This window comes from Nocardia sp. NPDC003726 (assembly GCF_053586955.1).
The window spans coordinates 54,812-109,525 of sequence record NZ_JBSFNF010000002.1 but is presented as its reverse complement, the minus strand read 5'-3'; the positions used below and the strand labels follow the sequence as shown (position 1 = coordinate 109,525).

At 70.3% G+C, this 54,714-nt stretch carries 57 protein-coding genes and 2 pseudogenes (1 of these 59 running past the window's edge); 27 read left to right on the top strand and 32 right to left on the bottom strand.

Features of this window, described 5'->3' with window-relative positions:
- Both ACWDMM_RS03005 and ACWDMM_RS03000 read left to right on the top strand, forming a co-directional pair.
- Positions 1-221 carry the 3' end of a MarR family winged helix-turn-helix transcriptional regulator gene (locus ACWDMM_RS03005; protein WP_067802854.1) on the top strand. It extends 277 nt beyond the left edge of the window, so the window shows 221 of its 498 coding nt (coding positions 278-498); its start codon lies off the left edge, out of view; it ends in the stop codon at positions 219-221.
- A gap of 9 nt (positions 222-230) precedes the next feature.
- Entirely contained in the window at positions 231-2,798 is a 2,568-nt protein-coding gene (locus ACWDMM_RS03000) for an MFS transporter (RefSeq protein WP_195077407.1), read from the top strand.
- A gap of 99 nt (positions 2,799-2,897) precedes the next feature.
- Here ACWDMM_RS03000 and ACWDMM_RS02995 read toward each other — a convergent pair whose 3' ends face one another.
- Positions 2,898-3,917, bottom strand: coding sequence for a crotonase/enoyl-CoA hydratase family protein (locus tag ACWDMM_RS02995; protein WP_449935703.1), 1,020 nt, complete (start codon positions 3,915-3,917; stop codon positions 2,898-2,900).
- 106 nt (positions 3,918-4,023) lie between these two features.
- On the opposite strand from ACWDMM_RS02995, the gene ACWDMM_RS02990 reads away from it, so the two are divergent.
- Together ACWDMM_RS02990 and ACWDMM_RS02985 are read left to right on the top strand one after the other, a co-directional pair.
- Entirely contained in the window at positions 4,024-4,623 is a 600-nt protein-coding gene (locus ACWDMM_RS02990) for a TetR/AcrR family transcriptional regulator (RefSeq protein WP_357104283.1), read from the top strand.
- Between the two features lie 222 nt (positions 4,624-4,845).
- Entirely contained in the window at positions 4,846-5,754 is a 909-nt protein-coding gene (locus ACWDMM_RS02985) for a cutinase family protein (RefSeq protein ID WP_449935700.1), read from the top strand.
- On the opposite strand, the gene ACWDMM_RS02980 is transcribed toward ACWDMM_RS02985, so the two are convergent.
- Positions 5,688-6,245, bottom strand: coding sequence for a MarR family winged helix-turn-helix transcriptional regulator (locus ACWDMM_RS02980; RefSeq protein WP_449935698.1), 558 nt, complete (start codon positions 6,243-6,245; stop codon positions 5,688-5,690). The genes ACWDMM_RS02985 and ACWDMM_RS02980 overlap by 67 nt on opposite strands.
- Before the next feature lie 22 nt (positions 6,246-6,267).
- On the opposite strand from ACWDMM_RS02980, the gene ACWDMM_RS02975 reads away from it, so the two are divergent.
- Positions 6,268-6,864, top strand: coding sequence for a DODA-type extradiol aromatic ring-opening family dioxygenase (locus ACWDMM_RS02975; RefSeq protein WP_357204901.1), 597 nt, complete (start codon positions 6,268-6,270; stop codon positions 6,862-6,864).
- Between the two features lie 78 nt (positions 6,865-6,942).
- Here ACWDMM_RS02975 and ACWDMM_RS02970 read toward each other — a convergent pair whose 3' ends face one another.
- A complete protein-coding gene (locus ACWDMM_RS02970) occupies positions 6,943-7,476 on the bottom strand; it encodes an Rv3235 family protein (protein WP_357104274.1) in 534 nt (177 codons plus the stop codon).
- Between the two features lie 184 nt (positions 7,477-7,660).
- Here ACWDMM_RS02970 and ACWDMM_RS02965 point away from each other — a divergent pair, with 184 nt between their 5' ends.
- The 4 genes from ACWDMM_RS02965 (at position 7,661) to ACWDMM_RS02950 (ending at position 11,325) form a co-directional block, all read left to right on the top strand.
- Positions 7,661-8,908, top strand: coding sequence for an alpha/beta hydrolase fold domain-containing protein (locus ACWDMM_RS02965; RefSeq protein WP_449935695.1), 1,248 nt, complete (start codon positions 7,661-7,663; stop codon positions 8,906-8,908).
- Positions 8,909-9,011: 103 nt separating this feature from the next.
- Complete coding sequence (locus tag ACWDMM_RS02960; RefSeq protein WP_195077401.1) at positions 9,012-10,106, top strand: LLM class flavin-dependent oxidoreductase; 1,095 nt, start codon at positions 9,012-9,014, stop codon at positions 10,104-10,106.
- The gene (locus ACWDMM_RS02955) at positions 10,103-10,708 is read left to right on the top strand and encodes an FMN reductase (RefSeq protein WP_195077400.1); all 606 of its coding nucleotides are present in this window, start codon (positions 10,103-10,105) and stop codon (positions 10,706-10,708) included. Before ACWDMM_RS02960 ends, ACWDMM_RS02955 begins: the two co-directional genes overlap by 4 nt.
- A gap of 68 nt (positions 10,709-10,776) precedes the next feature.
- A complete protein-coding gene (locus ACWDMM_RS02950) occupies positions 10,777-11,325 on the top strand; it encodes a YceI family protein (RefSeq protein WP_195077399.1) in 549 nt (182 codons plus the stop codon).
- Between the two features lie 48 nt (positions 11,326-11,373).
- On the opposite strand, the gene ACWDMM_RS02945 is transcribed toward ACWDMM_RS02950, so the two are convergent.
- From ACWDMM_RS02945 to ACWDMM_RS02935, 3 genes are read right to left on the bottom strand one after another with little or no spacing between them, the layout of a single operon-like run.
- Positions 11,374-12,213, bottom strand: a complete 840-nt coding sequence (locus tag ACWDMM_RS02945) for a DUF72 domain-containing protein (protein ID WP_323123942.1) — start codon at positions 12,211-12,213, stop codon at positions 11,374-11,376.
- A 48-nt stretch (positions 12,214-12,261) separates the two neighbouring features.
- A complete protein-coding gene (gene glpK / locus ACWDMM_RS02940; protein WP_357104263.1) occupies positions 12,262-13,782 on the bottom strand; it encodes a glycerol kinase GlpK in 1,521 nt (506 codons plus the stop codon).
- 48 nt (positions 13,783-13,830) lie between these two features.
- Positions 13,831-14,595, bottom strand: a complete 765-nt coding sequence (locus ACWDMM_RS02935; protein WP_195077397.1) for an IclR family transcriptional regulator — start codon at positions 14,593-14,595, stop codon at positions 13,831-13,833.
- A gap of 256 nt (positions 14,596-14,851) precedes the next feature.
- On the opposite strand from ACWDMM_RS02935, the gene ACWDMM_RS02930 reads away from it, so the two are divergent.
- Genes ACWDMM_RS02930 through glpD form a run of 3 tightly spaced genes read left to right on the top strand, consistent with a single transcriptional unit; the run spans position 14,852 to position 18,951 of the window.
- Positions 14,852-15,661 (top strand): MIP/aquaporin family protein, encoded by an 810-nt coding sequence (locus ACWDMM_RS02930; RefSeq protein ID WP_449935690.1) that lies wholly within the window; start codon positions 14,852-14,854, stop codon positions 15,659-15,661.
- 38 nt (positions 15,662-15,699) lie between these two features.
- Entirely contained in the window at positions 15,700-17,220 is a 1,521-nt protein-coding gene (gene glpK / locus ACWDMM_RS02925) for a glycerol kinase GlpK (protein ID WP_357104259.1), read from the top strand.
- A gap of 51 nt (positions 17,221-17,271) precedes the next feature.
- Positions 17,272-18,951, top strand: coding sequence for a glycerol-3-phosphate dehydrogenase (gene glpD, locus ACWDMM_RS02920; RefSeq protein ID WP_195077394.1), 1,680 nt, complete (start codon positions 17,272-17,274; stop codon positions 18,949-18,951).
- 42 nt (positions 18,952-18,993) lie between these two features.
- Here glpD and ACWDMM_RS02915 read toward each other — a convergent pair whose 3' ends face one another.
- Positions 18,994-19,158, bottom strand: coding sequence for a hypothetical protein (locus tag ACWDMM_RS02915; RefSeq protein WP_169810691.1), 165 nt, complete (start codon positions 19,156-19,158; stop codon positions 18,994-18,996).
- A 102-nt stretch (positions 19,159-19,260) separates the two neighbouring features.
- On the opposite strand from ACWDMM_RS02915, the gene ACWDMM_RS02910 reads away from it, so the two are divergent.
- Complete coding sequence (locus ACWDMM_RS02910) at positions 19,261-19,935, top strand: class I SAM-dependent methyltransferase (RefSeq protein ID WP_323123943.1); 675 nt, start codon at positions 19,261-19,263, stop codon at positions 19,933-19,935.
- 10 nt (positions 19,936-19,945) lie between these two features.
- Here the strand turns inward: ACWDMM_RS02910 and ACWDMM_RS02905 are convergent, their stop codons facing one another.
- From ACWDMM_RS02905 to ACWDMM_RS02895, 3 genes are read right to left on the bottom strand one after another with little or no spacing between them, the layout of a single operon-like run.
- The gene (locus ACWDMM_RS02905) at positions 19,946-21,208 is read right to left on the bottom strand and encodes an acyl-CoA dehydrogenase family protein (RefSeq protein WP_195077392.1); all 1,263 of its coding nucleotides are present in this window, start codon (positions 21,206-21,208) and stop codon (positions 19,946-19,948) included.
- A gap of 6 nt (positions 21,209-21,214) precedes the next feature.
- Complete coding sequence (locus ACWDMM_RS02900; protein WP_195077391.1) at positions 21,215-22,210, bottom strand: phosphotransferase family protein; 996 nt, start codon at positions 22,208-22,210, stop codon at positions 21,215-21,217.
- A complete protein-coding gene (locus ACWDMM_RS02895; protein ID WP_195077390.1) occupies positions 22,207-22,503 on the bottom strand; it encodes a DUF6285 domain-containing protein in 297 nt (98 codons plus the stop codon). The genes ACWDMM_RS02900 and ACWDMM_RS02895 overlap by 4 nt, the downstream gene beginning before the upstream one ends.
- Before the next feature lie 335 nt (positions 22,504-22,838).
- Between ACWDMM_RS02895 and ACWDMM_RS02890 the strand changes: the two genes are divergently transcribed.
- A complete protein-coding gene (locus ACWDMM_RS02890; RefSeq protein WP_449935687.1) occupies positions 22,839-24,062 on the top strand; it encodes a L,D-transpeptidase in 1,224 nt (407 codons plus the stop codon).
- A gap of 324 nt (positions 24,063-24,386) precedes the next feature.
- Here ACWDMM_RS02890 and ACWDMM_RS02885 read toward each other — a convergent pair whose 3' ends face one another.
- Positions 24,387-24,857 (bottom strand): winged helix-turn-helix transcriptional regulator, encoded by a 471-nt coding sequence (locus ACWDMM_RS02885; RefSeq protein WP_195077388.1) that lies wholly within the window; start codon positions 24,855-24,857, stop codon positions 24,387-24,389.
- A gap of 106 nt (positions 24,858-24,963) precedes the next feature.
- On the opposite strand from ACWDMM_RS02885, the gene ACWDMM_RS02880 reads away from it, so the two are divergent.
- Positions 24,964-26,217 (top strand): cytochrome P450, encoded by a 1,254-nt coding sequence (locus tag ACWDMM_RS02880; protein WP_357104250.1) that lies wholly within the window; start codon positions 24,964-24,966, stop codon positions 26,215-26,217.
- A 1-nt stretch (position 26,218) separates the two neighbouring features.
- Here ACWDMM_RS02880 and ACWDMM_RS02875 read toward each other — a convergent pair whose 3' ends face one another.
- The 4 genes and pseudogenes from ACWDMM_RS02875 to ACWDMM_RS02860 all read right to left on the bottom strand — a co-directional run.
- Positions 26,219-26,479: a hypothetical protein gene (locus tag ACWDMM_RS02875; RefSeq protein ID WP_449936003.1), complete on the bottom strand. Its 261-nt coding sequence runs from the start codon at positions 26,477-26,479 to the stop codon at positions 26,219-26,221.
- Positions 26,480-26,556: 77 nt separating this feature from the next.
- A pseudogene (locus ACWDMM_RS02870) lies at positions 26,557-26,865 on the bottom strand (SDR family NAD(P)-dependent oxidoreductase); the annotation flags it as partial.
- A gap of 151 nt (positions 26,866-27,016) precedes the next feature.
- The gene (locus tag ACWDMM_RS02865; RefSeq protein ID WP_084486269.1) at positions 27,017-27,469 is read right to left on the bottom strand and encodes an SRPBCC family protein; all 453 of its coding nucleotides are present in this window, start codon (positions 27,467-27,469) and stop codon (positions 27,017-27,019) included.
- Between the two features lie 399 nt (positions 27,470-27,868).
- Positions 27,869-28,264 (bottom strand): annotated as a pseudogene (locus ACWDMM_RS02860) (FUSC family protein); the annotation flags it as partial.
- A 943-nt stretch (positions 28,265-29,207) separates the two neighbouring features.
- On the opposite strand from ACWDMM_RS02860, the gene ACWDMM_RS02855 reads away from it, so the two are divergent.
- Entirely contained in the window at positions 29,208-30,626 is a 1,419-nt protein-coding gene (locus ACWDMM_RS02855; RefSeq protein ID WP_449935685.1) for an amidase, read from the top strand.
- A gap of 246 nt (positions 30,627-30,872) precedes the next feature.
- On the opposite strand, the gene ACWDMM_RS02850 is transcribed toward ACWDMM_RS02855, so the two are convergent.
- From ACWDMM_RS02850 to ACWDMM_RS02820, 7 genes are all read right to left on the bottom strand, one after another.
- Complete coding sequence (locus ACWDMM_RS02850; RefSeq protein WP_323123944.1) at positions 30,873-31,880, bottom strand: cation diffusion facilitator family transporter; 1,008 nt, start codon at positions 31,878-31,880, stop codon at positions 30,873-30,875.
- A 131-nt stretch (positions 31,881-32,011) separates the two neighbouring features.
- The gene (crcB, locus tag ACWDMM_RS02845) at positions 32,012-32,380 is read right to left on the bottom strand and encodes a fluoride efflux transporter CrcB (RefSeq protein ID WP_195077383.1); all 369 of its coding nucleotides are present in this window, start codon (positions 32,378-32,380) and stop codon (positions 32,012-32,014) included.
- Positions 32,377-32,871 carry a fluoride efflux transporter FluC gene (locus ACWDMM_RS02840; RefSeq protein WP_323123945.1) on the bottom strand — a complete coding sequence of 165 codons (495 nt, stop codon included), beginning with the start codon at positions 32,869-32,871 and terminating at the stop codon, positions 32,377-32,379. The genes crcB and ACWDMM_RS02840 overlap by 4 nt, the downstream gene beginning before the upstream one ends.
- 59 nt (positions 32,872-32,930) lie before the next feature.
- Complete coding sequence (locus ACWDMM_RS02835) at positions 32,931-33,380, bottom strand: universal stress protein (RefSeq protein WP_357104238.1); 450 nt, start codon at positions 33,378-33,380, stop codon at positions 32,931-32,933.
- Positions 33,381-33,438: 58 nt separating this feature from the next.
- Entirely contained in the window at positions 33,439-34,791 is a 1,353-nt protein-coding gene (locus tag ACWDMM_RS02830) for a flavin monoamine oxidase family protein (RefSeq protein ID WP_357204881.1), read from the bottom strand.
- A gap of 137 nt (positions 34,792-34,928) precedes the next feature.
- Positions 34,929-35,510, bottom strand: a complete 582-nt coding sequence (locus tag ACWDMM_RS02825) for a TetR/AcrR family transcriptional regulator (protein WP_195077380.1) — start codon at positions 35,508-35,510, stop codon at positions 34,929-34,931.
- A 7-nt stretch (positions 35,511-35,517) separates the two neighbouring features.
- The gene (locus ACWDMM_RS02820) at positions 35,518-36,204 is read right to left on the bottom strand and encodes a crotonase/enoyl-CoA hydratase family protein (protein WP_195077379.1); all 687 of its coding nucleotides are present in this window, start codon (positions 36,202-36,204) and stop codon (positions 35,518-35,520) included.
- 225 nt (positions 36,205-36,429) lie between these two features.
- Here ACWDMM_RS02820 and ACWDMM_RS02815 point away from each other — a divergent pair, with 225 nt between their 5' ends.
- Positions 36,430-37,677 carry a phthiocerol/phthiodiolone dimycocerosyl transferase family protein gene (locus tag ACWDMM_RS02815; protein WP_195077378.1) on the top strand — a complete coding sequence of 416 codons (1,248 nt, stop codon included), beginning with the start codon at positions 36,430-36,432 and terminating at the stop codon, positions 37,675-37,677.
- Positions 37,678-37,692: 15 nt separating this feature from the next.
- On the opposite strand, the gene ACWDMM_RS02810 is transcribed toward ACWDMM_RS02815, so the two are convergent.
- The 4 genes from ACWDMM_RS02810 to ACWDMM_RS02795 form a co-directional block, all read right to left on the bottom strand.
- Positions 37,693-38,901, bottom strand: coding sequence for an ROK family protein (locus ACWDMM_RS02810; RefSeq protein ID WP_195077377.1), 1,209 nt, complete (start codon positions 38,899-38,901; stop codon positions 37,693-37,695).
- A gap of 30 nt (positions 38,902-38,931) precedes the next feature.
- Complete coding sequence (locus tag ACWDMM_RS02805) at positions 38,932-40,167, bottom strand: sugar ABC transporter permease (protein WP_449935680.1); 1,236 nt, start codon at positions 40,165-40,167, stop codon at positions 38,932-38,934.
- Positions 40,164-40,937: an ATP-binding cassette domain-containing protein gene (locus ACWDMM_RS02800; protein WP_449935677.1), complete on the bottom strand. Its 774-nt coding sequence runs from the start codon at positions 40,935-40,937 to the stop codon at positions 40,164-40,166. The genes ACWDMM_RS02805 and ACWDMM_RS02800 overlap by 4 nt, the downstream gene beginning before the upstream one ends.
- Positions 40,938-41,009: 72 nt before the next feature.
- Positions 41,010-42,086, bottom strand: coding sequence for a sugar ABC transporter substrate-binding protein (locus tag ACWDMM_RS02795; protein WP_195077374.1), 1,077 nt, complete (start codon positions 42,084-42,086; stop codon positions 41,010-41,012).
- Positions 42,087-42,492: 406 nt separating this feature from the next.
- Between ACWDMM_RS02795 and ACWDMM_RS02790 the strand changes: the two genes are divergently transcribed.
- The 4 genes from ACWDMM_RS02790 (at position 42,493) to ACWDMM_RS02775 (ending at position 46,169) form a co-directional block, all read left to right on the top strand.
- The gene (locus ACWDMM_RS02790) at positions 42,493-42,816 is read left to right on the top strand and encodes a hypothetical protein (protein ID WP_195043187.1); all 324 of its coding nucleotides are present in this window, start codon (positions 42,493-42,495) and stop codon (positions 42,814-42,816) included.
- Entirely contained in the window at positions 42,813-44,114 is a 1,302-nt protein-coding gene (locus ACWDMM_RS02785) for a hypothetical protein (RefSeq protein WP_357204875.1), read from the top strand. The genes ACWDMM_RS02790 and ACWDMM_RS02785 overlap by 4 nt, the downstream gene beginning before the upstream one ends.
- Complete coding sequence (locus ACWDMM_RS02780) at positions 44,101-45,093, top strand: hypothetical protein (protein WP_449935674.1); 993 nt, start codon at positions 44,101-44,103, stop codon at positions 45,091-45,093. The genes ACWDMM_RS02785 and ACWDMM_RS02780 overlap by 14 nt, the downstream gene beginning before the upstream one ends.
- 143 nt (positions 45,094-45,236) lie before the next feature.
- Entirely contained in the window at positions 45,237-46,169 is a 933-nt protein-coding gene (locus tag ACWDMM_RS02775) for an alpha/beta hydrolase (protein ID WP_323123946.1), read from the top strand.
- 28 nt (positions 46,170-46,197) lie between these two features.
- Here ACWDMM_RS02775 and ACWDMM_RS02770 read toward each other — a convergent pair whose 3' ends face one another.
- Positions 46,198-46,608 (bottom strand): nitroreductase family deazaflavin-dependent oxidoreductase, encoded by a 411-nt coding sequence (locus ACWDMM_RS02770; protein ID WP_195077371.1) that lies wholly within the window; start codon positions 46,606-46,608, stop codon positions 46,198-46,200.
- A gap of 113 nt (positions 46,609-46,721) precedes the next feature.
- On the opposite strand from ACWDMM_RS02770, the gene ACWDMM_RS02765 reads away from it, so the two are divergent.
- On the top strand, positions 46,722-47,378 hold the full coding sequence (locus ACWDMM_RS02765) for a response regulator transcription factor (protein WP_357204870.1): 657 nt from the start codon (positions 46,722-46,724) through the stop codon (positions 47,376-47,378).
- Entirely contained in the window at positions 47,375-48,538 is a 1,164-nt protein-coding gene (locus ACWDMM_RS02760) for a sensor histidine kinase (protein WP_449935673.1), read from the top strand. Before ACWDMM_RS02765 ends, ACWDMM_RS02760 begins: the two co-directional genes overlap by 4 nt.
- 39 nt (positions 48,539-48,577) lie before the next feature.
- Here ACWDMM_RS02760 and ACWDMM_RS02755 read toward each other — a convergent pair whose 3' ends face one another.
- Positions 48,578-48,955, bottom strand: coding sequence for a hemophore-related protein (locus ACWDMM_RS02755; RefSeq protein WP_449935671.1), 378 nt, complete (start codon positions 48,953-48,955; stop codon positions 48,578-48,580).
- A 155-nt stretch (positions 48,956-49,110) separates the two neighbouring features.
- Here ACWDMM_RS02755 and ACWDMM_RS02750 point away from each other — a divergent pair, with 155 nt between their 5' ends.
- On the top strand, positions 49,111-49,923 hold the full coding sequence (locus tag ACWDMM_RS02750) for a DUF1460 domain-containing protein (RefSeq protein WP_449935669.1): 813 nt from the start codon (positions 49,111-49,113) through the stop codon (positions 49,921-49,923).
- A 12-nt stretch (positions 49,924-49,935) separates the two neighbouring features.
- On the opposite strand, the gene ACWDMM_RS02745 is transcribed toward ACWDMM_RS02750, so the two are convergent.
- A complete protein-coding gene (locus tag ACWDMM_RS02745) occupies positions 49,936-51,441 on the bottom strand; it encodes a flavin-containing monooxygenase (protein WP_195077367.1) in 1,506 nt (501 codons plus the stop codon).
- Between the two features lie 34 nt (positions 51,442-51,475).
- On the opposite strand from ACWDMM_RS02745, the gene ACWDMM_RS02740 reads away from it, so the two are divergent.
- The 3 genes from ACWDMM_RS02740 (at position 51,476) to ACWDMM_RS02730 (ending at position 53,811) form a co-directional block, all read left to right on the top strand.
- The gene (locus tag ACWDMM_RS02740; RefSeq protein WP_323123947.1) at positions 51,476-52,549 is read left to right on the top strand and encodes an AraC family transcriptional regulator; all 1,074 of its coding nucleotides are present in this window, start codon (positions 51,476-51,478) and stop codon (positions 52,547-52,549) included.
- Positions 52,550-52,666: 117 nt separating this feature from the next.
- The gene (locus ACWDMM_RS02735; RefSeq protein WP_357104204.1) at positions 52,667-53,041 is read left to right on the top strand and encodes a hypothetical protein; all 375 of its coding nucleotides are present in this window, start codon (positions 52,667-52,669) and stop codon (positions 53,039-53,041) included.
- A gap of 50 nt (positions 53,042-53,091) precedes the next feature.
- Positions 53,092-53,811, top strand: a complete 720-nt coding sequence (locus ACWDMM_RS02730) for a VIT1/CCC1 transporter family protein (protein WP_195077365.1) — start codon at positions 53,092-53,094, stop codon at positions 53,809-53,811.
- 76 nt (positions 53,812-53,887) lie between these two features.
- Here the strand turns inward: ACWDMM_RS02730 and ACWDMM_RS02725 are convergent, their stop codons facing one another.
- Genes ACWDMM_RS02725 through ACWDMM_RS02715 form a run of 3 tightly spaced genes read right to left on the bottom strand, consistent with a single transcriptional unit; the run spans position 53,888 to position 54,687 of the window.
- Positions 53,888-54,061: a CsbD family protein gene (locus tag ACWDMM_RS02725; protein ID WP_195077364.1), complete on the bottom strand. Its 174-nt coding sequence runs from the start codon at positions 54,059-54,061 to the stop codon at positions 53,888-53,890.
- Between the two features lie 9 nt (positions 54,062-54,070).
- Positions 54,071-54,226: a DUF6131 family protein gene (locus ACWDMM_RS02720; RefSeq protein ID WP_086006372.1), complete on the bottom strand. Its 156-nt coding sequence runs from the start codon at positions 54,224-54,226 to the stop codon at positions 54,071-54,073.
- Between the two features lie 23 nt (positions 54,227-54,249).
- A complete protein-coding gene (locus ACWDMM_RS02715) occupies positions 54,250-54,687 on the bottom strand; it encodes a hypothetical protein (protein ID WP_357104200.1) in 438 nt (145 codons plus the stop codon).
- Positions 54,688-54,714: the final 27 nt, after the last annotated feature.

The following is a 54,714-nucleotide window of genomic DNA, read 5'->3' as shown; positions in this document are numbered from 1 at the left end:
TCGAGCGCCGGGCCGACCCGGTCGACGGCCGCGCGTGCGTGCTCGCCGCCACCGCGGAGGGCGTTCGTGTCTTCGAGGAGAATCGCGCGCAGCGCAACCGATGGCTGGCCGGCATCCTGGCCGACTGGCCCGCACCGGACCGCGACACCTTGACCGCGCTGCTCGACCGGCTCACCGCAGGAATAGAGACCACCACCCGACACCCAGCCGATCCGAAATAGGGCTCATTCATGACGACTTCCACCACCCGGGCTCCGCGGAACCCGGACGCAGCCGCGGACACGTCACTGTCGCACCGGCAGATCCTGACCATCCTGTCCGGGTTGCTGCTCGGCATGTTCCTGGCCGCGCTCGACCAAAACATCGTCAGCGTCGCGATCGTCAAGATCGCCAACAGCCTGCACGGCTTCGACGAACAGGCATGGGCGACCACCGCTTACCTGATCACCGCGACGATCACCACGCCGCTGTACGGCAAACTGGCCGACATCTACGGCCGCAAGCCCTTCTATCTCACGGCGATCGGGCTGTTCGTCATCGGCTCGGTGGCCTGCACCTTCGCCACCTCGATGTACCAGCTCGCGGCATTCCGCGCGTTCCAGGGCTTGGGCGCGGGCGGGCTGATGTCGCTGGCGTTCACCATCATCGGCGACATCGTCCCGGTCCGCGAACGGGTGCGCTACCAGGGCTATTTCATGATGGTGTTCGGCACGGCGACGGTGCTCGGCCCGGTGCTCGGCGGTTTCTTCTCCGACTACGAGGAACTCGGCGGCATCGAAGGCTGGCGGTGGGTGTTCCTGGTGAACGTCCCGGTCGGCCTGCTCGCGCTGCTCGTGGTGGCCAAGGTGCTCAACGTGCCGCACCAGCGCCAGCGCCACCGGATCGACTGGTTCGGCGCGCTGACGCTGACGATCTGCGTCGTTCCGTTGCTGATCGTCGCCGAGCAAGGACGGCACTGGGGCTGGTCGTCGCACCGGTCGCTGCTCTGCTACGGCATCGGGGCGGCGGGCCTGCTGCTGTTCGTCTCGGTCGAGTTCCTGATGAAGGACTCGGCGCTGATTCCGCTGCGGCTGTTCAAGAACTCCACCTTCAGCGTCACCATCGCGGGCGGGTTCATCGTCGGCGTCGCGATGTTCGGCGCGATCACCATGGTGCCGCAGTACTTCCAGGTGGTGCGGGGCTATTCACCCACGAAGGCGGGCCTGCTGATGTTGCCGCTGGTGCTGGGCATCACGATCGGTTCCCAGGCGGCCGGGCGGATCACCAAGCGCACGGGCCGCTACAAGATCCTGCCGGTGACGGGCACGTTCATCGTCGCGGTCGGCGCGGTCCTGTACGCGCAAGTGCAGTACGACAGCCCGCTGTGGCAGCCGCTGGCGATCGGCGGACTGATCGGGCTCGGGCTCGGCTGCTGTATGCAGACGCTGATCATCGCCGCGCAGAACGCCGGGCCGCGCTCGGACATGGGAGTTTCCACCGCGTCGGCCACGTTCTTCCGGCAGATGGGCGGCACGCTCGGCGTCGCGGTGTTCCTGACCATCCTGTTCAACCTGCTGCCGCACCGGATCACCGACGCGTTCGGCGGCGCGCTGCCGCCCGGGTTCGGCGCCGATCAGCTCAGCGGCATGCAGTCCAACACCAGCGGCATCGCGGCGCTGCCCGACGCGCTGAAGGTGCCGATCCTCACCGGCTTCACCGACTCCATGCACGGCGTGTTCTACGCGGCGGGCGGGGTCGCGCTGCTGGCCTGCGTGGTGCTGATGTTCATGAAGGAGATTCCGCTCCAGGACGCTCCGGCGCCGGTCGCGCAGACGCCGGTCGAGAAGACCGGCGCCGCCGAGTCGCACTGGGACGCGGATCAGGTGTGGGAGGGCGCCGCGCAGGCGCTGTCGGAGCCGGAACCGGTGCTCGCCGCAGCCGCGGGCGGCTACGGCTCGAGTGATGCCGCGGGCAACGGCGCATACCTGCGCGAGCCGCGAGCGAGTTTCGACGGCGCCGAGTACGAAGGCCGTTCGCTCAGCGGCTATGTCCATCGCGAGGACGGCAGGCCGGTGCAGGCTGCCGCGTTGACGCTGATCGACCATCAGGGGCGGCAGGCCGCGCGCACGAGCGGCGGCGCGGACGGCAGTTACCTCGTCGGCGCGCCCGACGCGGGCAGTTACGTGCTGATCGTGTCGGCCGCCGGGCATCAGCCCGCCGCGGTGAACGTGACCGTCGCAGACCGGCCGCAGCAATGCGACATCACCTTGCTGGGCTCCGGCGAGGTCTCCGGCGTGGTCCGGTCGAGCACTCTCGGCGAGCCGCTGCCCGGCGCGACCATCACGCTGACCGACCTGGACGGCGAGGTCGTCGGATCCGCGACCGCGGCCGCCGACGGCGGCTACGTGTGCCACGGCGTGGTGCCGGGCACCTACACCGTCGTCGCGGTCGCCGAGCACATGCGTCCGAGCGCGTCCGCGCTGACCGTGCCGGACAGCGGGTTGCTGCACCACGACATCGATCTCACGCCGATGGCGGTGCTGGCCGGGTCGGCGTGGTCGGACGGCGGCCGTGCGGCCGCGGACGTGCAGATCAGCGTGCTCGACGCGGCGGGCGTCCTGACCGCGACGACGCGCACCGACGAGAACGGCCGCTATGTCGTCACGGATCTCGCCGAAGGCGACTACACCGTCGTCGCACGCGGCTACCCCGCGGTCACCAGCCGGATCACGGTGAGCGGAGGCGAGGTGGCCCACGATGTGCGGCTGAGCTACGACATCGAGGACGAGGCGACCGGGAAGGTCCCGCCCGTCCGCTGACGGATTCTGCCGAGTACGCGCGAGGGGCGGTGGTCACCCGACCACCGCCCCTCGCCGTTCGCGCCCGTTGATCCGAAGTTCGGACGTCTCAGCAGGGTGTCATCCCTCGGACCGGTCGCGTTTGTGGTCGCCGAACGGTTCGTCGCGTTCCCGGACCGCCGCGCGGAAACCGGCGGTGGCGGCGCGGGTCTGGAAGGCGTAACCCTCGGTGGTATGCCGGGCGATGCCGTCGAAGATCGTGCTGATCATGCCGGAGTTCGCCACGCCCTGGGCGTACAGTGCCGAGTTGAGCGCCAATTTGGCCATCATCAGCTGGTTGACCGGCATCCGCGCGATCCGCGCGACGAATTCCTCGGTGCGCGCGTCGAGTTCGTCGGCGGGCCAGGATTCGATCGCCAGGCCCCATTCCACCGCTTGCCTGCCGGTGAGGCAGTCGCCGGTGAACAGCAGGCGCTTGGCGCGCTGGTCGCCGAGGCGGTGCGCCCACATGCCCGCGGCGGGGACGCCCCAGACCCTGGTGGGCGGATAGCCGATCTTGGCGTCGTCGGCGCAGACGATCTGATCGGCGAACAGAGCGATGTCGCTGCCGCCCGCCACGGCGAAGCCGTGCACTTTGGCCACGGTCGGCTTGTTCGCCTGCATCAGGCTGGCGAAACCGCGATTGAACCGGCTCATCATCGCGTAGTCGATCATCGGGTCCCAGGTGCGCGCCGGGTCGTGATTGCGGCCCTGCACCACCGGATCGACGACCGTCCCCGCCGCGTCGCCGGGGCCGCCCGCCACCGCGAAACTCTGCTCGGCGAACAGGCTCAGGTCGTATCCGCCGCAGAATCCCTTGCCGCGCCCGGACAACAGGATCACGTGCACCCGCGGGTCCAGATCCGCGCGTTCCACCGCGTGCGCGAGGTCGTTCGGCGTGTCGGGCGTGATCGCGTTGCCCTTCTCCGGCCGGTCGAAGGTGATGCGGGCGATGCGGCCGTCCCGCTCGTAGGTCAGCGTCCGGTACTCGCGTGCGTCGTCCGGGTCGGGGCGTCCGGCCCACGGCGAGTCCGGCTGCTCGGTCCACCCGCGATACCACGCGCCCGCGCCGCCATCGGCCTGGATGTCACTGTCGGTCATCGCTTTCCCTTCGACGCTGCGGAACCCGTCCCCGCAGTCTGGCGCAACCGTGGTTTCACAGTCAATATTGACTGTGAAATGCCGCGCCGACGAAGGGAGCCGGGGAATGGCCGGACTACGCGAGGAGCAGAAGCGGGCGACCCGCGCTCGCATCCTCGACGCCGCCGCCGACCTGCTGGCCGAACAGGGCTACCGGGCGCTGTCCACCCTGTCCGTGCAGCGCGCCGCGCGAGTCAGCCGCGGAGCGCTGCTGCACCACTTCCCGACGTTCGGCGCGCTGATCACCGCATTGGTCGGCCATTTGGTCGCGCGCAACGAAGCGGCGGTGCGCGAGGTCGCGGCCGGACTCGGCGACGGGGCCGATCCGGTGCTGCGGGCCTTGACCGCCCTGTACGAGTCGATGGCGCGGCCGGCCGCGCAAGCCGAGTTCGAACTCTGGACGGCCGCGCGGACCGATCCGGCGCTTGCCGAGGCGTTGCGCGCGGCCGAACGCGCGGCCGGGCGCGACTTACGGCGCGTGGTGGACGGGCTGTTCGGGCCGGAGCTCATCGCCCATCCGGGTTATCCGGCCGTCCGCGATCTCACCATCGCGATACTGCGCGGCACCGCCATGTCCCGCCCGCTGCGCACCTCCGAGCGCGCCGCGAGGGCAACCATCGACCGATGGGCGCAGGCCATGGCGGTCCTACTCGCCCAGGACACTTAGCAATCCGGGAGCGTCGGCACAGTCGGACCGAGTGTGATGTGCATCACTTACAGTCTGGATTGTGCTGTCTCACACAGTCTCGCTATCCTGGCTGCACTTTGAGACCATCGAGTCTCAATGCAGCCTTCGACGGGGCCGGGTTCGACCACCGCACGGCGCCCGGCGGAGGCCGATTCCTGCCGGGGAGCGCCTGCGGCGCCTGTACTACCAGGAGCAAACGCCATGCGATCGAAGTTGATCTCGGCGGCCATCGGTTTCACGGTGATGGCGCTGTCGTGCGTCGGAACGGGCAGCGGGCCCGCCGTCGCCGAGCCCGAGTGCCCGAGCATGTACGTGGTGGCCATCCCTGGCACCTGGGAGACCACCGATCGGCCGGACGGCGAGCGCCCCGGCCCTGGCATGCTGGCCGGAGTCACCAACGGACTGCCGCCCTCGGTGCGGGTGGACTACGTCAGCTACGCCGCGACCGCTTTCCCCTGGGAGAGCGAGGTTTACGGCGCTTCCAAACGCGAGGCCGTCGACAACGCGCGCGGCATGACCGGGGCGATGGCCAGGGCGTGCGGCGCGACCAAGATCGCATTGCTCGGCTACAGCCAGGGCGCCGACGCCGCGGGCGATCTCGCCGCCGAGATCGGCACCGGGCTCGGCGTCGTGCCGCCGCAGCGCATCGCGGCGGTCGGGCTCATCTCCGACCCGCGCCGCTCCCCCACCGACGCGCTGGTGGGTCCGCCGGTGGGCGGCGCGGGGGCGGGCGGTCCCCGCATCGGCGGCTTCGGCTGGGTCACCCCGCAGACCCGCACCATCTGCGCGGTCGGCGACCTGTACTGCGCCACGGCCTCGGACGATTTCGTGACCCGCTTCGCCGGCTTCCTGGCCCAGACGTCCCATCCCGATCCCGCCGATCTCTGGCGCTACCAGCTGGAAATGGGCGCCATCGTCGGCGATCTGATGTCCAACGGCGGAATCCCCTTGCTGCAGAGCCAATTGTCCGAGTCGGCGAACCAGGAACGCGCCCGGCTGCTCGACGAGTTCTACCGCTCCGAGGCGCACACCGCCTACGGCAGCTACCGCGTCGACGGCAGGGCGACCGCGCTGACGTGGATGCACGACTGGCTCGCGTCGCTGGCCTGAGTCAGGGGGCGAGCCGGCGCGCGACCTCGCCGAGCCCTTCCGCGACGGCGGTCTGCTGCGCGGCGCTGAGCACGTCGACGACGACTCGGCGAACGGTCGCGACATGCTCCGGCGATCTGCGCCAGCCGTTCCCGGCCCGCGGCGGTGAGCACGGCGATGACGCCGCGCACGTCGGTAGGGCAGGTCTCGCGCATCAGCAATCCGGCCTTCTCCAGCTGGGTCACCTGGTAGGTCAGCCCGCTTTTCGAGGTGTAGAGCGCGTCGGCCAGTTCGGTCATCCGCAGGCGGCCCTCCGGCGCGTCGGCGAGCCGCACCAGCACCTCGTATTGCGTGTGCGACAGCCCTTCCCGCTCGAGCTGCCGTTCCACCTCACGGCCGACCAGCGCGCCCGCCGCGAGGAAGCTGTGCCACACCTGCGTCTCACGCGCGTTCAGCCACCTGGTCTCCACGCCTCCGCCGATCGTCTCCGCGCACGGGGAAGCCGCACCCATCGCGCTCGGCGCCACCGAGACGGTGCCGCTGGTCTACGACTTCTGGGGCTTCCCCGAGCGCTACTACCAGGTGCGCTATCCCGCGCCGGGTGCGCCGGAGCCGGCCGAGAGCGTGCGAGACCTGTTGCGCGGACCCGGCGTCGCCGTGGCCGACGTGCCGGAGCGCGGCCTCGACCACGGCGCCTACGTGCCGCTGAGACAGATGTACCCGGACGCCGACGTGCCGGTGCTGCAACTGTCCATGCCGACGCTGGACCCGAGGGCGCTGCTGGACATCGGCCGGAAACTGGCGCCGCTGCGCGAGCAGGGCGTGCTGATCGTCGGCAGCGGTTTCTTCACCCACAACCTGCGCGCGATGACGTCCGACGACGAGCAGGCGCACTCCTTCACCGCCGAATTCGATGCCTGGGGCGGCGAGGCGCTGGCCGCGGGCGATGGTGGACGCGCTGCTCGATTTCGAGCGCAAGGCGCCCGCCGACCGCCTGACCCACCCGCGTGCCGAGCACTTCGCACCGCTGTTCGTCGCGCTCGGCGCGGGCGAGGAGGACCTCGGAACGCTGCGCACCGTCATCGACGGCTACTGGTTCGACATGGCGCGACGATCGTCCAGCTCGGCTGACCGCCGATCCCCGCCTCCGCGGTATGCAAGTCGTCCCGCTGGTGAGCGCGGCGGTGGTGCGTACCGCCGCGCACGGCGTCACCGGATGCGCAGCGCTGTCAGCCGCCAGCCGGCCGAGCGGCCGCGCACGATGCGCCCGGCAAACGCGAAGCGGCGTCCGCCGCGCGCGTAAGCGGCGAAGATCTCGGCGGTCCTCGCGTCGACGAGCACCACGCTCACCCGGATCGGCACCGCGACGCCGAGGCCGCGACCCGGCACGAGACCGGCGTCGAGCAACGTGCGCACCGCGGCGACGACCGTGGCGTCGGCGACCACGGCCAGTTGCGGCACGGGTCTCCTGCGGTCGAACACCTCGAGGGCGATGCGCACCGCCGACTCGGCGAACCGCCGTGCGGACGATCCGATTTCGTCCCCCGCCCGCGCCGCGGACGCATGACTTCCCCGCACCGCGCGGCGCACCCCGGCACTCGCCGGGCCCGAACCGGCGCGCGGCCGCGCGCGGCACGGTAGCGCCCGGACGGGTTCGGGAGCGCGTGCCTCGGCGCGCCTGCTGCTGTCCAAGGGGGGCTCCGGATTCGGAGCGGGCGCCAACCAATCGTGATAACCAGCCATGCCAATCCCTTCGAAACCCGATGGTCGAGATCCTGTGGCGACCGATTCTGCGGGCGGGCCACCGGAAATCGCGCGTAGTCGGCTACCCGATTCCGTCGGACACAGCGACACCCGGATCCGGCGCGCACGAAGACCGACCTAGGTTGGAGGGGCAGGCAGCCCCGACCGGAAAGCGGAGACCTGGATGACCGACGAGCGAGGAGCGGATGTGACCGTTCCCGGAAAGCCCGCGACCTCGCGTCGCCCGGCACGCCTCGCGCTGCTGGTTCTCGCCGGAGCGCTCGCGGTGTATCTCGCGCTCGGTCAAGTGCTCGCGATCCTGCCGGTTTCCTGGACGATGCCGCTGCTGGGCAACGCGATCGCGCAGTCGGCGGTGCTCTTGCTCGGCGCGGTCCGTGACGCGCTGGGCTCGTGGAACATGGCGCTCGCCGTGGTCGCGACCGGGCTCGCGCTGGCGGCGCTTCGCTCGGGCGAGCGGGGAAGGCGGCTGGCGGGCACGGTGACCGGCGTGGCCGTCGCCGGGCTGGCGCTGTCGGTCGCGACCAGCGCGACGCTGGTGTTCGCGGCGCACGACGCGGCGGGCGTCTGGGTTCCGTTCGCTCCGGCCGTCCCGTTCCGCGCGGTCGGCGACCCGCCCGACGAGACCGTCACCTACGCGACCCTCGACGGGCAGCCGATCGAAGCGGATCTGTACCTGCCCGCACCGGGATCGGCACCCGCACCGCTGGTGGTGAGCATTCACGGCGGCGCGTTCGTCACCGGCAGCCGCGGCACCGACGCCTACACCTCGTGGCTGGCCGGCAACGGATACGCCGTCATCGACGTCGACTACCGGCTCTCCGGCGCCGCCGACCACCGCTGGGACACCGCGGACGCCGACGTCGCCTGCGCATTGACCTGGGCCGCCGCGAACGCGCAGCGGTACAACTGGGACATGCGGCGGGTCGCCACCTTCGGCGAATCCGCGGGCGGCAATCTGGCCGTCAATGTCGCCGACAAGATCAACGCGGGCGCCTTGCGGCCCAGCTGCGGCAGCGCCGCGGAGCTGCCGCGGGTGCGCGCCGCGATCGCGCTGTATCCAGCGGTCGATCTCGTCGCGTCCGGCACCGAGACCGCCCTCGGCGTCGACGCGGCGCGGCAGTACCTCGGCGGCACGCCCGAGCAGTACCCCGAGCGCTACACCGCGACGAGCTCCGCTCCGCACGTCACCAGGGCCTCCCCGCCCACCCTGTTGATCCAGGGGGCGAGCGATCACTTGGTGCTCGCCGAGCACACCGCGGCCTACGCCGCCGCGCTGGAGACCGCGGGCGTCCCGCAGCGCTACGTCGAGCTGCCCTTCCTGGAACACGCCTTCGGCACCACCGAACTCGACACCGGCGCGCAGGTCACGCGCGAACTCACCAAGACCTGGCTGGCGGAATACCTGCCGTAACCCACGCCACACCGACGGGCGGGGAATACCGGCGCACGCCATCCGGTTCCTTTGGTTGCCATATCCACCAAATTGAGTCAGACTGAAGAACGAAGGAGGCGTCGTGCAGTTCGGAATCTTCACGGTCGGCGATGTGACGACCGACCCCACGACCGGCCGGACGCCGAGTGAGCACGAGCGCATCACCGCCATGGTGACGATCGCGCGCAAGGCCGAGGAGGTCGGGCTGGACGTGTTCGCCACCGGCGAGCACCACAACCGGCCGTTCGTGCCGTCGTCACCGACGACCATGCTCGGCTACATCGCGGCGCGGACCGAGCGGCTCCAGCTCTCCACCGCGACGACCCTGATCACCACGAACGATCCGGTGAAGATCGCCGAGGACTTCGCGATGTTGCAGCACCTGGCCGAGGGGCGCGTCGACCTCATGCTCGGTCGCGGCAACACCGGGCCGGTCTACCCGTGGTTCGGCAAGGACATCCGCGACGGCATCGCCCTGGCGATCGAGAACTACCACCTGTTGCACCGGCTCTGGCGCGAAGACGTGGTCGACTGGGAAGGCAAGTTCCGCACGCCCTTGCAGTCGTTCACCTCGACCCCGCGTCCGCTGGACGACGTCCCGCCGTTCGTCTGGCACGGCTCGATCCGCAGCCCCGAGATCGCCGAGCAGGCGGCCTACTACGGTGACGGCTTCTTCGCCAACAACATCTTCTGGCCGAAGGAGCACTTCCAGCGGCTGATCGGGCTGTACCGGCAGCGCTATGAGCACTACGGCCACGGCTCCGCCGATCAGGCGATCGTCGGCCTGGGCGGACAGGTGTTCATGCGCAAGAACTCTCAGGACGCGGTGCGTGAGTTCCGCCCCTACTTCGACAACGCGCCGGTGTACGGGCACGGCCCGTCGCTGGAAGAGTTCACCGAGCAGACTCCGCTCACCGTGGGCAGCCCGCAGCAGGTCATCGACAAGACGCTCACCTTCCGCGAGACGTTCGGCGACTACCAGCGCCAGCTGTTCCTGATGGATCACGCGGGCCTTCCGCTGAAGACCGTGCTGGAGCAGCTCGACCTGCTCGGCGAGGAAGTGGTGCCGGTGCTGCGCAAGGAATTCGCGGCCCTGCGCCCGGCGCACGTGCCGGACGCTCCGACGCACGCGAGCCTGGTCGCCGCCCGCGACGCCGCCGTGGAGGCGACCCGATGACCCGCATCGCCGTCGTATCCGCCGGCCTGTCGCAGCCCTCGTCGACCCGATTGCTGGCCGATCGGCTCGCCGCGGCGACCGGCGCCGCGCTGTCCGCGTCCGGCGCGGACGTGACCGTCGACGTGGTCGAAGTGCGCGAGCACGCCAGGGATCTGGCCGACAACCTGCTGACCGGATTCGCGCCGACCGGGTTGCGAGCGACGATCGACACCGTGACCGGCGCCGACGGCCTGATCGCCGTCACGCCGATCTTCAACGCCTCCTACAGCGGCCTGTTCAAGACGTTCTTCGACGTGCTCGACCCGGACGCGCTGGCCGGGATGCCGGTGCTGCTCGGCGCGACCGGCGGCTCGGCGCGCCACTCCCTCGCGTTGGAACACGCCCTGCGACCGATGTTCAGCTACCTGCGCGCGGTGGTCACGCCCACCGCCGTCTACGCCGCCTCCGAAGACTGGGCGTCCGCGACAGCGCAGGGATTGAGTTCCCGAATCGAGCGCGCCGCAGCGGAATTCGCCGCTCAGCTGACCAAGCGGCCGCGACCGCGTGCCGCCGATCCGTACGAGGACCCGGTGCCGTTCGCACAGTTGCTCGGCACGCACTGATCTTCTTCCGACCGATCCGCCCCACCCACCCGCAACTAGTTCAATTCTCAACCAACAAGGAGCACGACATGTCGACCGGAACCACCAACGCGCTGACCGCGGGCACCTGGGCCATCGACCCCGCCCACTCCACCCTCGGCTTCTCGGTGCGCCACCTGATGGTCAGCAAGGTGCGCGGGCGCTTCACCGACTTCTCCGGCAAGCTGGTGATCGGCGAGGACGGCAGCGCCTCGGCCGAGGCCGAGATCCGGGTCGACTCGGTCACCACCGACAACGAACAGCGCGACGCCCACCTGCGCACCGCGGATTTCTTCCAGGCCGAGCAGTTCCCGGTGGCGACGTTCAAGTCCACCGGTTTCCGGGTGAACGGCGACGATTTCGTGGTGGACGGCGAATTCACCATTCGCGGCGTCACCAAGCCGGTATCGCTCGACGTGGAGTTCCTCGGCGTCAACCCGGGCATGGGCAACGGGCCGGTCGCGGGCTTCGAGGCCAAGACCGTGATCAACCGCCGCGACTTCGGCATCACCATCGACATGCCGCTGCCCGACGGCGGCGCGGTGATCGGCGACAAGATCACCCTCACCCTGGAGGTCGAGGTCGGCCTGCAGGCCTGATCCCCGGCGCCTCCCGCGCTCGGATGCCGGCGCGGGAGGCGTTTTTGGTCAGAAGAGCGTCATCGGCTCGGCGGCGGCCGGCTGCGGCAGGGGTTCCAGCTCGGGCAGCCTGGCTCTGACCTCGTCGTGGAAACGGCGGGCCAGCTCCAGCGAGCCCGCGTTGTCCGGCGTGTGCAGGAACACCGTGGGCGAGCGGCCTTCCCGCAGCCACTCGGCGACCGTGCCGACCCATGGCCGCCAGCCCTCGACGGTGCGCCGGACGTCGTCGCGGCCGTGGTACCGCACGATCGGGTATTCGGTCAGCGCCCGCATCCGGCGGCGCACCCGCGGCTTCTTCGCGGCCGCTTCCTGTTCCGCCGCGCTGGTGGGCGGACCGTCGAAAAGCACTGTGGTGTCGAACGGCACCCATTCGGCGCCGACCCTGGACAGCACGTATTCCAGCCTGCGCGCCGCCTGCTCGTCTTCGAAGAACGCGGGGTGCCGTACCTCGACGGCGGCCCGGTAGGTGCGCGGTAGTTGTCGCAGGAACCCGGCCAGCACACCGAGATCGGTGGGTCCGAACGAACCGGGCAACTGCACCCACAGGGCGTGGATGCGTTCGCCGAGCGGCTCCATCGCGGCGAGGAAGGACCGCAGCTGCTCCTCGACGCCGGTCAGCCTGCGTTCGTGGGTGATCGGCTTGGGCAACTTGAGCACGAATCGGAACGTGGGATCGCTTTGCCCCGCCCAGGATTCGACCGTTCGCCGCGACGGCGTGGCATAGAACGTCGTATTGCCTTCGACCGCGTTGCACCACGTGGCGTACCAGCGCAGCCGCTCCCCTGCGGAGAGCTGCCGTTCCTGCCAGGCCGCGTGCGCCCACATCGCACATCCCACGTGAAGCCGCATGCTTTCGACGCTAACCCACGCCCCCGACACGGCGACCGGTCGCCGAACTCACCGCCGCGCCGCCCGATTCCTCGACCGCACCCAGCCGAACGTCAACTCCACCGCGCGTCTCCAGTTCTCGTACTCGTCCTCGCGCAGCTGCGGGTCCATCCGCGGAACCCATTGGGCGGCAAGGCGCCAGTTGTTGCGCAAGCCTTCCAGGTCGGGCCAATATCCCACGGCAAGCCCCGCGGCGTACGCCGCGCCCAGCGAGACCGTCTCGGCGACGAACGGACGCGACACCGGCACGTCCAAGACGTCGGCCACGATCTGCATGAGCAGGTTGTTCGAGGTCATCCCGCCGTCGACGCGCAGTGCCGCCGCTTGCAGGCCGGAGTCGGCGTTCATCGCCTCCACCACGTCGCGGGTCTGCCAGGCGGTGGCCTCCAGCACGGCGCGTGCGATGTGGCCCTTGGTGATGTAGGAGGTCAGTCCGGCGATGAGGCCCCGCGCGTCGCTGCGCCAATGCGGCGCGTACAGACCGGAGAACGCGGGCACGACGTAGCAGCCGCCGTTGTCTTCGACCGTGCGCGCGAGGGTCTCGATCTCCGGCGCACTGGTGACCAGCCCGATGTTGTCGCGCACCCACTGCACCAGCGAGCCGGTGACCGCGATCGGACCCTCCAGCGCGTAGACCGGCTCCGGGCCGATCTGGTAGCCGATCGTGGTGAGCAGCCCGTGCTCTGAGCGCACCAGGTCACGCCCGGTGTTCATCATGAGGAAACCGCCGGTGCCGTAGGTGCACTTGGTCTCCCCGCGCGCGAAACAGGTCTGGCCGAACAGCGCGGCGTGCTGGTCGCCGAGCGCGGCGGCGATCGGGATACCGGGCACCACCCGGCGGGTGCTGCCGTAGGACGCGGTCGAAGGCTGGATGCTCGGCAGCATGCGTGCGGGGATGCCGAAAAACTCCAGCAGTTCGTCGTCCCAGGTGAGGGTGCGCAAGTTCAGCAGGAGGGTGCGGCTGGCGTTGGTGACGTCGGTGCGGTGCAGCCCCCCGTCGGGGCCACCGGTGAGGTTCCAGATCAGCCAGGTCTCCATGGTGCCGAACAGCACTTCGCCGCGCTCGGCGCGCTCGCGCAGTCCTGGCACCGAGTCCAGCATCCAGCGCAGCCGTGGGGCGGCGAAGTAGCTGGCCAGCGGTAGGCCGCACAGCTCGCGAATCCTTTCCGAGCCCGGCTTGCGCTCCAGGTCGCGGACCAGTTCCTCGGTGCGCACGTCCTGCCAGACGATCGCGCGCCCGATCGGCGTGCCGGTGCGGCGGTCCCACACCACGGTGGTCTCGCGCTGATTGGCGATGCCGAGCGCGGCGATCCGGTCGGCGGTCACGCCGGAATCCCGCAGGGCCTGCGGCACGATGCGCTCGACGTTGCGCCAGATCTCCAGCGCGTCCTGCTCGGCCCAGCCCGGCCGCGGATAGTGCTGCCGGTGCGGGCGCTGCGCGACGCCGACCAGCCGGGCACGCTGGTCGAACAGAATGCACCGCGTGGAGGTGGTGCCCTGGTCGATGGCCAGCACGTAACGCTGCTTCATGCTCGGCTGCTCCTGCTCGGCATCGGCTGGTCACCGCCGGGACGAAAGTCAGTCCCCGGCAGCGAGATCACGCGACACCGCCCGTGCGGCGTCGAGCACCTGACCGACCAGCGCGGGCCGGTGCCGCAACTGGGCGTCACAGAGCCGGTCCACGGCGCCGGTGATGCCGATGGCGCCGACCACGAGCCCGCCGGGGGCCCGGATCGGCGCCGCGATTCCCGCCTCGCCCGTACGGAATTCCTCGGTGTCGCCCGCCCATCCGGCCTGCCGGACGCCGCCGAGCGCCCTGGCGAGCGCGGCGCGGTCGACCAGGGTGCGGTGCGTGAGCGGGGCCAGCTCGGCGCGGCGCGTCGTGGCGGCCAGGTCGGTGTCGTAGGCGAGCAGGACCTTGCCCAGCGCGGTGGCGTGCGGCGGCAGCAGTTCGCCGAGTTCGAGCGCCTGCTGGGTGTTGTCCGGGCGGAACACGTGATGCACGACGACCACCGCGCCGTCCATCGGCGCACCGATCCGCACCGACTCGCCCGTGCGCGCGGCGAGTGCGTCGGCCCAGTTGATCGCGCGGGAGCGCAACTCGTTCGCGTCGAGGTAGCTGGTGCCCAGGTGCAGCAGCGCCGCGCCCAGTTGGTACTTGCCGGTGGCCGGGTCCTGTTCGACGAAACCGACGCCGTGGAGGGTGCGCAGGATGCCGTGCGCGGTCGGCTTCGGCAGATCGAGCGCGCCCGCGATGTCGCCGACGCCGAGCCGCCCGGAACCACGGGCCAGCAGCCGCAGCACGGCCGCCGCCCGCTCGATCGATTGGATCGCACCCGGCATATCGGACAACCTACCCGCGTCGTGATTCGACAATGTCGAACGATTGGTAATACCTGGGCAACATCATCGAAACCCAGTGTGAGCTGCGCCATACATCCTCCTCGCGGGTCGCACGGTAGCGGCGCCGCCTTCCGGCAACCAGTCGAGGCGTTCGACAATGTCGAACGGCAGCGGTATCCGGGTTTCGCGTCCCGCCGTAATTTCCGTTTCACGCACGGTCGCGTCCGCGACCTGTGGGGCGAACGGAGGCTCAACGATGAACTTCGGCTCGATCTTCCTCAGCGAAGCACTCGGCACAGGCGTGCTGGTGCTGCTCGGGGTCGGTGTGGTCGCGAACGTATTGCTGGCGAAATCCAAAGGGTTGGACGGCGGCTGGCTGCTGATCAACGTGGGGTGGGGGTTCGCCGTCCTGGCGGGCGTCTACGTCGCCTACAAGACCGGCGGTCACCTGAATCCCGCGGTCACCGTCGGCATCCTGTTCAGCGGCGCCGATGAGTTCGCCCCCGGCATCGCGATCTCCGGATCGACGACGCTCGCCTACCTCGGCGGCCAATTCGCCGGCGCGTTCCTCGGCGCGACCGTCGCCTACGTGGCCTACAAGCGCCACTTCGACGCCGAGACCGACGAGGAGAAGAAGCTCGCGGTGTTCGCCACCGGCCCCGCGATTCGCGCCCTGCGCTGGAACTTCGTCACCGAGGTGATCGGCACGTTCACCCTCGTCCTGGTGATCCTCACCTTCGGTCACACTCCGAGCGGGCTCGGCCCGGCCGCCGCCGCGCTGCTGGTCGTCGGCATCGGCGCCTCGCTGGGCGGACCGACCGGATACGCCATCAACCCCGCCCGCGATCTCGGTCCGCGCATCGCGCACGCGCTGCTGCCGGTGAGCAAACCCGCCCACGCCGAAGCGGTCCTGGTCCCGGTCGGCGCGGGCGCCCCCGCACCGGCCGAATCGGCCGACACCGAATCGCGCGGCAAGGACTCCGACTGGGGTTACGCCTGGGTGCCGGTGTTCGGCCCGCTGTTGGGCGGCGCGCTGGCCGGACTCGCCGCGCAGTTCCTGTTCTGAATCCTTCTCTCGTCCAATAGTTTCCCGAAAGGACCGCGATGAGCCAGTACGTCGGCGCCATCGACCAGGGCACCACGAGCACCCGCTTCATGGTGTTCGACCACGGTGGCAACGAGGTCGCCCGCCACCAGCTCGAGCACGAGCAGATCCTGCCGCGCCCGGGCTGGGTGGAGCACAATCCCACCGAGATCTGGGAGCGCACCCGCGCGGTCATCCAGACCACGCTGACCAAGGCCGATCTCGTCGCGAGCGACCTGGCCGCGGTCGGTGTCACCAACCAGCGCGAGACCACGGTGGTGTGGAACCGCAAGACCGGGCGGCCGTACTGCAACGCGATCGTCTGGCAGGACACCCGCACCGATCGCATCGCCGCCGAACTGGAGCGGGCCGGGCACGGCGACATCATCCGGCGCAAGTCGGGCCTGCCGCCCGCCACCTACTTCTCCGGCGGCAAGCTGCGCTGGATCCTGGAAAACGTTCCCGGGGTGGCCGAGGACGCCGAACGCGGCGACGCGCTGTTCGGCACCACCGACACCTGGCTGCTGTGGCAGCTGACCGGCGGAGTCGACGGCGGCGTGCACGTCACCGACCCGACCAACGCCAGCCGCACCATGCTGATGGACCTGGAGACCCTGGACTGGGACGACGAACTGCTGTCGGTGTTCGGGGTGCCGCGGGCGATGCTGCCCAGGATCGCCCCCTCGGCGAACCCGGACCTGTTCGGCACCACCCGAGCCGACGGACCGTTCGGCGGCGCGGTCCCGCTGGCGGGCGTGCTCGGCGACCAGCAGGCCGCCACCGTGGGGCAGGTCTGCTTCCGTCCCGGCGAGGCGAAGAACACCTACGGCACCGGCAACTTCCTGTTGCTCAACACCGGCACCGAGATCGTCCGCTCGCAGCACGGCCTGCTGACCACGGTGGCCTATCAGTTGGGCGCGCAGAAGCCGGTGTACGCGCTGGAAGGCTCCATCGCGGTGACCGGCTCGGCGGTGCAGTGGCTGCGCGACCAGCTGGGCATCATCTCCGGTGCCGCGCAGAGCGAATCGCTGGCCCGCCAGGCCGAGGACAACGGCGGGGTGTACTTCGTGCCCGCGTTCTCCGGGTTGTTCGCGCCGTATTGGCGCTCGGACGCGCGGGGCGCGATCGTCGGCCTGTCCCGCTACAGCACCAACGCCCACCTCGCGCGGGCGACGCTGGAATCGATCTGCTACCAGACCCGCGACGTGGTCGAGGCGATGCAGGCCGACTCCGGCGTGCGGCTGGACGTGCTGCGGGTGGACGGCGGCGTCACCGCCAACGAGCTGTGCATGCAGTTGCAGGCCGACTTCCTCGGCGTGCCGGTGTCGCGTCCGGTGGTCGCCGAGACCACCGCGCTCGGCGCGGCGTACGCCGCGGGGCTCGCGGTCGGCTTCTGGAACGACACCGACGAGCTGGAACAGAACTGGAACGAAGCCAAGCGCTGGCATCCGACCTGGTCGGCGGAGCAGCGCGAGCGTGGCTACGGGCGCTGGAAGAAGGCCGTCGCCCGCACCCTCGACTGGATCGACGTCGACGAATGAGGGGCGACGCCGTCCTGTCCGAATAACACCGAAACAAGGAGAGATACCGCTGTGTCCGCACGATTGGACGCCCAGTACCGCGCCGGCGCGGTGAACGCACTCGGCGACACCGAGATCGACGTACTCGTCATCGGCGGCGGCGTGGTCGGCGCGGGCGCCGCCCTCGACGCCGCCTCCCGCGGCCTGACCGTGACCCTGGTGGAGGCCAGGGACTTCGCGGCGGGCACTTCGAGCCGCTCCAGCAAACTGATCCACGGTGGCCTGCGCTACCTCGAGCAGCTGGACTTCTGGCTGGTGCGGGAGGCGCTGAAAGAACGAAGCCTGCTGCTGCACCGGCTGGCCCCGCACCTGGTGCGGCCCGTGTCGTTCCTGCTGCCCTTGCGGCATCGGGTCTGGGAGCGCGCCTACCTCGGCGCGGGCGTCGCCTTGTACGACACCATCGGCGGCGCCCGCGCGCTGCCGATGCACCGGCACCTGTCGCGCACCCGCGCGCTGGAGCTGGCGCCCGCGCTGCGCGAGGACGCGCTCACCGGAGCGATCCGGTACTTCGACGCGCAGGTCGACGACGCCAGGCACACAATGATGATCGCGCGTACCGCCGCCCAGCACGGCGCGACCGTGCTCACCCGCACCAAGGTGACGGCGCTGCTGCGCGACGGCGAACGCGTCGTCGGCGCGGAGGTCACCGACCTGGAAACCGGCCGGGTGCACACGGTCCGCGCGCGCCGGGTGATCAGCGCCACCGGGGTGTGGACCGACGAGATGAACCGGATGACCGGCGTGGAGTTCCCGTTCCATGTCCGGATGTCCAAGGGCGTGCACATCCTGGTGCCGCGCCATCGCCTGCATCTGGACACCGGCCTGATCATGCGCACCGAGAAGAGCGTGCTGTTCGTCATTCCGTGGCACGGTCACTGGATCATCGGCACCACCGACACGGACTGGTCGCTGAGCAAGGATCACCCGGCCGCCAGCGACGCCGACGTGCAGTATCTGCTCGACCACGTCAACCGGGTGCTGCGTGAGCCGATCACCCGCGACGACATCGTCGGGACCTACGCGGGGCTGCGCCCGCTGCTGTCCGGCGCGTCGGCCGACACCGCGACGCTCTCGCGAGAGCACGCGGTGGCCGAACCGGTCCCCGGGCTGTTCGTGATCGCGGGCGGCAAGTACACCACCTACCGGGTGATGGCCGCCGATGTCGTGGACGCGGCGGTGGCGGGCCTCGGCCGCGCGGTCGCCCCGTCGGTGACCGAACACCTGCCGATCCTCGGCGCGGTGGGCTACCAGGAACTCGCGGCCGACCTCGACAGCCTGGCGCAGCGGGCGGGCCTGCCGCGCGCGACGGTCGAGCGGCTGCTCGGCCGCTACGGCTCGGCGATCACCGACCTGTTCGACCTGATCGCCCGCGAACCCGAACTGGGCCGCCCGCTCACCGGCGCGCCGGAGTACCTGGGCGCGGAGGCGGTGTACGCGGTGACGCACGAGGGCGCGCTGCACCTGGACGACGTGCTCACCCGCCGCACCCGCGTCTCCATCGAAACCGCCGACCGCGGTCTCGCCGCCGCGCCCGAGGTGGCCTGGCTGATCGGCGCGCACCTCGGCTGGGACGCCGCGGCCACCGAGCGGGAGATCAGCCGCTACCGCGAGCGGGTGCGCGCCGAACTCGCCGCCAACCAGGCAGCCGACGACGAGGCCGCCAACGCGGCCAGGATGGTCGCCGTCGCGTGAGCGTGCGTGGCACGGTTTCCGCGCGACCGTGCCACGCCGTGCTCACCGATCCATTCCGCCGTGGCCGCGCGGGGTCGACTCGTCGGTCTCGAGCTGCTCACCGGCGGGGTGCTCGTCGGCGTGCGTCGGTTTGGTGTGCTCGTCGGCGAAATCCGCGTCCTGCTGCATCGACTCCGCCGTCTCCGGATCGATATTCGGTGTGCTCATAACCCGCGCGTACCCGCGCCGACGTGGCCGACACCGCTCGCTGTGCCACGCACGGGAACCGGCCTTGACCTCAACGGCGGTTGAGGATGGAGCATGGATCGCATGACTCGTCCAGTGGAAATGTGGAACACCGTCTACGACAACGACACCGCCCCCTGGGTGATCGGCGAGCCGCAACCGGCCATCGTCGCGCTGGAACGGGAGGGCGGTATCACCGGCCGTGTACTGGACCCGGGCTGCGGCGCGGGTGAGCACACGATCCTGCTGACCCGGCTGGGATACGACGTGCGCGGAATCGATATGTCGCCGAGCGCGGTGGCGTACGCGCGCGCCAACGCGGCCCGCCACGGTGTGCCGTCGGCCGTGTTCGAGGTGGCCGACGCGTTGGCCCTCGGCGACCGGCCGGACTTCGCCGGTGACCCGCCCGGCTCCGCCCCCGCGTTCGACACCGTCGTCGACAGCGCGCTGTTCCACGTCTTCGGAACCGACGACGAGGCGCGCGCCGCGTACGTTCGCAGTCTGCACGCGGTGTGCAAGCCGGGCGGCACGCTCCACGTCCTCGCGCTCTCGGATGTCGAGCCGGGCTTCGGCCCGCGCATCAGCGACACCTTGATCCGGGAGTCGTTCCGCGACGGCTGGACGGTGGAGGACCTGCGGCCGACCCGCTACCGGGGCCGGGTCACCGACGTGGTGGCCGATCAGGTGACGGGCCTGGAGATCTCGGAGTCCGGACAGGTCGACGCCGCCGCGTGGCTGGCTCGCATCCGCCGGGTGTGAGCCGTCCGGCTCACACCCCCTTGGGGGCTCTGCTGCCCATGAAACCGAACAGGTACCCCGCGACCCGCCGCATCTGGATCTCCTCGGCGCCCTCGGTGATCCGGTAGCGCCGGTGGTGCCGGTAGATGTGCTCGAACGGCTTGTGCCGGGAGTAGCCGAGGCCGCCGTGCACCTGCATGGCGCGGTCGGCGGCCTCGCAGCACAACCGGTTGGCCCAGTAGTTGCACATCGAGACCTGCTCGGAGACGGCGAAGGTGCCGTAGGTGTCCATCGACCACGCGGTCTTGTGGATCAGGGCGCGCAGCATCTCGCACTGGGTGTGCAGCTCAACCAAAGGGAACTGGATCGCCTGGTTGGTAGCCAGCGCCTTACCGAAGGGCTTGCGCTCTTTGGCGTAGGCCACCGACTGGTCGATACAGTACTGCGCCGCACCGAGGCTGGACGCGGCCTGGCGGATGCGGTTCTCGTTGAAGAAGTGCTGCACCACCGCCAAGCCGCGTCCCTCGCCGCCGAAGACCGCGGTGTCCGGTACCCGGACGCCGTTCAGCGCGACCCTGGCATGGTCGGTGGGCATGTTGAAGGTCCACAGGTACTCCTCGACCACGAACCCCGGTGCGTCGGTGGGCACCAGGAACGCCGTGATGCCCGCGGCGTCGCCGGGACCGCCCGAGGTGCGCGCGAAGATCAGGTCGGCGTCGGCGATGTGCACGCCGGTGTTCCAGGTCTTGCGCCCGGTGATCACCCAGGCGTCGCCGTCACGGACCGCCGAGGTCTCCATGTGCGTCGCGTCGGAGCCGTGCTCGGGCTCGGTGATGCCGAAGGCGAAGAACTTCGTTCCCGAGGCCAGCCCGTCCACCCACTGCGCCCGCTGCTCGGGTGTGCCGTACTCGAGCATGAGCAGCAGGCCGACATTGTTGGCGACGATGGCGTGCTCGTTCTGCAGATCGCAGTGCAATCCGAGGCCACGGCGGGCCAGGTGCTCGCGGATCACGGCCATGCCGAGGTTGGTGCCGTCCCGCCCGCCGTATTCCGCGGGGAACGCGTACCGCAGGTGCCCTGCGGCGTCGGCGCGCCTGCGGACCTCGGCCAGCAACTCCTCCCACTCGGCGTTCGGCAGGCCGCCGCGCTCCCAGTCGGTGCGGGCGTCCTCGCGCCGGTGGTCGAAGAAGCGGATGTTGTCGTCGGCCTGCTCCAGCGGGGTGATCTCCCGGTCGATGAAGGCGTCGAGTTCGGCCAGGTAATCGACCAGTTCCGCAGGTAGCTCGAAATCCATCGGCAGTCAGCCTTTCGCAGTGGGTCGGATCTGCATCAGCAGATCCCATTCGATTTCCGACACGCGGCGCCCGCTGGCGGCCATCACGATGTCGCGCACGCTGCCGTCCAGGTGGGCCGCGGCCTGCCCGGCCAGTCCGACGCCCCAGCCGAGCGTGCACATCGCCTTCCACCAGCGGAACCGATCTTCGTCGAAGCTGCCGCCGCCGCGGTGGTATCCGCGCAGGAACGCCTCACGGCCCGCGAGGCCGCCGAACTCCCGGTCGTCCGCGCGGAAGCGCCACATGCGCAGCGCGGGCCAGGCCACGTCGCGCATCGGATCGCCCTGACGCTGCGCGCCCTCCCAGTCGAGCACGGCGCGCAGCCCGTCGGGACCGACGACGATATTGCCGTTGCGCAGGTCGGTGTGCAGCAGCGCGGTGCGGGGCGGCGCGGGCGGGCAGTGGCGTTCCAGCCAGCGCAGCGCCAGTGCGAACACCGGGCGGTCCGGCAGCAGTGCGCGCACCTGCGCAGCGGCCTCGACCAGCTGACGCTCGGGATCCGCCGCCGCCGCGGGCAGCCGTGCGGGCGCGGCGGCCGGATCGATCGCGTGCAGGCGGCCCATGGCCTCGCCCAACTGCTCGGCCACCCGTTCGCCGAGGCCCGAGGCCTCGGCCAGCCGTAACACCTTGCGCGGCACGGTCTCTCCATCGATGCGCTCGGAGACCACGAACGGGCCACCGACATAGCCTGCCTCGGTGCAGATCGCCACCACGGGCGGCACCGGGACGCCGTGGGTGCGCGCCAGTTCCCTGACCGCGGCCTCCACGTCCACCGGGACCAGCTCGATCGCGCCCGGCACGATGGTCGCGACCAGCCGTCGCGTCCCGCCGCCCAGATCGGCCTCGAAGGCGACATTGCGGCGGCGGGCGCCCGCGGACAGATATTCGACGTTCGTCACCGTCACCGACCGGTTCCCGGCCCCGAGGAACTCGGCCAAGCCGCGCGCCAGGTCGGCGCTCACTCGGCCGCCCACTCGTCGTACCCCGGCTTGGCGATCGCCAGATCGGCCCGCACGACGGAGACCAGCGCCGCCCAGAGCTGCTCGTCATCGCCCTCGGCCACGGCGGCGAGCAGCGCACGCTCCCGCTCGGCCGCGGCGGGACCGGATTCGATCTCCCTGCGCACGATCCTGGCGAGGTTGGCCCCCACCCGCGCCTTGTGCTGCAATCCCGCGGGCAGGGCGGGCAACAGCGTCTCCTCGAGCAGCTCGGCGAGCGAGTCCAGCAACTCCGCTGCCGATGGGCGATTCTGCATTCGTTCCCCTCGGTCGACTCCGGCCCTCAGCATGGCACGCGTCCGCGCGGTCCCGATCGGTACTTTCGGCCGTCACGCGTGGCCGCGCAGTCGTAGAAGCCCGTTTCGCTGCCGGTCAGCGCCAGCGATAGTCGATCTCCATGCGGGGTGAACGTATGGCGGGTTGCGGTCGGGGCCAGCGGTTCACCCGCCGAAACGTTTCCTTTGCGATGGCTGGGAATACGCCGTGAGTGAACTTCTGCTCGAGGTCGTGCCGGGGTCGGTCGGTAAACTGCGAGGGGGAAAGTGGGCGCGCGTGCGCCATTTGTCGCGCCGGGCGAGCACAGGGAGAATGCATGGCGACCAGTCCCGTCCGATCCGGCATCGTCGCGGGGTTGGCCCTGGTCATGGCGGTGCTCGTCGGGGCGTGCTCGTCCTCGCCGGGGCCGGGCGGCGCACCTGGTGCGGCGGGTTCCGCGCCCGCGCCGATCACCATCACGCCCGCTTCCGGCGCACGCGATGTCGATCCGCTGGCGCCGGTGCAGGTGAGCACCTCCGACGGCCAGCTCACCTCGGTGCGGATGACCAATGAGCAGGGCAAGGCCGTCGAGGGCATCATGACGCCGGACAAGACGGCGTGGAAGCCCACCGAGCCGCTCGGTTACGGCCGCACCTACACCGTGACCGCGGAGGGTTTGAGCATCACCGGCCGTACGGGCCCGACCACATCGACCTTCTCCACGCTGACCCCCAACAATCAGTCGAAACTGTCACTGACCACCACGGGCGGCACGCCGCTGTCCGACGGCGGCACCTTCGGCGTCGGCACCGTCGTGGTGGCCCACTTCGACGAGAACATCCCCGACCGCGCCGCCGCCGAGAAACGCCTCTCGGTCACCACCGATCCGCCGGTGGAGGGCGCCTGGTACTGGCTGGACGACCGCAACGCGCATTGGCGTCCGAAGGAGTACTACGCGCCGGGCACCAAGGTCAGCGTGGCGGCGAACATCTACGGCCAGGAGCTGGGCGGCGGCCTCTACGGCCAAGAGGACACCAAGACCACGTTCACCATCGGCGCATCGCACATCTCGATCGCCGATGACAACACCAAACAGATCCAGGTCTTCGAGAACGGCAGGCTGATCCGCACCATGCCTACCTCGATGGGGATGGGCGGCAGCGAGGTCGTCGGGGGCAAGACGATCACGTTCTGGACCCAGCCCGGGATCTACACGGTCATGGACAAGGCCAATCCGGTGATCATGGATTCCTCCACCTACGGCCTGCCGATCAACTCGCGTCTCGGCTACAAGGAGGCCATCGGCTGGGCCACCCGGATCAGCACCGACGGCATCTACCTGCACCAGCTCGATTCCACCATCTGGGCCCAAGGCAACACCGACGTCTCGCACGGCTGTCTCAATCTCAGCGGGGAGAACGCCCAGTGGTTCTTCAATTTCGCCGTCCCGGGTGACGTGGTGGAGGTCCGCAACACCGGCGGCGCCCCGCTGGAGGTCTGGCAGAACGGTGACTGGGGCGTGCCCTGGGACCAGTGGGTGCGCGGCAGCGCGCTCCACTAGAGCCGGCACACCGGCCGGTCTTGCCGATGGCGGGAAGCTGCACTACATTCCTGCACTCGCGAGACCACCCGGTCTCCCCTCCCCGCGCGACGTACCCGCGACGGCACCGCGTGGGACCCGCGTTGACGATCGGAGCCGGCTCGATGGCGATGCTGCTGTACTACCTACTCCTACCGCTCTATCTGGCCGAATCTCTCGTCAACCTGCTGGATTGAGCTGGGGACCGATACAGCGCGATCGCCGCCGGGCCAGAGGCACGCAGACATACACCACTCACAGAGCCAGCTGAGCCGGGGAGCGCGTCGAACGTTCCGGCGGGCGATGTCAACCGGCTTGCTCGCCCCCCGGCGGCTGATGGAAGCCGGGCCCGGCCTTGGGTTCCACGTCGCGCGGGTCGATCGGTTCGCGGCAGTGGTCGCAGACCAGCATGGGTGAGGTCGAGTGGCCGCAGGTGCGATGTTCCAGGACGACCGGCCTGCCCTCCGGCCCGGCCAGGTGGTTGTCACCCCAGACCATCATCGCCGTGACGATCGGATACAGCTCGCGGCCCGCTGCGGTCAGGTGGTAATCGACCCGGCCGCCGCCGTGGTCGGTGCGAGTGAAGATTCCCGCGTCGATCAGCATGCGCAGGCGGCTGGTGAGCAGATTGCGGTTGGTGATGCCGATATTGCGGGCGAAATCGCTGAAACGGTGCACCCCGAAGAACGCCTCGGCGATGAGCAGGATGGTCCACCGGTCGCCGAGCAGTTCGACGACGCGGGTGACCGAATCGTCGACCGGACGCCGCAGTGTCATGGCGCCATCTTCGCATCTCGCTGCGGTATTGCTTTCCTACCTGCAGTATCGGAATAATACCGATCGAGACCGGTGCCCGCTCCGGGCCGGACAGCTGGGAGTGTCGATGACGACCACGAACCACCCGACCGACGACTACGTGCGTCTGCTCGACCCCGCGGTGCGGCCCGACCCGTATCCCGTCTTCGCACGGCTGCGCGAGACCGCCGCGTTCCGGATCGGCACGGCTCCGGTGGTCGTGCTGACCCGCTACGCCGACTGCGCCGCCGTGCTGCGCGATCCGCGCGCGAGCGTCGACCGGTCGCTGGCCCGGTTGCAGCTCGGCTCCATGCCGATCTACGACGGCACCCGGGAAAACGGTGCGGCGCGGGCGAAACCGTCGTTCCTGTTCCTGGATCCGCCCGACCACACTCGCCTGCGCCGCCTGGTGTCCAAGGCGTTCACCCCGCGCGTCGTGCGGAGCCTCGAGCCGAGGATCACCGAGATCGTCGACGACCTGCTCGATCAGCGCGCCGGCGCGGGCAGCCTCGACGCCGTCGATCACTTCGCCTATCCGCTGCCGGTGACCGTCATCTGCGAACTGCTCGGCGTCCCGCTGGCGGACGAAGCGCGGCTCAGCGCCTGGTCCGCGCTGCTGTCGCGCACGCTCGACCCCACTTCGCGCGCGGCCGCCCAGTTCCGCGCCGACCCGGCGGAGATCCAGCGCGCGGGCACCGATTTGTACGCCTATTTCGAAGAACTCATCGACCGCCGCCGCCACACCCCCGGCCCCGATCTGCTGTCCGAACTCATCGCCGCCGAAGACGCCGGAGACGCGCTCACCCATGCGGAACTGATCTCGACCTGCGCATTGCTGCTGGTCGCCGGGCACGAGACGACGGTCAACCTGATCGCCAACGCCACCCTCGCCCTGCTGCGCAGGCCGGACGAACTCGCCGCCCTGCGCGCGGACCCGGACCGGGCGCAGGGCGTCGTCGAGGAGACGCTGCGCTTCGACCCGCCGGTCCAGTTGATCCCGCGCATCGCGGCCGACGACCTGACCGTCGGCGGCACGGACATCCAGCGCGGTGACCTGGTGGTGCTGCTGATCGCCGCCGCGCACCGCGACCCGGCGATGTTCGGCGACCCCGACCGATTCGATCCGGCGCGGGAGAACCGTCACCTGGCCTTCGGCCTCGGGGCCCACTTCTGCCTCGGCGCTCCCCTGGCCCGCCTGGAGGCGCGAGTGGCGTTGACCCGGTTCGCGCAACGCGTCGAATCACCCCGGCCGACGGTCGATCCGCCACCGTATCGGGAGCACGTCAACCTGCGCGGGCCCGCGCACCTGCCCGTCGAATTCGCCGCGATCGCTCCCCGGTAGCTCAGCCGTCGTAGGAGACGTGCGGCGTCCAGCCCTCGGCGGGGCGGATGGCCGCCGCGTACAGCGCCTCCGCTACCCGGTCCCTGGTGAACGCTCCCTCGCCGAGAACGCCGTTGACCTGCACCGCGACCGCTCGGATCCCGTCGGGCGCGAGGGTGGCGTCCAGACTGGCGACCAGGTTGCGCACCGCCGCCTTCTGCACACCGAGCGAGGCGGCTCGGTGCCAGGGCTTGTCCGCGGCCGCGCTGCCGGTGACCAGCACGCGGGCGCCCTCGGACAGAAAGGACGCGCCGCTTGCACGGCCGGCAGCAGCGCCCCCGCGCCCACGGTGACGTCCTCGATCAGCTCGGCGACCGTCAGTTGCAACGGATCGGCCTCCCGGAAAACGCTGGGGTTGAAGTGCAACACGTCGATGCGGCCGTGCCGCTCGCCCACTCCCGCGACGACGCGGGCCACGTCGGCGGGGTCGCGCAAATCCACGCCGACGCCTTCGGCTTCGAACCCTTCCTCGCGCAACTGCGCCGCCAGCGGTTCGGCCTCTTCGGGTAACCGGCAGGCCAGCACCGTCGTGAAGCCGTCGGCGGCGAACAGGCGGGCGACCGACAGCCCGACGCCGGGACCGGCGCCGAGCACCAGCAGCACGGTCATCGTTGTCCGCCGCGGGTCCGGGACCCGATACCGGCCTGGCGCGGCGTTCGACCTGGGGCGCGCCGCGGCCGATCACCCACCGGGCCGGTCGCCACCGACGTGTCCGATCGCCCAGCTGGGAACTCGTTCGCGCGCAGGCGGCTCGCACCGATCATTCGACGACGGCCTTGATCCGCTCGAGGGTCTCGCGCATGCCCTCGACGTTGGTCTTGCCGCGCGCCCAACCGGCCAACAGCCAATACAGTCGCAGCACCGGATTGCTGTGCAGCTGGAACGATTCGGTGACCTCGGTGCCGCCGTCCACCGGCCGGAAAACGTAGCGCCAGGTGTTGATCGGCATGCCCCGCGGTCCGAGCACGGTGAACGCGAACTCCCGGCCGGGCTCGCAGGCGTCGATACGGCACACCGTCGCGTACTTCAGTCCCCAGCCGTTGCGGTTGACATGACCGCGGAACTTCACCCCGACCGCGGGGCCGGTCGCGCCGCCGAGCCACTCCGCGGCGAACGTCTCGGGACTGAACCGCCCGGTGTTCTCGATGTCGCTGACCAGTTCCCAGATCTTGTCCGCCGGGGCGGCCATCCGGACCGTGACGCTGTCGTGCATGCGCCGAACGCTAGCAGGCGGTGCGCCCGCCGCTTGCGGCCGCGACCGCACCGCCGCCAAGCGGTACGCCCAGCCGTCCACGTCCGCCAGCCGCTGGTCCGGCCGCAGCACCCAGCAGGCGGCGAGCAGATCATGACCGAAGTGCGCCAGGGCCGCGTGCTGCGGCCAGTGTTCGCGGGTCCACTCCGGGTCGTCGGTCGCCGAGTCGATGCCGCTGCGCACCACGCCGACCAGCTCGAATTGCAGGTGCTGGACCAGCACCCACGCCGCCGCGTCCATCGGCTCACGGCGCAGCCGGTCGAGCAGCGCGCGGGCGGCGGCGCGCACCCGGTGTTCCAACCAATGGAAGGTGCGCCGGTGTCCGTGGGGCGCGACCCCGCGCAGCGCGAGCACGGCGACGGCGACACCGAGCAGCGTCTCCCAGAGCCGATCCCGGATCACGGGTCCGATCGGCCCGCCCGTCGTGGCGACTCCGCCCGCGATCAGGGCGACCGGCGTGATGAAGACGACGGCCAGCGCGTAGTTGCGCGGCACGAACAGCTCGATGCAGAACTGCAGCGCGGCGACCAGCGCGATCAGCGCGTATCCGGTCGGCTCGAGCTGGTAGATCAGCGCGAAGAGTCCGAGACCGGCGATGGTGCCGACGAACCGGTGGATGGCCCGCACCTGCCCGCGCACCCGATCGGGCCCGGTCTGCAACACGATGAGGGCGCTGAGCACCGCCCAGTGCGGCCGATCCAGACCCAGCAGCGCGCTCAGGCAGCCCGCGCCCAGGCAGCCGGCGGCGACACGCATCGCGCTGATCGCCGCGTGCGAGGAGAACGACAGGGAACGCTGGAGCCGGAAGCCGATGCCGGGCCGTGCGAACGAGACCAGGGGGTCGACCAGCAGATCGTCGGTGTCGTCGTCGGGCGCGTGCCCGGCGAGGTCGCGCCGCGCCTGCTGCAAGGTGGCGAGCAACTCGGCTTCCCTCGGGTCCGAAGGCAGGCCCGCGTCGTAGACAGCGGCCCACGCGTCGGCCATCGCGGCGCCCGCCCGGTGGCGCAGATCGATGGCGGGGGTTCCCGCCTCTCGCGCCGCGACATAGGCCTCGACCGCCCGGACCGCCGTGCCGACCGCCACGCGTTCGGGTTTGCGGTGGTCCCGCAGCACCCCGGCCATCGAGACGACGATCGACGCGACGACACCGCAAGCCGTGCAGAACAGCAGTGTCGCCACCGCGGTCCCGGCCTCCGCGGCTTTCATCGCACCCGCGCAGACCAGCGCGAAGAACAACGCCCCGGGCGGGCCGAGCCGCAACGCGTCGATGACGAACACGGCCACGACCGCGATCGCCGACACCATGGCGACCATGAGCAGGGACGAGCCGAAGCCCGCGTCCAGCAGGCCGCCGATCGCCGCACCGGAGCCGACCGCGGCCAGCAGCGCCGCACCCGCGGCGAGGACGACCCTGCCGCGCACTCGGAACGGCCGTCCCTCCCCGTAGAGCACGGCGAAGGCGCCGAACATGACGAACACCGCCGCATCCGGATGACCGGCGCCGGTGATGATCGCGGCGGGTACGGCGAACGCGAGCGCGGCGCGCGATGCCACGCTCCACCGCCGGCCCGCGGGCGGCAAGGCGAACAGCAGCGAGCCGACTCGGCCTTTCGGTGGCACCGGATCCGGGTATGTCGCGGCCACCTGCTGTCCTTTCCGTTCTGGACGAACCACCTGAAGCACACACTAGATTCGGGGCATGACCGCCGATGCTCATCTTCCGCTACCCCCGCGCGTCCACGCCTTCGGCGACGACGCGCTCGGTGATCACGACGCCGTCGCCTTGGCCGCGCTGGTGCGCGACGGCGCGGTCTCGCCGCGCGAACTCGCCGCCGCCGCGGTGGTGCGCGCCGAACAGGTGGAACAGCTGGCGGCCGTCGCCTACCGGAGTTACGCGCAACCGCTGCTGCCCGCCGAGCGGAGCGGCGCCTTCTACGGCGTGCCCAGTTTCGTGAAGGACAACACGGACGTGGCCGGCATGCCGACCAATCAGGGCACGGCCGCGTTCCGCGCGCGGCCGGCCCGTGCGCACAGCGGCTACACCCGGCAGTTCCTCAGCACCGGCCTCACCGTGCTCGGCAAGAGCGCCATGCCCGAGTTCGGCTTCAACGCCAGCAGCGAGACCCCGCACCTCGCGCCAACGCGCAATCCCTGGCACACCGGCCATTCGGTGGGCGGCTCGTCGGGTGGGGCGGCGGCGCTGGTGGCAGCGGGTGTCGTCCCGATCGCGCACGGCAACGACGGCGGCGGTTCGATCCGGATCCCGGCGGCGTGCGCGGGTCTGGTCGGTTTGAAGCCGACGCGGGGGCGGCACGTGGTGTCCGGGCTGGCGCGCACGCTGCCGGTCGACATCGTCAGTGAAGGTGTACTGACCAGGACGGTGCGCGACACGGCGGCGTACGCCGCAGCGGCCGAGAACTATTGGCGCAATCCCGCGCTCCGGCCGATCGGACACGTGGATGGTCCCCCGACCCGACGCATGCGGGTGGCGCTGGTGCTCGACAACCTCGCGGGGCCGCTGGCCGCAGGGCCTACCCGAACGGCTGTCGAAGACGTCGCACGCACACTCGAATCCAGCGGTCATTCGGTGGAGCCCGTGCCGCTGCCGTTCGACGCCACCATCGAGAGCGCCTTTCTGCACTACTGGGGCCTGCTCGCGGCCGCGATCACCACCACGGGCCGGTTCCTCGACCGCCGGTTCGACGCGCGTCGCGTGGACGACCTGACCGTCGGCCTGCGCGCTCTGTTCCTGCGCCGGGCTCTGCACGCGCCGCTGACGCTCTACCGCCTCCGCGCGGCGGCTGCCACCTATGAACAGGCGCTCGGACCCTACGACGCGGTTCTGCTGCCCACGCTCGGGCACACCACACCCGAACTGGGCTATCTCAGCCCGACCGTGCCGTTCGACGAACTCATCGAGCGGTTGCGCGCCTACGTCTGCTTCACCCCGATCAACAACATCACCGGAACACCGGCCATCACGGTTCCCGCGGGCCTCACCGACGCCGGGCTGCCCATCGGCGTGCAGTTCGCCGCCACCCGTGGCAACGAGCGCACCCTGCTGGAGCTGGCCTACCTGATCGAAGCCGAGCGGCCGTTTCCCCGTCTGGATCGCTGAGCCATTCCACCCGCGCGGGACACCCAAGCGCGGGGCCACTTCACCCGAGCGCGGGGCCTTGTTCCTCCGAGCGCGGGGCCCGTTCCTCCGAGCGCGGGGCCCGTTCCCCCGAGCGCCGGGCCCGTTCCCCGAGCGCGGGGCGGGATCGCCCGAGCACGGGCCGGATCGCCCGCCCCTCGAGGGGACTCCGGACTCCCTCAGCTCTTCTGGCGCCCAGAGGCGTCGTGCTCGTGGCGCGCCGGTAGGTCAAGGCGCGACGGCGTTCGCCTCCGACGACGGACGGTCGCGATGCACCGGCCCGTGGGCGTCGTCGCAGTGGTCTTCCAGCACCGGCAGCAGGCGATGCGCGTCCACCTCGGCCGAGGCGGCGACGGCGTGGGAGTGGTCGACCTGCAAGGTGGTGTGGGTGATGCCGTAGTCGTGGTCGAGCAGGTGCTCGATCCGCTGGCGCAGGCCGTGGCAGTCGGCGCCCGGCCGGACGAGCACGTGCGCCGACAGCGCGATGTCACCGGAGGTGATCTGCCAGACGTGCAGATCGTGCACCTCGTCGACGCCATCGATGTCCACCAGGCCGCGCCCGAGCGCGTCGGGATCGACGCCGGCGGGCGCCGCCTCCAGGAAGATCCGGCCGGATTCGCGCACCAGCCCGAGCCCCGCCTTGACCATCAGCGCGACGACGATCAGCGTGGCGATCGCGTCGGCCCTGGCGAAGCCGGTGGTCAGCACGACGAGACCGGCCACCGCGGTGGCGATGAACCCGTACAGGTCGTTGAGCACGTGCTGGAAGGCGCCCTCCACGTTCAGGCTGGAGCGATTGGCCTTGCTGATCGCCCAGGTGGCCGCGATGTTGACCACCACACCGGCCAGCGCGGTCGCCAGCACGAGTCCGCCGGTGACTTCGGGCGGCTCCAGCAGCCTGCGCACGGCCTCATAGGTGAGCCAGCCCGCCAGCACGAGCAGCGTGACGCCGTTGGCCTGTGCCGAGAGGATCTCGGCGCGCTTGTAGCCGTAGGTGTACTTGCCGTTCGCCGGACGCGCCGCCAGCCGGATCGCGATGAGCGCGAGGACAATGGAGGCGGCGTCGGTGAGCATGTGCGCCGCGTCCGACAGCAGGGCCAGCGAGTTGGCCAGCAGGCCGATCACGACCTCGACCGACATGAAGCCGACGATGAGGGCGAGCGCGATGGTCAGCCAACGGCGATCGGCCTGACCGGAGAGCCCGTGCCCGTGCGCGTGACCGTGTTCGTGTCCCATCGACCAACCCTTCCAGCACCTGATGTATGCGCATATCTGCATCTGTTGTGGGTAGCTTAACCCACCCCGAGCGGTGCGCGACAGGGCAGCGGAGTGAACTGGATCACGTCGCATACGCCTTCGGCGTGCTATCAGCCGAACAGGGCGTGCACCGCCGCGTAAGCCGCCACGGTGGCGATCAACCCCGCCGACACACCGGCGACCACGTTGGTCACCGCGTAGAAGTACGCGCCCCGCTCGGCCAGCCGCACGGTTTCGTAGCTGAAGGTGCTGTAAGTGGTCAGCGCTCCACAGAAACCGGTGCCGAGCAACGCGAACAGCGGCGAGGACAACGCCGATCCCGCGCCGCTGAGAGCGCCGAGCACGAGACAGCCGATCAGGTTGACCGCGAAGGTTCCCCACGGAAACAGGCTGTCGCGACGATCCTGCACCGCGCGATCGATGAGATACCGCAGCGGTGCGCCGATCGCGCCGCCGACCAAGACCAGCACAACCGTCATCGAGCCGCCTTCCGCGCGCGTCGCAGGCGTTCGTATCCCGCCCTGGTAAGCCCCATGGCGACGAGTGTCGCCGACAGGGCGCAGATCAGCGTGCCCGCGAGATAACCGGCCGCGACGACGAGCGTGTCCGGCCGCAGCAGTGCGCGGATCTCGTTGGCGTAGGTGGAGAAGGTCGTGAACCCGCCCAGGACGCCGACGCCGAGAAAAGGACGCAGCCACCGATGGGCGGCCCAGATCTCGGTCACCGCGACCATGAGCACTCCGATCGCGAAGCAGCCCGCGACATTGGTGACGAAGGTGGCGAGCGGAAAGTGCCCGGGGTGAGCGGGCAAACCCTGAGCGATGCCGTAGCGAGCGAGCGCGCCGAGCGCACCGCCGAACGCGACGACGACCGACACCGGCCCGTGCGCACGCCAGAAGTCCCGCCGCCGGGCGCGGCCACGCGCGCGATCGGCGACGCCGGTCGGTTCCTCGATCAGTTCACCCGCCACGCAGATCTCTTACCCGACTGCCCGCGCCGCCGCCACCGCCGGTCACCCCGCCGCCGCGCTCACCGGCGCTCGGCCTCTCCGTCGCCGTCGTGTGCGACGAGCACCGAGCAGCCGACATGACGTGCGGCCTTCTCCGCGGTGCTGCCGATGAACCGCCCCCAGATGCCCGAGTGCCCGCTGCGCCCGAGCACCAGCAGGTCGGCGCCGTGATCGGCGGCGGCCGTCGCCAGTTCGCGCGCCGCTTGGCCCGCGCGGATCTCGGCCTGCACCGCGATGCCGCGCTGTTGCGCGGTCTCGGCGGCCGCGGCCAGCCAACGGCGGCAGGTCAGCTCGCCGATCGAGCGTTCGTCCTCGATCTCGCCGACCACCGGCCCGTAGTGCGGCAGGTATTCCTCCACCGCGACGACCGTGAGCGCGGCGCGGTGCACCGTCGCCAGCTCGAGCGCCATCGTCAAGGCGGTCCTGGCGCCGGGTGAATCGTCGTAACCCACCACGATCCGCTGGAACACCTCTTCATTGTGAGCCCTCGGCCGAGCCGGAGCCAGCTTTCCGGCAACACCATGGCAATCATGCCGTGGCCGTGACCCGCTCGGCCGCGAGCACTTCGGCGGCCGCACGCTCGCCCGAGCGGATCGCTCCCTCGATGTAGCCCGACCACTCCGTCGCGGTCTCGCTGCCGGCCCAGTGGATCGGACCGACCGGCCTGCGCAGAGCAGAACCCACGGTGGTCAGGACGCCCGGCGGGAAGAAGGCCCCGTAGCCGCCGCGCGTGTACGGATCGTCGGCCCAGACCTTCTCGTGCCACTCGATCGGTTCTCGCGCGGTGTACCCGAAGGCGCGCACGAGCGAACCGATGATCATGGCGCGTCGTTCGGCCGGGGGCAGGTCGGCCAGTCGCTGCGCGGCCCGGCCCGGCACCAGCGCGCCGAGCACGCCTGGACCGCCGGGCCGGGTGGCGTCGAAGGTGACCGGAACCGGATCGTGCAGGTTCAGCGCTTGCCCGGTGAGCAGGTCGTCACGCCAGAACGGCCGCTCGTAGACGGCGAACGCCTTCAGCACCGAGCCCATCGGCATACGCTGGGTCAGCTGGTCGCGCGCGGCGGGCAGCGGCGGGTCGTAGGCGATCCGCCCGGACAGGGTCGGCGGCACCGCCACGATCACGTGCTCGGCGTGCACCTCGCCGGAGTCGAAGCGCACCACCACGCCGTCCGCCTGCCCGCGGATGGCGGTCACCGGCGCGCCGAGACGCACCGCGCCGCCCAGTTCCGCCGCGACCGCGCGCGCCGGCCCGTCGGCGCCGTCGACGAACAGGCGGGTCACCGTCTCGGCGGTGACCCCCGCCTCGACGCCGCCCGCCGAACGGATCGTGGTCAGCAGACCGAGCATCGAGATGCTGCCGACATCGACGCACAGTTCCTCGCCGATCATCACCTCGGCCAGGTTCCGCGCCCGCCGCTCCGGCAGATTCCGGCGCAGCCAGGTCGCCGCGGTCATCGCGTCCAGCCGATCGGCGTCCGGCGCGGCCCACGGACGCGCCGGATCCAGCCGGGCGGCCAGCCGTTCCAGCCGCCACATGGCCTGTGCGAGCACGACAAGGACGAACGTCGGAAGGGGCGGACGCGCGCCGGTGAACGGCCGCCTGACCACACCCTCGACGAGGAGGTCGGCCCCTTCGGGCGGTGCGTAGGTCGCGGCGCCGTACTCCTCGGCCAGCGCGGCGAATCGCGTATGGGCGGCCGAGATCCACTGGCCGCCGAGGTCGACGGCCCATCCGTCACCGGCACGGGCGGTCAGCGTGCGCCCGCCGACGCGCTCGCTCGCCTCCAGGACGACGACTTCCCGGCCCGCCGCTCGCAACGCCCGCGCCGCGCACAGCCCGGCATATCCGGCACCGACGACAACGACGTCCGCACGGTCCATGGTGGCCTCCCGTCGCCGCACCGTAACTCGACAACCACTGTCGATCACCCGTGGCCGATCCGCAACCGGCGTGGCGAGCATCGTCGCGGTCGCGGTCGCGTCGTCCTGCGCCGATGAGCCGCACGGCGCGTCGCCGCTCAGCGGGTCAGCGTGGCCAGGGCGGCGACGGCGGCCTCCTGCAAGGTCGCGGTCAGCGTGCGCGGCGGCGCCGTGACGCGTCCGCGCACCCATTGCCTGCAGTACTCCTGCGCCGGTCCGACGCAGATCGCGTGCGCCACCGGGTAGCCCTCGCCGCCCGCCTCCGCGGCGCCGAGCAGCTCCAGATACCGGCGCTGCAGCGCGCCGAAGAAGACCCGGTTGTGCTGCGCCAGTTCGGGTTCCGCGTAACCCACTACCTCGTCCGGCAACGTGGCGAACAGGAATCGGGCCAGCTCCCTGTGGTCCTGCACCCAACCGAGATGGGCCGCGAGCATCGCGCGGATCGCCTGTTCGGCGCCTGCGTCCGGCGCGTCGAGACGCTCCAGCACCGTCCGCTGGTAATCGAGCATCCCGGAGACGTAGACGGCGGCGGCCAGTTCGGCTTTCGATCCGAACGCGTGGAACATGCTGCCGCTGGACAAGCCGAGCCGGTCCCGCACACCGGCCACCGTGAAGGACGCGTACCCCTTGGCCAGCAGCTGGCGCGTGGCTTCGGCCAGAATGCGCTCACGAGTGCGCACGGCCGGGCTACTCGCCGAACTCGGCGTCGATGCCGGAACGGACCGCGGCGAGCACCTGAGCGCGCACACGCAGTTTCGTCCCCGCGTGCGCCGCGAAGTCGATTCCGGTCAACCGGCGCGCTTCGGCCGTCGCGCGCGTGCGCAGGTCGTCGGCATCGGCCGCGAGCACGTCGAGAAAGCCCAATTCCCTTGCCTCTTGCGGCCCGACCAGCATCCCGGTGTTCGCCGCCCGGTCGAAACCGGGCGCGGTGAGCCGGTGCCGCGCCAGTTCCACACCGTAGTGCGGAATGGTCAGCCCGATCGCGACCTCGTTGAGACCCAGCTTGAAATCGCCTGTCACGCCGAACCGCACGTCCGTGGCCAGCAGCGTGAACGCGCCTTGGGCGATGGCGTGCCCCTGGCATGCCGCCACGACCGGATAGGGGAAGCCGAGCAGCCGGTGGACCAAGTCGCCGCCGGCCCGGAGGGTGCGGCGGATGTCGTCGGCGGAACGGGAGAACGTCGCCAGGTCGTAACCGGCGGAGAACACGCGCGGGCGGCCGGTCAGCAGCACGACGGCTCGGTCCGCCTCGGCCCGGTCCAAGGCGGCGGCGATGGCGCCGAGCATGTGCTCCGACATCACGTTCGCCTTGCCGTCGTCCAGCGTGACCGTGGCGACGCCGTCGTCGAGCCGGTAGGTGACGAGTTCGGTCATGACAGCCTCCTCTAGAGCAGAACTCTAGAGTAGCACTCCAGAGCCTCGCAGCTAATTGCGGGCTGCGGTCGCGGCGGCCCGAGCAGGACCAGGTGCTGCCGCCGCGAAGAGACGAAACAACGGCGCCGGATCGCCCGATACAGCAAGCACACGATGCTGCCGAAAAAGCCTGGCGCGTCCGGGCTTCGGACTAGCCTCGGGACAGGCCCAGGTGAAGGAAGCGACATGACCGCAGCAACCGCCATCCGCCCGCTGGCGCCGAGCGAGGCCATCTTCGCCAACAGCGAAGTCCTCGTCGGCTATTCGATCCGGGTCGCGGGCCGGTTGGATCTCGCCGCGCTGTCGGCGGCGTTCGAGGCCGTGGTTCGCTCCCGTCCGATCCTCGGCGCCCATCTGGAGCCGGACGGGCGCGGCGGCCACCTGCTGCTCGAATCCCCCGGCGCCGCACCCGAGCTGACGGTCGCCGCGGGCGATCCCGAACAACTGCTCACCGGCGCCCGCCTCGACCAGCGCGAGGCGCTCGCCTCGCTGTGCGTGGTCCGGGACGGCGACAGCGCGGGCGTCACGTTGGTGACCCACCACAGCATCGCGGATGCCTGTCATTCGCTGGCCGTGTTCGCCGAGCTGTTGTCCTGCTACACCGACCGCACCCGCGGCCGATCCGCCGAACTGCCGCCGCACGGCTTCCCGCGCTCGGTGGAGGAGCTGCTGCGCGAGCGCGGCGTGCGGAAGATCGGCACACCGGTCGCGCCGCACCGCCCCGCCGGCGTCGCCGGAAGCCACTCGGAGCCGGAAGATTCCGGCTACCTCGTCCCGCGCACCGCACGCTGCAGGCTGACCAGGAAGCAGACCGCCGCGCTGATCGAACTCGGGCACCGGAACAACACCACGATCAACGGCCTCGCCTCCGCCGCGATCCTGCTGACCGAAGCCGAGCTGCGCGGATTGCCGCTGACCGAACTGGCCTACACCTACTCGGTGGACCTGCGCACCCGGGTGACCCCGCCGATCGGGACGACCGAAGGCACCAACGTGCTCGGCTTCGCCAACTTCGCCCCGACGCCGACCACCGGCACGACGTTGGTCGAACTGGCCCGCGCCATCAGCGACACGCTGCGCGCGGGACTGCACACCGGCCTCGTGCAGCAGACCCCGCTGCACATTCCCGAGATCGCCGCCGGTCCCCCACCGCGCGCACCGGGCATCGTGCTGGCGACCAATTGGGGACGCGTGCAAAGGCCCGGAGTGCCGGACGAGCTGCGCATCACCGACTTCCGCTCGATCATGCTCGGCAAGCCGGACAAGACCGGGCACCGGCTGCAGCAGCCGAGCGGCACCATCATCATCAGCACCTTCGACGACCGGCTGAGCATCGAGATCCATCACCCCGAGGAGACCACGGAGGAACAGCGGGTGCGGGTACGACTGCTGACCAGCCACCTGTCGGAGTTCAGCGCCGCGGGAGCGGCGTGAACCCCGCCGCGCCCGTCAGGCGCGCGCGGCCTGCCTGCGCGACAGAGTCTGCAAAGGATCGGTGAGCACATCGGTGAAGGCCAGCTCCGCGGCGCCGAGCAAGGTGGCGTCGCCCGCGAGCGCGCTGGTGCGCAACCTGACTCGTTCACGGAGGGCTTGCAGGCCGTTCACCGCGACGCGGCTGCGCACCTGGGCCGCCGAGGCCAGATAGATCTCCCGCAGCACGCCACCGAACACCACCATCGACGGATTGAAGACGTTCACCAGATTCGCGACGCCGTAGCCGAGCCATTCGCCGACCTGGTGCAGCGCGTCGCGTGCCGCCGCGTCGCCGCGCGCGGCGGACTCGATGATCGCGTCCACCGCCGCCTGACCCGCGGGCTCGGTCCGTCCCGCCGCCGCGATCAACCCGAGCTCACCCGCTTCGACTTCGAGGCAGCCACGGGAACCGCAGGCGCACGGCCGCCCACCAGGATTGACGATCATGTGCCCGACCTCCCCGCCGTAACCGCCTTCGCCGCCGAGCAATTCGCCGTTCACGATGATGCCGCCGCCGATGCCGACGTCACCGTGCAGGTAGATCAGGTTCGCCAAGCCTTCGCCCACACCGCGTTCGCGTTCGGCCAGCGCGCCGAGGTTGGCGTTGTTACCGACCGCGACGCGGAGGCCGAGACCGAGTTCCCGCGTCAGTGCGGCGCCGAACGCGACATCCACCCAGCCGAGATTCGGTCCGTATCGCACGACGCCGTCCTGTTCGCGGACCATGCCGCAGAACGCGACCCCGACCCCGACGCACCGGGCGTCCGGCGCTGCGGCGGCGATCATCTCCCGCGCCATCGCGGCGAGCGCGGCGATCACGTCGTCCGGGTCGAACGCGCCGCCGGGGCGGGCGGCCGCGGTGCGATCGAGCACCGAGCCGCCCAGCCCGACCCGGGCGGCGGCGAGCCGGTCCGCACCGACGTCCAGCGCGACGACGTAGACGCGCTCGGCCTGCGGGCGCACCACCAGCGACGGTCTGCCCGCCCGCCCGGTCTGACCGGGCAATTCCTCGCTGACCAGCCCCGCCGCCGCCAGATCCGTGGTGAGCGCGAGGATCGTGCTGCGGTTCAACCCCATTCGCTCGGCGAGCGCGGCGCGCGACACCGCTCCGTCGCGGTGGACGTGCCGCAGCAACGCGGCGAGGTTGCGCGTGCGGATCTCATCGGGCGAAGGTGCTGCTCGCATTCACCGGGCTTTCGTCACGGGGGCTGGAATTCATCGCCGCGGGAGCGCACGCTTACGGGAGAGTGCGTCCACTCCGGCCGCCAAGAGCAGCACGAATCCTGTCACAACGAATTTCGTGCCCGCGCTGTAGCCCATCAGCCCCATGCCGTTGTTGATCACGGCGACCACCGCGGCGCCGAGCGCCGCGTCCAGCATCCGCCCGCGCCCGCCGAACAGGCTGGTGCCGCCGATCACCGCCGCGCCGACCGCGGTGAGCAGCACGTCGCTGCCGCCGGTGTTCGGATCGACGGAGTTCGCCCGCGATGCCGCGATCAGCCCGCCCACCGCCGCCATCGCCGAGCACAGCACGAAAGCGGTGATCTTCACGCGATCCACCGCGATGCCCGCGCGCCGAGCCGCCTCCGCGTTGCCGCCGACCGCGTAGATGTGCCTGCCGAACGCGGTGCGGTCCAGCACGAACGTCCACAGCAGCAACAGCGCGACGATCATCGGCACCACGATGGGCATACCCGCCAGCGAGTGCACGGCCGGATTGCGGCTGCGCTCGCCGTTGAGCACCAGCACCGCCGCGCCCGCCACCAGCGCGAGCAGCGCGACCCGCAGCACGACCACCCGCGCCGCCGTGCCGGTGAGCCCGAGTTTCGCGCGCGCCCGCCACTTCCGGTACTGCACGAGGGCGAAACCCGCGATCAGCGCCGCGTACAGCACCCAGCCCAGTAGTGGCGGCACGTTCTTGTTCGCGATGGCGACGATCGTCTCGTCCCGGATGGAGATGTTGCGGCCGTTGTCCATGATCTTCAGCGCCACGCCCTGCAACGCGAGGAACGCCGCCAGCGTCACCACGAACGACGGGATCCCGATCTTCACCACGACCGTGCCGATCGCCAGTCCGATCGCCACGCCGGTGAGCAGCGAGACCAGCACCGCCGCGTACCACGGCCACCCCTCGTCGGTCAGCAGCACGGCGAGCACCGCGGCGCAGACCCCGCTGGTGAATCCGGCCGAAAGGTCGATCTCGCCCAGCAACAGCACGAAGATCAACCCCATCGCGATCACCGCGATGGCCGCGCCCTGGGTGAACAGATTCGCGAAGTTGGCCTCGGACATGAAGACCGGGCGCGCCGCCCAGAAGACGGCCGACAGCACGACGAGCGCGATCACCGACGGCAACGCCCCCATGTCGCCGCCGCGCATCCGGCCGACGTAGCCGGTCATCAGGTCGGTCACCGGCGCAGCCGGTCGCCGCTCGGTGGTCACCGCGGTCATCGGGTCACTCCGCTCGCCTCGAGGCCGAGCGCGCCGCTGCGGCCTGCCGTGATCAATTCGACGACCTGCGCGTGCGTCACGTCGGAGGTCCGTACCTGGGCGGCCATCCGGCCGAGATAGAGCGCGGCGATCCGGTCGGACACCGCGAAGACGTCGTTCATGTTGTGCGAGATCAGCACCACCGCGAGGCCCTGGTCGGCGAGTTTGCGGACCAGTTCGAGCACCTGCTGGGTCTGCGCGACGCCGAGCGCGGCCGTCGGCTCGTCCAGGATCACCACCTTGCTGTTCCACAGCACGGCTTTCGCGATGGCCACCGTCTGGCGCTGCCCGCCCGACAGGCTCGCGACCTGCTGGCGGACCGACTTGACGGTGCGCACCGACAGGATCGCCAGCGTCTTCTCGGCGAGTTCCTCCATCGCGTATTCGTCGAGCACCAGACCGCGCCTGCGTTCCCGGCCGAGGAACATGTTCTGCACGATGTCGAGGTTGTCGCAGAGCGCGAGATCCTGGTAGACGATCTCGATGCCGAGCGCCGCCGCGTCGCGCGGGCTGTGCACCTGCACCGGCGCGCCGTCGAACAGGAATTCCCCCGCGTCGATCGGATGGGTTCCGCCGATGCATTTGACCAGCGTGGACTTGCCCGCCCCGTTGTCTCCGACGAGCGCGGTGACCTCGCCGGGATAGGCGCTGAACGCGACCTCGTGCAGCACGTGGACAGGGCCGAAACTCTTCTCTACTCCGCGTAATTCGATGACCGGCGGTTCGGACATGGGTGGCTCCTCGCCAAGGGAATGAGCCCCTTCCGCGCTCCCCTCATCGAACCGCGGAAGGGGCGTGCGATATCAGATCCCGTTGTCCGCGCAGAGTTTCGCGAACTCGCCGGTGCACAGCTCGGCCTTGGTGACATAGCCGTCGGCCACTACGTCCTTGACGTCGCGCGGGTAGATCGGCTTGGGCTCCAGCAGCACCGACGGCACGTCGGCGTTCGACTCCGGATCGCGCACCGTGCCGTTGGTCGTGCCCTGCTCCCCTTTCACCAGCCCGACCGCGAGTTTCGCGGTCGCGTCGGCCTCCTTCTGGATCGCCTTGTAGACGGTCATGCACTGGTCGCCCGCCAGCACGTTCTGCAGGCCCTGCACCGTGGCGTCCTGCCCGCTGACCGGCACCTGGCCGTTGAGCTTCTGCTTCTTCAGCACCGCGATCGCGGCATTGGCCAATCCGTCGTTGGCCGCGACGACGCCCCCGATGTCAGGCCGTCCGGTGAGCATCTGCTCGAAGATGGTGCCCGCCTTCGTGTTGTCCCACTCCGGGACGGCCTGATCGGGGCCCTTGACGTACTGGCCCGCGTCGAATCGCGGCTTCAGCACACCGTCGTAGCCGGTCTTCAGCAGGGTGGCGTTGTTGTCGGTCGGTCCGCCGTTCAGGTACGCGACCACCGGGCGCACCGCGTTGCGATCGGTCAGGCACTGCGCGACGCCCGCACCGAGCAGACTGCCGACCTTCACATTGTCGAAGGACACGTAGTACTGCGCGCCGCCGCCCAGGGTGAGCCGGTCGTAGTCGATCACGGTGACGCCCTGCGATTTCGCCTTCTGGATCACCGCTTTGCCGGTGCCGCTGTCCAGGTTGGTCATCACCAGCACCGAGACGCCGTTGGTGATCATCTGGTCGGCGATGGTCTGGAAGGCGTTCTTGTCGCCTTGGGCGTTCTGGATATCGGCCTTGACGCCCGCGGCGTCGAACGCCTGTTGCAGGTATTTGCGATCCGCCGTCTCCCAGCGGGCGGAGGTCTTGCTGTCCGGAAGGATCACGCCGATCCGGGTTTCGCCGCCGGAGTCCCCCGAGTCGCCGCACGCGGTGAGTGTGGCGGCCAGCAGCGCGAACGACAGCGCGGCGGCGCTGAAGATGCCCTTACGCATGAGTGGGCCTTTCATCACCGGCCGAGACGATGCCCCGGCCGGTCGGAGTGGAACGAATGTTGTGGACAGCAACATATTCCACTGTGACACAGCGCACAACAGCTAATTTGTTGTTCCGGATAACAATCTCGACACGCAGACGTTCGCCGAGGTCGATGGCACCGCGGCCGGATCGGCAAGGGGCGCGGGATGGCTCGTGAACAGGGATGTCGGCCGATCCCTCCGGCCACGCCCGCGGATGCCGGAGGCATCACCCGCACTCAGGGGCGGGCACCGGACACGCCCAGGAGTCGCCCACGCGCGGAACCGACCACCGAGGAACGGGCGCATGGCGGGCCTCCGGCACAGTACCCTTGGCGGTGAATCATGGCGCGGTAGCGACAGACTGGGATCCGGGAGGGGAACAGTGGATACGCTCAGGCTCGACCCGGCGGCGGTGGCCGCCTACACCGCGATCGCGGACGCGGTGTCGAAACAATTGGCGTCGGCGGCCACGGTCGCCTCCGGCGCGGTGGATCCGGAACGGCTGGCCGCCGATCTCGGGCTCGTCGGCGCGGAATTCGCGGCGCGCTTCTCCGCGGCCGTCTCCGAACACGCCGAAGCGTTGTCGACGGCGGGCCAGCTGGTCGGCGCCTACGGCCAGGTGCTGCGCGGTTACAGCGAGAGCGCGCAGGATGTCGACGCCGCGACGGCGAGCGCGATCACCAGGTCCGGGGAGGCGTCGGCATGAGAAGCCTGATGGGACTGCGCAAACGCGCGCACGTCACCCAGCCCGCCGCCGAGACCACCCGGCCGCTGAGCACCGAACCGGGCGTCGATCCGCCGATCGTCGCCGCGCTGGTCGAACCCCTTCTGACGCTTCGCTCCTCGCTCGGCACCGGCGTCGGCGTGCCGAGCGCGGCCGCGACCGGGGCGCTGTCGGCCGCTTCCACGCAGGCGGCCGACACCGAAGGTCCGCACCGGGAAGGCCTGCACGCGCTGGAGTCGACCTGGACCTCGAAGGCCGCCGACAGCGCGGTGCCCGCGATGCGCACCACGCAGACCCAGATCGGCGACATCTCCGATCGCGGTCCGGCCTATCTGTCCGTGCTCGCCGACGCGCACGCCACCTCGGGGCGCGCGGCGCGGCGGGTCGACCAGATCATCGCCGACTTCCGGCGCGACGCGCGCGAGATCCTGGACAACGCCACCTCCGCACCGGAGACCGACGCCGTCATCACCCGCGCCACCCAGGCGCTGCGCGACGCGCTCACCACCGTGACGGCCGCACGCACCGAAATGGACGACCACACCAGGCGACTCGACGAGATGGGTCCGCTCACGGTCACCACACCGTCCGGCGTCTCCCAAGGGCAAGCCGTCTCTCCCGGCAGCACCGGTCAAGTCGTGCCCGGCACCACGGCACCCGCCACCACCCAGCCGATGGACCCGGCCATGGTCGCGCAATTGCAATTGCAGCAGCAGCTCATCTCCGCGGGAGTGGATCTGGGCACCACGGCCATCAACGCGGGCGTCGACATCGGCACGCACATCATCGACAAGATCGCCGAAGTCGGCATCCACGGCATCGACACCGTCGCGGCGGCCGCGGACAAGGCGATCCCGGAGCTGATCAACCCTGGATCCACCACCAATCCCGGCTCGAACGGCGACGACTCGAAGAACTCCTCGAAGTTGTTCGACTTCGGCGGATCGCCGGAGCACAAGCCGTCCACCAGCGGCCCGGGTTCGGTGATCCCGCCCGGCAACTCCGCCCCCGCCGCCCGCGCGGACGTGCCGAAGCCGGAGAGCAGGCCCGCGCCCGCGGTCATCCCGCCCGCCGATTCCGCGCCGCCCGCGCCCGCGAGCAACCCCGACCATCCGGCGCACCCCGGCCCGACCGGCGGCATGGTGGTGCCGCCCGCCGCGCCGCCCGGCGGTGAGGACCACGAACACAAGCCGCGCGACGGCCAACTCGGCGTGACCATCCCGTCCGCCGTGACGGCGGTCGTGCCGGTGCTGGGCGAATTCGACGATGACGCCCCCTGACCGGGAGCATCCCAGTCAGGGCGCGGGCCAGGCCAACCCGTTCGACACGGGTCTGCCGATGCTGCGCATCCCCGCGAGCAAGCCGTCCAAACGACGTCGTTCGCCCGGGCGCCGCAAGCAGACCCGTCGTCGTGAACCGCAGTACGAGGCGCCGGAACCACCGCGTCAGCCGCAGCGGCAAGAGACCAGGCCGCGCTTCGGCGAATGGGAGCAATGGCTGGAGCCCGCACCCGCCGCGGTGCGGGCTGCGCAACCCGTTGCCCCACAGCAGCGCGGCGCACCGGCCGAGCCGGAGCAGGTCAAGGCCGAGGACGCCCACGTCCCTGCGCCCGCCGTCGTCAATCGATCCGGCATCCATCCCGGCACCCCCGTGCGGCGTCCGCGGCGCACCGATCAGCAGCGCGGCAACCGTTCGCTGACCGTCCTGATCGTCCTCGGCATCGCGATCGCCGCCGTCTCGATCGGCATGGCCATGATCTACGGTTCCGAGTCGAATTCCCGCAAGCCGGCGGCGACGTCGCCGCCGCGCGCGGCCGGGCCCGCACCGGTTACGTCCACATCAACCTCGCGGGTCAGGCCGCCGTGGGCCATCGCCACGCCGGGATGCGAGCAGAAACGCACCGGCGACGTCATTTCCGGCACCGATCCGGGCGGCACCGGCAACGGCCCCGACGCCATCTTCGCCTTCGAGTACGCCTACTACGCCGAACGATCCGGCTACCGGGCGCGCGCGGTGGTCGCCCCCGACGCCGCCGTATCACCCGCCGATCAGATCCAGCGCGGCATCAATCAGGTGCCCGCGGGCACCCGCTACTGCGTGCAGATCTCCCGGGCCGGGGACGGGCCCGACGGCCAGGCGCGGTGGGAAGTGCGTTTGACGCAGCAGTTTCCCGGCGAGGACGCGAACACCTTCACGCAGTTCATCACGACCCGAACCGGAACGGACCAAACGCTGATCACCAGCATCACGGCGGGCTGAGGGCATCCGGCCGAGACCGGCTCGTTCCGCCGCCGGTGCCGGACCACTCTTGCGAACACCAATGTTCGCCGAGCATGATGAGCGGTGAATCGACTTGCGGCAGCGATCGTTCCGACACGATCGCGAAGCGAAAGGTTGGACCGTTGCATCGCCTGATCCGGATAGCCCTCACCATCGTCGTCGCGGGCCTCATCGCGCCTTTTCTATCCGTGGCCTCCGCGCACGCGGCGCCGACGGTGCGCTGGGAGACCAGGGTGAGCGACCGGATTCTCGACATCGGAGTGTCCTCCCCGAACCTCGAGGGCCCGGACTGGTCGGTCAAGGTGGTGCGACTGCTGCTTCCCCCCGGCTGGTCCAAGGACGCCGCCCGCACCTGGCCGACGGTGTGGGTTCTGCACGGCGGCTTCGACGACCACAAATCCTGGACCGACAAAGGCGATCTGGCGGCGCTGACGGCGGGGCGGGAAGCGATCTTCGTACTACCCGAGACCAGCTGGTGCAGCGCGTATTCCGACTGGTACAACGACGGCCACGGCGGCCCGCCTGCGTGGGAGAGCTACCTGTTGAACGACGTGCGCACCCTGCTGGAAACCGGCTACCGCGCCAATGCGACCCGCGCCATCGCGGGCAATTCGATGGGCGGCCTCGGGGCGATGAAGTTCGCCGCCGCCCACCAGGGATGGTTCCGCTCGGCCGCTTCCTTCAGCGGCAACGTCGATCCGCTGCACGACTCCGGCGCCCCCGGCGAACCCGACAAGCCCGGCCAGGGCTGCGCCGCCGACTGGAAACGAGTCTGGGGCGATTACACCGTCAACCGCGACATCTGGGTCGCCAACAACCCCTACAGCCGGGCCGCCGATCTCACCGGCATCCCCTTGTTCGTCTCCTACGGCAAGGGCGATCCCGTGGAATCCGCAGCCTACGAACAGAACTACCGTTTCGTGGACCGCCTGCAAGAACTCGGCGCGCAGGTGGACGAGCGCTATGTGCCCGCCCAGGGACACAACTGGGACGCCTGGAAGATCCAGATGCAGAACGCCTTGCCCATGCTGCTGTCCTCGGTGGGGGCGGGATGAGCGCGCTCGCGGCCGCGAACTGCTCCGCTCAGCGCGGCGTCAGCTTGACGACCGGAATCACCCGATCGGTCTTCTCCTGGTATTCCGCGAAGCCGGGCATCACCTCGACCATCGCGGCGTAGAGGCGATCGCGTTCCGGGCCATCGGTGATCGCGGTCGCGGTCGCCTCGAGGGTTTCGGTGCCGATTTCGATCGTGACCTCCGGATGGGCGCGCACGTTGTGGTACCAGTCGGGATTGGTGGGAGCGCCCGCCTTGGAGGCGACCACCACGATGTCCTCGCCGTCGCGAATGAACGCGAGCGGATTGGTGCGCGGGCGACCCGACTTCGCGCCGGTGCTGGTCAGCAACAGCAGCTCGCGGCCTGCGAAGGGGCCGCCGACCTTGCCCTGGTTGGCGCGAAATTCCTCGATGATCTGGGTGTTCCAGTCGCCTGCCATGGCTTGTCTCTCCTAGGGAGTAGGGTGCGCCGGGTCGTGCGCGAGCCTACCCAGATCTGGCTGCCGGAGCCGAACCAACGCCCGCCCAACAGCGGAAGGGGCACGATGGCGGGGTGCGGGTGCTTGTTGTCGAGGACGAGAAATTGCTGGCCGACGCGATCGCCGACGGCCTGCGCAGGCATGCCATGGCGGTCGACGTGGTGTACGACGGCGCCGCGGCGCTGGAGCGTACCGGCGTGCACGACTACGACGTGGTGGTACTCGACCGCGATCTGCCCGGCGTCTCCGGTGACGCGGTGTGCGGCACGCTCGTGGCGTCCGGCGGCGCGGCGCGCATCCTGATGCTGACGGCGGCGAGCGCCGTGGCGGAGCGGGTGGCCGGTCTGGGGCTCGGCGCGGACGACTATCTGACCAAGCCGTTCGCCTTCGCCGAGCTGGTCGCCCGAATCCAGGCGCTCGGGCGGCGGGCGCGCAGCGCCGCTCCCCCGGTGCTGGAGCGCTCCGGCATCCGGCTCGACCAGCACCGGTTCGCCGTCACCAGGAACGGCGAGCCGGTCACCCTGTCACGCAAGGAGTTCGCGGTGCTGGCCGAACTGCTGCGCGCGGACGGCGGCGTAGTCTCGGCCGAGCAACTGCTGGAGAAGGCGTGGGACGAGCACATCGACCCGTTCACCGGCGTGGTGCGGTACACGATCATGAACGTACGGCGCAAACTGGGCGACCCGCGGCTGATCGAGACCGAGCCCGGCGTGGGCTACCGGATCCGATGAGCGGGCGCACGATCCGGCTGCGGCTGACGCTGCTGTACGCGACGGCGTTCTTCCTGGCGGGCGCGGTGCTGATCGCGTTGACGTACTTCTACCTCAACCAGTCGCTGGAGCGGCGGCCCGGCGGCGGTGCGCAGCAAGTGGTGCGCGAATATCTCATCGAGCGGGCGGAGCGGAACCGGGCCCCGATCTCCACGGAACTCTTCAAGGCGCTCAGCGAGCAGGCCCAACGCAATCGGCGCGACACCCTGCGCGCCATGCTGATGTGGTCGCTGGTATCCCTGGGCGCGGTGGGCATCGCCGCGGGTGGCTTCGGCTGGTTGCTGGCCGGACGCGCCCTGCATCCGTTGCAGCGGATCACCGCGACCGCGCGGCGCGTTGCCGACACCAGCCTGCACGAGCGCATCGCCCTCGACGGTCCGCAGGACGAGATCAAGGACCTGGCCGACACCTTCGACGCGATGCTGGAACGGCTGGACCGCGCCTTCGACGGACAGCGCCGATTCGTGGCGAACGCCTCCCACGAGTTGCGCACACCGCTGACCATCAACCGGACGCTGATCGAGGTGGCGTTGGAAGACCCCGAGGCGCCCGAGTCCACCCGCAGGCTCGGCGCCACGCTCCTCGAGGTCAACCGCAGGCACGAACGACTCATCGACGGCCTCTTGGTACTGGCCACCAGCGAACAGCGGCTGACCGAACACCGCCGCGCCGACCTCGCCGACATCGCCGCCGACGCGGTGGGGACCTGGGCCGAGCGGCCAGGGGCCGAGATCACCGCCGATCTCGAACCGGCTCCCGTGCAGGGAGATCCGCTGTTGCTGGAACGCCTCGTGCACAATCTGCTCGACAACGCCGTGCGCTACAACCTGCCCGAGAACGGCTGGGTGACCATCCGGTCGACGACGAGTGGCGACCGCGCCGTGCTCACCGTGGCCAACAGCGGCCCCCGGGTGCCCGCGTTCGAGGTCGCCAGTCTCTTCGAGCCGTTCCGCAGACTGTCCACCGCCGAGCGCTTGGCCGCTTCCGAGGCCCGCGGCGCCGGGCTCGGCTTGTCGATCGTGCGCTCGGTGGCCCACGCCCACGGAGGCACCGTCCACGCGACGGCCCGGCCGGAGGGCGGTCTGGCCGTCACCGTCGACCTCCCTCGCGCGCGGGAGTAGCGCAGGACGGGCGAGTCCGACACCTCGCCCGTACCGTGCTCAGTAGTTGTGGCAGGTGTCGGCGATGACGCGGAACTTCTCGCGGTGCTGCTGCGCCTCCGGCGAGTTCCTGCGCTCCTCGAACCTGCTCTTGGCCTGCGGGTGCTGGTCCAGGAACTCCTTGGCGCGCTGCTTGCGCTGCTCGACCGGGAGGCTCAGGAATTCCTGGAGTTTCGCCTTCCGGTCCGGGTGGGCGTCGAGCCGGGCGGCGGCGTCGGGGAATCGGGCGTGCACGGCGGCGTCGATCTGCGCGAAGCTGCACGTCGTCTCGAGCAGTCCGCCCGGCTGCGGCTGCGCGGAAGCGGTCGCCGGAACCAGCAGCGCACCCGCGGCGAGCAGACCGCCCAGGGCGAGGGTGGCTCGAACGATTCTCGTCATGTCGGATAACCCTTTCGGTGGGGACGTGGGGCCACCTCGTGACCCGGCGTCAGTCCACCAGAAAGGCTGTTTGGACGGCGCTAGGTCGTGCCGCCGAACTACCGTTGGGGTCGCTGTCGTGTACGGATCTACCGATTCCCGCTGCTGGAGGCGTCTTGCGCACCATCGCTCGTGTACTGCTCGCCCTCGTGGCCTTCGCCTGCGCTGCGGTCTGCGCCCCGGCCGTGGCGCTCGGCACGCCGCAGGCCGTGCACCTCGACGACGTGACCGCGAAGAAGCTCGACGAATTGCTGTCGCTGCGCGCTCAGGCGCCCGCCTCGGCGAGCAAGGCGGAGCTGATCGAACTGCTGTCGCGCCGCTTCCTCGGCACGCCTTACGGCGCGAACATGCTCGTCGGATCGGCCACCCGGCCCGAACAACTGGTCGTCGACCTGCGCCGGGTGGACTGCTTCACCTTCCTGGACTACGTCCAAGCGCTCACCGCGGCCACCGACCGCGACCAGTTCACCACGAACCTGATCCGCACCCGCTACGCCGGTGGCCGCGTGGATTTCCAGCAGCGCAAACACTTCTTCACCGACTGGGCGCACGTTCCCGAGATCGCGGCCACCGACATCACGGCGACGTTGAGCACCGCCGCGGTGACCGTCACCCGGCACCTGAACGCGAAAGCCGACGGCGGCACGTATCTGCCGGGGCTGCCCGTGGTCGATCGCGCGATCACCTACATTCCCAGCGCCGCCGTCGGCCAGGACGTCGTCAGCGGGCTGCGCACCGGCGACTACATCGGCGCCTACGCCGACCAACCGGGACTGGACGTCACCCACGTCGGCATCTTCGTCATGACCGACGCGGGCCCGGTCTTCCGCAACGCGTCCTCGCTCGCCGGCAACGACAAGGTGGTGGATTCATCCTTCGCCGAGTACGTCCGGTCGACCCCTGGCATCGTCGTCCTGCGGGCGCGCTGACCGCGCCGCGGGTCAGGCGACGGGCGCCGGCCGCCGGACGGCCGATTTCGGCGTCCCGGTGAGCGTCTTGCCCAGGTCGGTGCGCAGCGTGGTGGCCGAGTCGAGCAAGTAGTTCTGCCGCACCTTCCACGGATGACGGCCGCCCTGACGGGGGAAGTCGCCGATGGAGCGCTGGATGTAACCGGAGGCCAGATCCAGCAGCGGGTGCTCCTCGAGCGTGCCACGCGGCTCGGGCACCACAGCGGCGTAGCCCTTGCGATCCATGTGGTTGAGCACCTTGCAGACCAACCGGGAGGTGAGGTCGGCGCGCAACGTCCACGACGCGTTGGTGTAGCCGATGCACACGGCGAAGTTCGGGACGCCGGTGAGCATGGCCCCTTGCCAGACGAATTGCTCGGACAAGTCGACCCGCACACCGTCGACGCTGGGCACGATGCCGCCGAAGGCCAGCAGTTGCAGCCCGGTCGCGGTGATCACGATGTCCGCTTCCAGCACCCGGCCGGACTTCAGCCGGATGCCCTCCGGGACGAAGGTGTCGATGTGATCGGTGACGACCTCGGCCTTGCCCTTCTTCATGGCCTTGAAGAAGTCCGCGTCCGGGACCGCGCACAGACGCTGGTCCCAGGGGTTGTAGCTGGGCGTGAAGTGCTCCGCGACGGCCTTTTCGTCCTTCAGGATGCGGGTGGTGAGGCCGGTGAGCAGCTTGCGCGCCGCTTCCGGACGGCGACGGCAGTACTGGTAGAAGCCGATGCCGAACAGGATGTTCTTGGTGCGGATCAGGCGATGCGCCAGACGCGGCGGCAGCAGTTCGCGGATCCGGTCGGCCACCTTGTCCCGCCCCGGGACAGCGCTGATCCAGGTCGGCGACCGTTGCAGCATGGTCACCAGCTGCGCCTGCTCCGCCATCGCGGGGACCAGGGTGACCGCGGTCGCGCCACTGCCGATCACGACGACCCGCTTGCCGCGATAGTCGAAGTCCTCGGGCCAGAACTGCGGGTGCACCACCTGGCCGGTGAACGACGCGATGCCCGGGAATTCCGGCGCGTACGGCTGGTCGTAGTCGTAGTACCCGGCGCAGGCGTAGAGGAAGCCGCAGGTCAGCGTGTGCGTTTCGGGCGAGCCGGACGCGTCGCGCCGCTCGAGGGTCAAAGTCCAGCGCGCGGCGGCGCTGTCCCAATCGGCCGCGAGCACCTTGGTGCGGAAACGGATGTGCCGGTCGATGCCGTTCTCGGTCGCGGTCTCGGTGATGTAGCGCAGGATCGAGGGACCGTCCGCGATCGACTTGGCGTCCCGCCAGGGCTTGAACGGGTAGCCGAGGGTGAACATGTCGGAGTCCGAGCGGATGCCGGGGTAGCGGAACAGATCCCAGGTGCCGCCCAGCGAGTCGCGGGCTTCCAGGACGGCGTAGGTCTTGCCCCCGCACTCGGTCTGCAACCGGTAGGCAGCGCCGATACCGGATAGTCCCGCGCCGACGATCACGACATCGAGGTGTTCCGGTGCTGCATCGGTCTGCGTCATGTCTCCAGTGTGCGAGCCCGATGGGGTCGCTTTCTTGACTTTGCGCGACAACTATTTGATCCTCGACGACATGTCGGTGATTCGCTCCGCGGGGTTGCGCGGCTTTCGCGCGACCGTGGCCGAACTGGGCGGCGACGCGGAGGCGCTGGCCTCGGCATGCGGCCTGCCGGTGGCCGCCCTGGACGCCGACGACCTGCTGGTACCCGACGAGCGGGTCGCGGCCGTGCTGGAACTGGCCGCGCACCAGCTGCGCTGCCCCGACCTGGGCCTGCGGATCTCCCAGCGGCAGGATCTGGACATGCTCGGCCCGCTGGCGCTGGCCATCCGGAATTCGCCGTCGCTGGCGGATGTGCTGGAGTGCTCGGCGCGCTATCTGTTCCTGCACGCGCGGTCGCTGAGCCTGACGCTGGAACCGGACCCGTACGGGGACCGCGGCGTGATCGCGCTGCGCTACGGCGTGCGCCCGGGACTTCCCACACCCGTCCAGGGCACCGACCTGGGCCTGGCCTTCGTGCATCGCACCATCCAGCGCTTGGTGGACGACAGGTACGGGTTGCGCTCGGTCGAGCTGCCCTATCGCCCCGAGGCGGCGCTCGCCCGGTACGAGGAATTCTTCGGCGCCCCGGTGCGCGCCGGGCGGCCGTTCCCGGCGCTGCGGGTGCCGAGCAGCCTGGCGAGCAGGCCGCTCACCGGCGGTGACGAGAACCTGCACCGGCTGGCGATGGCCTTTCTCGCCGAGCAGTCCGGTGACGCGGCGGCGGCGCTCGCCCCGCAGGTGCGCGCCGCCGTGCAGCAGTTGCTCGGCACGTCCGCGCCCGAGATCGGCGCGGTGGCACGGCTGCTGACGGTGCATCCGCGCACCTTGCAGCGCCGTCTCGCCGCCGAGCACACCTCGTTCGCCGAGATCCTGGACGAGGTGCGGCGGGACGCGGCGCGGCGGTATCTCGCCACGACGGACATGCCGATGAGTCAGGTCGCCTCGCTGATCGGGCTCTCCGAACAGGCGACCTTCACCCGCTGCGCCCGAAGGTGGTGGGGCACAACGCCTACCGCCCTGCGCCGCGCGGAGGCGCACGGAAGCGGCCAGCCGCACGACACTTTCGGGTGACAGAACGGCATCCGGGACGATTTCGCGGCGATCCGGCGCGGCCGGCGGCGTTCGAATCGTCGCTGGGAAGCCGCGATTCGGTCGCTAGAATCTCCGATCGACTGGGAAGGGGGCCGCATGGACGCGGTTATCAAGGAGGTCGCCGAGGAGGGCAAGCGGCTGATCGACCGGGCCTGGCTCGGCGAACTCAGCCGCGACCAGGCGGTGCACATGTTCGTCCAGGTCGGCGACGGCATGGTGCGCTACGAGACGGCGCTGACCATCATCGACGACGGTGTGCAGCGGCTGTCCGCCAACGCCAGACGGCTGCGCATCCTGCGCTGGTGCGCGGTGCTGGAATTTCCCGTGTTCGGCGCGTTCGCCGTACTGGCGGTGCTGGTAGGGGATCTCGTCACCGCCGCGCTGGCGATGCTGTTCCTGCTGATCCTGCAGATCATCCACCGCACGATGGTGCCGCATCCCATGGCGGTCCCCCGCCACCCCCGCGGCTAGCCCGTCGCGGTCGGCACTCGCGCGGCGCGGCGGTGATTAGTGTGCTTCTCATGGCTCACACGACCGACGCACATCCGCACGAACCGCACGGCGACGGCTTCGCGTCCAGGCTCAACTGGCTGCGCGCGGGTGTGCTCGGCGCGAACGACGGCATCGTGTCCACCGCGGGTCTGGTCGTCGGCGTCGCGGCGGCGACGACCGACACACCGGCCTTGTTCACCGCCGGCATCGCGGGTCTGTCGGCAGGAGCGATTTCCATGGCGGTGGGCGAATACGTCTCGGTGAGCACGCAGCGCGATTCCGAGCGGGCCCTGCTGGCCAAAGAGCGCAGGGAGTTGCGCGACGAGCCGGATTACGAGCTGATCGAGCTCACGGGGATCTACCAGGCCAAGGGACTGACGCCGGAAACGGCGCGCAAGGTCGCCGAAGAACTCACCGCGCACGACGCGTTCACCGCGCACGCGGAGGCGGAATTGGGCCTCGATCCCACCGAGTTGACCAACCCATGGCAAGCGGCGTTGTCCTCGGCGGTGGCCTTCACACTCGGCGCCATGCTGCCGTTGCTCGCCATCCTGCTGCCGCCGGTCACCGCGCGCATCCCGGTGACGTTCGCCGCCGTGCTGGCCGCGCTGGCGCTCACCGGGTCGGTCAGCGCCGGGCTCGGCGGGAGTTCCCGTGGCCGGGCGGTGGTGCGGGTGGTGCTGGGCGGCGCGCTGGCGATGGGCGTCACCTACGGCATCGGGCAGCTCGCCGGCGTCGCCGGAATCTGACCGAGGCCGAACGCGAACACGCCGGTGCCGGGGGAAGGCCATCGTCCTTCCCCCGGCACCGGCGTGCGGTGTGCGGTCAGTGCTTGAAAGCGTCCCGCAGTTTGTCGGCGGCGCGTTTCAGATTGCCGCGGGCCTGCTCCCGCCGCCCCTCGGCCTCCAGCCGGGAGTTACCGGTCGCTCGGCCGAGGAATTTCTTCACGCTGCCCCTGCTCGCTTGCACTCGGTGCGCGAGGCGATCGTCGAACTTCATGAGGAATTCCTAGTAATACCAGCGGCGGCCACCCACCGGACGGCCCACCGAACCGGCCACGAGCAGCACTAGCCCGATGATCAGCACGATGATGCCCGCGGTGGTGAGCAGCCCGATACCGAGCAGCCAGCCCAGGACCAAGAGGATGAGGCCGAGAATGATCATTGTCGTATTCCTTTTCTTCTCAATTATTTCGCGGTCACGGGTTTCGAGGTCGATACCGTGGCGCCGCGATCGGTGCGAGCAGTACCCGAACCGCGTGTGCCCAACCACCGCCGCCAAGCCGGCTCCTGCGGAACCCGCTCCACCGGTGCGGCGGTGCCTGCCTTCAGATCACGCCGCACCGCCGCCATCTCGCGGCGGGACTGTGCGAGTTCACGACGCGCCACCACGCCGCGACGGGTGACCCGCCAGGCGCCGGACAGGACTAGGGCCAGTCCGAGCATCCCGATCGCACCGAGCGTGACGCCGTAGCCGAACAGCGCTCCGGTGGAACCGTGGAAGTGGTAGTCGAATACCGCGAAATCGCTCGTCAGTTGCTGAGCGGAGCCGGTGTTACCGACGACCGCGGCAACTCCGATGATCACGGCCGCGATCAAGGCGATGAGCCCGATGATGATGATCATGGCAATCCCTGTTGCGTCGAGTCGTTT

Bases quoted from the DNA above. Each gene is read 5' to 3' on its own strand.
- ACWDMM_RS03000 (WP_195077407.1), top strand. From the start codon at position 231: ATGACGACTTCCACCACCCGGGCTCCGCGGAACCCGGACGCAGCCGCG.
- ACWDMM_RS02995 (WP_449935703.1), bottom strand. From the start codon at position 3,917: ATGACCGACAGTGACATCCAGGCCGATGGCGGCGCGGGCGCGTGGTAT.
- ACWDMM_RS02990 (WP_357104283.1), top strand. From the start codon at position 4,024: ATGGCCGGACTACGCGAGGAGCAGAAGCGGGCGACCCGCGCTCGCATC.
- ACWDMM_RS02985 (WP_449935700.1), top strand. From the start codon at position 4,846: ATGCGATCGAAGTTGATCTCGGCGGCCATCGGTTTCACGGTGATGGCG.
- ACWDMM_RS02980 (WP_449935698.1), bottom strand. From the start codon at position 6,245: ATGGGTGCGGCTTCCCCGTGCGCGGAGACGATCGGCGGAGGCGTGGAG.
- ACWDMM_RS02970 (WP_357104274.1), bottom strand. From the start codon at position 7,476: ATGGCTGGTTATCACGATTGGTTGGCGCCCGCTCCGAATCCGGAGCCC.
- ACWDMM_RS02965 (WP_449935695.1), top strand. From the start codon at position 7,661: ATGACCGACGAGCGAGGAGCGGATGTGACCGTTCCCGGAAAGCCCGCG.
- ACWDMM_RS02955 (WP_195077400.1), top strand. From the start codon at position 10,103: ATGACCCGCATCGCCGTCGTATCCGCCGGCCTGTCGCAGCCCTCGTCG.
- ACWDMM_RS02950 (WP_195077399.1), top strand. From the start codon at position 10,777: ATGTCGACCGGAACCACCAACGCGCTGACCGCGGGCACCTGGGCCATC.
- ACWDMM_RS02945 (WP_323123942.1), bottom strand. From the start codon at position 12,213: ATGCGGCTTCACGTGGGATGTGCGATGTGGGCGCACGCGGCCTGGCAG.
- glpK (WP_357104263.1), bottom strand. From the start codon at position 13,782: ATGAAGCAGCGTTACGTGCTGGCCATCGACCAGGGCACCACCTCCACG.
- ACWDMM_RS02935 (WP_195077397.1), bottom strand. From the start codon at position 14,595: ATGCCGGGTGCGATCCAATCGATCGAGCGGGCGGCGGCCGTGCTGCGG.
- ACWDMM_RS02930 (WP_449935690.1), top strand. From the start codon at position 14,852: ATGAACTTCGGCTCGATCTTCCTCAGCGAAGCACTCGGCACAGGCGTG.
- glpK (WP_357104259.1), top strand. From the start codon at position 15,700: ATGAGCCAGTACGTCGGCGCCATCGACCAGGGCACCACGAGCACCCGC.
- ACWDMM_RS02915 (WP_169810691.1), bottom strand. From the start codon at position 19,158: ATGAGCACACCGAATATCGATCCGGAGACGGCGGAGTCGATGCAGCAG.
- ACWDMM_RS02910 (WP_323123943.1), top strand. From the start codon at position 19,261: ATGACTCGTCCAGTGGAAATGTGGAACACCGTCTACGACAACGACACC.
- ACWDMM_RS02905 (WP_195077392.1), bottom strand. From the start codon at position 21,208: ATGGATTTCGAGCTACCTGCGGAACTGGTCGATTACCTGGCCGAACTC.
- ACWDMM_RS02895 (WP_195077390.1), bottom strand. From the start codon at position 22,503: ATGCAGAATCGCCCATCGGCAGCGGAGTTGCTGGACTCGCTCGCCGAG.
- ACWDMM_RS02890 (WP_449935687.1), top strand. From the start codon at position 22,839: ATGGCGACCAGTCCCGTCCGATCCGGCATCGTCGCGGGGTTGGCCCTG.
- ACWDMM_RS02885 (WP_195077388.1), bottom strand. From the start codon at position 24,857: ATGACACTGCGGCGTCCGGTCGACGATTCGGTCACCCGCGTCGTCGAA.
- ACWDMM_RS02880 (WP_357104250.1), top strand. From the start codon at position 24,964: ATGACGACCACGAACCACCCGACCGACGACTACGTGCGTCTGCTCGAC.
- ACWDMM_RS02865 (WP_084486269.1), bottom strand. From the start codon at position 27,469: ATGCACGACAGCGTCACGGTCCGGATGGCCGCCCCGGCGGACAAGATC.
- ACWDMM_RS02855 (WP_449935685.1), top strand. From the start codon at position 29,208: ATGACCGCCGATGCTCATCTTCCGCTACCCCCGCGCGTCCACGCCTTC.
- ACWDMM_RS02850 (WP_323123944.1), bottom strand. From the start codon at position 31,880: ATGGGACACGAACACGGTCACGCGCACGGGCACGGGCTCTCCGGTCAG.
- crcB (WP_195077383.1), bottom strand. From the start codon at position 32,380: ATGACGGTTGTGCTGGTCTTGGTCGGCGGCGCGATCGGCGCACCGCTG.
- ACWDMM_RS02830 (WP_357204881.1), bottom strand. From the start codon at position 34,791: ATGGACCGTGCGGACGTCGTTGTCGTCGGTGCCGGATATGCCGGGCTG.
- ACWDMM_RS02820 (WP_195077379.1), bottom strand. From the start codon at position 36,204: ATGACCGAACTCGTCACCTACCGGCTCGACGACGGCGTCGCCACGGTC.
- ACWDMM_RS02815 (WP_195077378.1), top strand. From the start codon at position 36,430: ATGACCGCAGCAACCGCCATCCGCCCGCTGGCGCCGAGCGAGGCCATC.
- ACWDMM_RS02810 (WP_195077377.1), bottom strand. From the start codon at position 38,901: ATGCGAGCAGCACCTTCGCCCGATGAGATCCGCACGCGCAACCTCGCC.
- ACWDMM_RS02805 (WP_449935680.1), bottom strand. From the start codon at position 40,167: ATGACCGCGGTGACCACCGAGCGGCGACCGGCTGCGCCGGTGACCGAC.
- ACWDMM_RS02800 (WP_449935677.1), bottom strand. From the start codon at position 40,937: ATGTCCGAACCGCCGGTCATCGAATTACGCGGAGTAGAGAAGAGTTTC.
- ACWDMM_RS02795 (WP_195077374.1), bottom strand. From the start codon at position 42,086: ATGCGTAAGGGCATCTTCAGCGCCGCCGCGCTGTCGTTCGCGCTGCTG.
- ACWDMM_RS02785 (WP_357204875.1), top strand. From the start codon at position 42,813: ATGAGAAGCCTGATGGGACTGCGCAAACGCGCGCACGTCACCCAGCCC.
- ACWDMM_RS02780 (WP_449935674.1), top strand. From the start codon at position 44,101: ATGACGCCCCCTGACCGGGAGCATCCCAGTCAGGGCGCGGGCCAGGCC.
- ACWDMM_RS02770 (WP_195077371.1), bottom strand. From the start codon at position 46,608: ATGGCAGGCGACTGGAACACCCAGATCATCGAGGAATTTCGCGCCAAC.
- ACWDMM_RS02760 (WP_449935673.1), top strand. From the start codon at position 47,375: ATGAGCGGGCGCACGATCCGGCTGCGGCTGACGCTGCTGTACGCGACG.
- ACWDMM_RS02755 (WP_449935671.1), bottom strand. From the start codon at position 48,955: ATGACGAGAATCGTTCGAGCCACCCTCGCCCTGGGCGGTCTGCTCGCC.
- ACWDMM_RS02745 (WP_195077367.1), bottom strand. From the start codon at position 51,441: ATGACGCAGACCGATGCAGCACCGGAACACCTCGATGTCGTGATCGTC.
- ACWDMM_RS02735 (WP_357104204.1), top strand. From the start codon at position 52,667: ATGGACGCGGTTATCAAGGAGGTCGCCGAGGAGGGCAAGCGGCTGATC.
- ACWDMM_RS02730 (WP_195077365.1), top strand. From the start codon at position 53,092: ATGGCTCACACGACCGACGCACATCCGCACGAACCGCACGGCGACGGC.
- ACWDMM_RS02725 (WP_195077364.1), bottom strand. From the start codon at position 54,061: ATGAAGTTCGACGATCGCCTCGCGCACCGAGTGCAAGCGAGCAGGGGC.
- ACWDMM_RS02720 (WP_086006372.1), bottom strand. From the start codon at position 54,226: ATGATCATTCTCGGCCTCATCCTCTTGGTCCTGGGCTGGCTGCTCGGT.
- ACWDMM_RS02715 (WP_357104200.1), bottom strand. From the start codon at position 54,687: ATGATCATCATCATCGGGCTCATCGCCTTGATCGCGGCCGTGATCATC.